The sequence below is a fragment of the Rossellomorea sp. YZS02 genome, from assembly GCF_033963925.1.
Lineage (GTDB): Bacteria > Bacillota > Bacilli > Bacillales > Bacillaceae_B > Rossellomorea.
In genome coordinates, this window is record NZ_JAXBLY010000011.1 from 57,672 (window position 1) to 115,342 (window position 57,671).

At 43.2% G+C, this 57,671-nt stretch carries 55 protein-coding genes and 1 riboswitch (1 of these 56 only partly in view); of the genes, 22 read left to right on the forward strand and 33 right to left on the reverse strand.

Going from position 1 to position 57,671, the window contains the following annotated elements:
- Nucleotides 1-52: 52 nt before the first annotated feature.
- Nucleotides 53-508, forward strand: coding sequence for a hypothetical protein (locus SLH55_RS12210; RefSeq protein WP_320323534.1), 456 nt, complete (start codon nt 53-55; stop codon nt 506-508).
- Nucleotides 509-711: 203 nt separating this feature from the next.
- Here the strand turns inward: SLH55_RS12210 and SLH55_RS12215 are convergent, their stop codons facing one another.
- Both SLH55_RS12215 and SLH55_RS12220 read right to left on the reverse strand, forming a co-directional pair.
- Nucleotides 712-1,875 (reverse strand): iron-containing alcohol dehydrogenase, encoded by a 1,164-nt coding sequence (locus SLH55_RS12215; protein WP_320323535.1) that lies wholly within the window; start codon nt 1,873-1,875, stop codon nt 712-714.
- A 101-nt stretch (nt 1,876-1,976) separates the two neighbouring features.
- The gene (locus tag SLH55_RS12220) at nt 1,977-2,354 is read right to left on the reverse strand and encodes a substrate-binding domain-containing protein (RefSeq protein ID WP_320323536.1); all 378 of its coding nucleotides are present in this window, start codon (nt 2,352-2,354) and stop codon (nt 1,977-1,979) included.
- 19 nt (nt 2,355-2,373) lie between these two features.
- On the opposite strand from SLH55_RS12220, the gene SLH55_RS12225 reads away from it, so the two are divergent.
- From SLH55_RS12225 to SLH55_RS12235, 3 genes are all read left to right on the forward strand, one after another.
- Nucleotides 2,374-2,661 (forward strand): hypothetical protein, encoded by a 288-nt coding sequence (locus tag SLH55_RS12225; RefSeq protein ID WP_320323537.1) that lies wholly within the window; start codon nt 2,374-2,376, stop codon nt 2,659-2,661.
- Nucleotides 2,662-2,675: 14 nt separating this feature from the next.
- On the forward strand, nt 2,676-3,215 hold the full coding sequence (locus SLH55_RS12230) for a flavodoxin family protein (protein ID WP_219166131.1): 540 nt from the start codon (nt 2,676-2,678) through the stop codon (nt 3,213-3,215).
- 84 nt (nt 3,216-3,299) lie between these two features.
- Nucleotides 3,300-3,584 (forward strand): hypothetical protein, encoded by a 285-nt coding sequence (locus tag SLH55_RS12235; protein ID WP_257474878.1) that lies wholly within the window; start codon nt 3,300-3,302, stop codon nt 3,582-3,584.
- Here the strand turns inward: SLH55_RS12235 and SLH55_RS12240 are convergent.
- Nucleotides 3,490-4,548 (reverse strand): nuclease-related domain-containing protein, encoded by a 1,059-nt coding sequence (locus tag SLH55_RS12240; protein ID WP_219166130.1) that lies wholly within the window; start codon nt 4,546-4,548, stop codon nt 3,490-3,492. The two genes, SLH55_RS12235 and SLH55_RS12240, sit on opposite strands and share 95 nt — an antisense overlap.
- Nucleotides 4,549-4,755: 207 nt before the next feature.
- On the reverse strand, nt 4,756-5,184 hold the full coding sequence (locus tag SLH55_RS12245; RefSeq protein WP_219166128.1) for a MarR family winged helix-turn-helix transcriptional regulator: 429 nt from the start codon (nt 5,182-5,184) through the stop codon (nt 4,756-4,758).
- Nucleotides 5,185-5,355: 171 nt separating this feature from the next.
- On the opposite strand from SLH55_RS12245, the gene SLH55_RS12250 reads away from it, so the two are divergent.
- The gene (locus SLH55_RS12250; RefSeq protein ID WP_219166126.1) at nt 5,356-5,778 is read left to right on the forward strand and encodes an organic hydroperoxide resistance protein; all 423 of its coding nucleotides are present in this window, start codon (nt 5,356-5,358) and stop codon (nt 5,776-5,778) included.
- Between the two features lie 132 nt (nt 5,779-5,910).
- Nucleotides 5,911-6,321 carry a VOC family protein gene (locus tag SLH55_RS12255; RefSeq protein WP_219166124.1) on the forward strand — a complete coding sequence of 137 codons (411 nt, stop codon included), beginning with the start codon at nt 5,911-5,913 and terminating at the stop codon, nt 6,319-6,321.
- Nucleotides 6,322-6,385: 64 nt separating this feature from the next.
- Here the strand turns inward: SLH55_RS12255 and SLH55_RS12260 are convergent, their stop codons facing one another.
- Genes SLH55_RS12260 through SLH55_RS12280 form a run of 5 tightly spaced genes read right to left on the reverse strand, consistent with a single transcriptional unit; the run spans nt 6,386 to nt 10,426 of the window.
- A complete protein-coding gene (locus SLH55_RS12260; RefSeq protein ID WP_320323538.1) occupies nt 6,386-7,030 on the reverse strand; it encodes a Crp/Fnr family transcriptional regulator in 645 nt (214 codons plus the stop codon).
- On the reverse strand, nt 7,027-8,166 hold the full coding sequence (gene msrB / locus SLH55_RS12265; protein WP_413787092.1) for a peptide-methionine (R)-S-oxide reductase MsrB: 1,140 nt from the start codon (nt 8,164-8,166) through the stop codon (nt 7,027-7,029). The genes SLH55_RS12260 and msrB overlap by 4 nt, the downstream gene beginning before the upstream one ends.
- Nucleotides 8,166-9,215, reverse strand: a complete 1,050-nt coding sequence (locus SLH55_RS12270) for a HAMP domain-containing sensor histidine kinase (protein WP_320323540.1) — start codon at nt 9,213-9,215, stop codon at nt 8,166-8,168. Before SLH55_RS12270 ends, msrB begins: the two co-directional genes overlap by 1 nt.
- Entirely contained in the window at nt 9,205-9,909 is a 705-nt protein-coding gene (locus tag SLH55_RS12275; RefSeq protein WP_320323541.1) for a response regulator transcription factor, read from the reverse strand. The genes SLH55_RS12270 and SLH55_RS12275 overlap by 11 nt, the downstream gene beginning before the upstream one ends.
- Nucleotides 9,910-9,922: 13 nt before the next feature.
- On the reverse strand, nt 9,923-10,426 hold the full coding sequence (locus SLH55_RS12280; RefSeq protein ID WP_320323542.1) for a DM13 domain-containing protein: 504 nt from the start codon (nt 10,424-10,426) through the stop codon (nt 9,923-9,925).
- 164 nt (nt 10,427-10,590) lie between these two features.
- On the opposite strand from SLH55_RS12280, the gene SLH55_RS12285 reads away from it, so the two are divergent.
- From SLH55_RS12285 to SLH55_RS12295, 3 genes are all read left to right on the forward strand, one after another.
- Nucleotides 10,591-11,673: an MBL fold metallo-hydrolase gene (locus tag SLH55_RS12285; RefSeq protein ID WP_320323543.1), complete on the forward strand. Its 1,083-nt coding sequence runs from the start codon at nt 10,591-10,593 to the stop codon at nt 11,671-11,673.
- A 58-nt stretch (nt 11,674-11,731) separates the two neighbouring features.
- Nucleotides 11,732-12,274, forward strand: a complete 543-nt coding sequence (locus SLH55_RS12290) for a DUF6944 family repetitive protein (RefSeq protein WP_219166112.1) — start codon at nt 11,732-11,734, stop codon at nt 12,272-12,274.
- A gap of 216 nt (nt 12,275-12,490) precedes the next feature.
- Nucleotides 12,491-12,748, forward strand: a complete 258-nt coding sequence (locus SLH55_RS12295) for a spore coat protein (RefSeq protein ID WP_374939750.1) — start codon at nt 12,491-12,493, stop codon at nt 12,746-12,748.
- A gap of 112 nt (nt 12,749-12,860) precedes the next feature.
- On the opposite strand, the gene SLH55_RS12300 is transcribed toward SLH55_RS12295, so the two are convergent.
- Both SLH55_RS12300 and SLH55_RS12305 read right to left on the reverse strand, forming a co-directional pair.
- Nucleotides 12,861-13,838, reverse strand: coding sequence for an LLM class flavin-dependent oxidoreductase (locus SLH55_RS12300; RefSeq protein ID WP_320323544.1), 978 nt, complete (start codon nt 13,836-13,838; stop codon nt 12,861-12,863).
- A gap of 226 nt (nt 13,839-14,064) precedes the next feature.
- Complete coding sequence (locus SLH55_RS12305) at nt 14,065-14,913, reverse strand: VOC family protein (RefSeq protein ID WP_219166110.1); 849 nt, start codon at nt 14,911-14,913, stop codon at nt 14,065-14,067.
- A 159-nt stretch (nt 14,914-15,072) separates the two neighbouring features.
- On the opposite strand from SLH55_RS12305, the gene SLH55_RS12310 reads away from it, so the two are divergent.
- Both SLH55_RS12310 and SLH55_RS12315 read left to right on the forward strand, forming a co-directional pair.
- Nucleotides 15,073-15,387 carry a winged helix-turn-helix transcriptional regulator gene (locus SLH55_RS12310; RefSeq protein WP_219166108.1) on the forward strand — a complete coding sequence of 105 codons (315 nt, stop codon included), beginning with the start codon at nt 15,073-15,075 and terminating at the stop codon, nt 15,385-15,387.
- A gap of 198 nt (nt 15,388-15,585) precedes the next feature.
- The gene (locus SLH55_RS12315) at nt 15,586-16,800 is read left to right on the forward strand and encodes an MFS transporter (protein ID WP_320323545.1); all 1,215 of its coding nucleotides are present in this window, start codon (nt 15,586-15,588) and stop codon (nt 16,798-16,800) included.
- Between the two features lie 87 nt (nt 16,801-16,887).
- On the opposite strand, the gene SLH55_RS12320 is transcribed toward SLH55_RS12315, so the two are convergent.
- Together SLH55_RS12320 and SLH55_RS12325 are read right to left on the reverse strand one after the other, a co-directional pair.
- The gene (locus SLH55_RS12320; RefSeq protein ID WP_079532121.1) at nt 16,888-17,043 is read right to left on the reverse strand and encodes a DUF1540 domain-containing protein; all 156 of its coding nucleotides are present in this window, start codon (nt 17,041-17,043) and stop codon (nt 16,888-16,890) included.
- Between the two features lie 115 nt (nt 17,044-17,158).
- Nucleotides 17,159-18,364, reverse strand: a complete 1,206-nt coding sequence (locus SLH55_RS12325; RefSeq protein ID WP_219166104.1) for an MFS transporter — start codon at nt 18,362-18,364, stop codon at nt 17,159-17,161.
- Nucleotides 18,365-18,502: 138 nt separating this feature from the next.
- On the opposite strand from SLH55_RS12325, the gene SLH55_RS12330 reads away from it, so the two are divergent.
- Nucleotides 18,503-18,937, forward strand: coding sequence for a MarR family winged helix-turn-helix transcriptional regulator (locus tag SLH55_RS12330; protein ID WP_219166102.1), 435 nt, complete (start codon nt 18,503-18,505; stop codon nt 18,935-18,937).
- Nucleotides 18,938-18,947: 10 nt separating this feature from the next.
- Nucleotides 18,948-19,703: a sugar phosphate isomerase/epimerase family protein gene (locus SLH55_RS12335; protein ID WP_219166100.1), complete on the forward strand. Its 756-nt coding sequence runs from the start codon at nt 18,948-18,950 to the stop codon at nt 19,701-19,703.
- A gap of 44 nt (nt 19,704-19,747) precedes the next feature.
- Here SLH55_RS12335 and SLH55_RS12340 read toward each other — a convergent pair whose 3' ends face one another.
- Nucleotides 19,748-20,728, reverse strand: coding sequence for a zinc-binding dehydrogenase (locus tag SLH55_RS12340; RefSeq protein WP_320323546.1), 981 nt, complete (start codon nt 20,726-20,728; stop codon nt 19,748-19,750).
- Between the two features lie 276 nt (nt 20,729-21,004).
- On the opposite strand from SLH55_RS12340, the gene SLH55_RS12345 reads away from it, so the two are divergent.
- Nucleotides 21,005-21,382: a winged helix-turn-helix transcriptional regulator gene (locus SLH55_RS12345; RefSeq protein ID WP_219166096.1), complete on the forward strand. Its 378-nt coding sequence runs from the start codon at nt 21,005-21,007 to the stop codon at nt 21,380-21,382.
- Nucleotides 21,383-21,422: 40 nt separating this feature from the next.
- Here the strand turns inward: SLH55_RS12345 and SLH55_RS12350 are convergent, their stop codons facing one another.
- Complete coding sequence (locus SLH55_RS12350; RefSeq protein ID WP_219166095.1) at nt 21,423-22,313, reverse strand: TIGR01777 family oxidoreductase; 891 nt, start codon at nt 22,311-22,313, stop codon at nt 21,423-21,425.
- Nucleotides 22,314-22,657: 344 nt separating this feature from the next.
- Here SLH55_RS12350 and SLH55_RS12355 point away from each other — a divergent pair, with 344 nt between their 5' ends.
- Both SLH55_RS12355 and SLH55_RS12360 read left to right on the forward strand, forming a co-directional pair.
- A complete protein-coding gene (locus SLH55_RS12355) occupies nt 22,658-24,301 on the forward strand; it encodes a M4 family metallopeptidase (RefSeq protein ID WP_320323547.1) in 1,644 nt (547 codons plus the stop codon).
- 157 nt (nt 24,302-24,458) lie between these two features.
- Nucleotides 24,459-25,547 carry a diguanylate cyclase gene (locus SLH55_RS12360; protein WP_320323548.1) on the forward strand — a complete coding sequence of 363 codons (1,089 nt, stop codon included), beginning with the start codon at nt 24,459-24,461 and terminating at the stop codon, nt 25,545-25,547.
- 110 nt (nt 25,548-25,657) lie between these two features.
- Here SLH55_RS12360 and SLH55_RS12365 read toward each other — a convergent pair whose 3' ends face one another.
- Both SLH55_RS12365 and SLH55_RS12370 read right to left on the reverse strand, forming a co-directional pair.
- Nucleotides 25,658-26,059: a DoxX family protein gene (locus SLH55_RS12365; RefSeq protein ID WP_219166091.1), complete on the reverse strand. Its 402-nt coding sequence runs from the start codon at nt 26,057-26,059 to the stop codon at nt 25,658-25,660.
- Between the two features lie 76 nt (nt 26,060-26,135).
- Nucleotides 26,136-27,083, reverse strand: a complete 948-nt coding sequence (locus SLH55_RS12370) for an arginine deiminase family protein (protein WP_219166090.1) — start codon at nt 27,081-27,083, stop codon at nt 26,136-26,138.
- 129 nt (nt 27,084-27,212) lie between these two features.
- On the opposite strand from SLH55_RS12370, the gene SLH55_RS12375 reads away from it, so the two are divergent.
- Nucleotides 27,213-28,517, forward strand: a complete 1,305-nt coding sequence (locus SLH55_RS12375; protein WP_320323549.1) for an amino acid permease — start codon at nt 27,213-27,215, stop codon at nt 28,515-28,517.
- Nucleotides 28,518-28,526: 9 nt separating this feature from the next.
- Here SLH55_RS12375 and SLH55_RS12380 read toward each other — a convergent pair whose 3' ends face one another.
- Nucleotides 28,527-29,270, reverse strand: coding sequence for a YqcI/YcgG family protein (locus tag SLH55_RS12380; RefSeq protein ID WP_219166087.1), 744 nt, complete (start codon nt 29,268-29,270; stop codon nt 28,527-28,529).
- Between the two features lie 64 nt (nt 29,271-29,334).
- A complete protein-coding gene (locus SLH55_RS12385) occupies nt 29,335-29,964 on the reverse strand; it encodes a LysE family transporter (RefSeq protein ID WP_219166086.1) in 630 nt (209 codons plus the stop codon).
- A 135-nt stretch (nt 29,965-30,099) separates the two neighbouring features.
- On the opposite strand from SLH55_RS12385, the gene SLH55_RS12390 reads away from it, so the two are divergent.
- On the forward strand, nt 30,100-30,732 hold the full coding sequence (locus SLH55_RS12390) for a spore coat protein (RefSeq protein ID WP_374939749.1): 633 nt from the start codon (nt 30,100-30,102) through the stop codon (nt 30,730-30,732).
- 646 nt (nt 30,733-31,378) lie between these two features.
- A complete protein-coding gene (locus tag SLH55_RS12395) occupies nt 31,379-31,873 on the forward strand; it encodes a L,D-transpeptidase family protein (protein ID WP_320323550.1) in 495 nt (164 codons plus the stop codon).
- A gap of 39 nt (nt 31,874-31,912) precedes the next feature.
- Here SLH55_RS12395 and SLH55_RS12400 read toward each other — a convergent pair whose 3' ends face one another.
- Nucleotides 31,913-33,109: an aspartate kinase gene (locus SLH55_RS12400; RefSeq protein WP_219166082.1), complete on the reverse strand. Its 1,197-nt coding sequence runs from the start codon at nt 33,107-33,109 to the stop codon at nt 31,913-31,915.
- A 47-nt stretch (nt 33,110-33,156) separates the two neighbouring features.
- Nucleotides 33,157-34,404 carry a homoserine dehydrogenase gene (locus SLH55_RS12405; RefSeq protein WP_219166081.1) on the reverse strand — a complete coding sequence of 416 codons (1,248 nt, stop codon included), beginning with the start codon at nt 34,402-34,404 and terminating at the stop codon, nt 33,157-33,159.
- Nucleotides 34,405-34,535: 131 nt separating this feature from the next.
- Nucleotides 34,536-34,646: riboswitch (SAM riboswitch) on the reverse strand.
- A gap of 257 nt (nt 34,647-34,903) precedes the next feature.
- On the opposite strand from SLH55_RS12405, the gene SLH55_RS12410 reads away from it, so the two are divergent.
- Nucleotides 34,904-36,289 (forward strand): DUF2254 domain-containing protein, encoded by a 1,386-nt coding sequence (locus tag SLH55_RS12410; protein WP_219166079.1) that lies wholly within the window; start codon nt 34,904-34,906, stop codon nt 36,287-36,289.
- 45 nt (nt 36,290-36,334) lie between these two features.
- Here the strand turns inward: SLH55_RS12410 and SLH55_RS12415 are convergent, their stop codons facing one another.
- The 9 genes from SLH55_RS12415 to aspA all read right to left on the reverse strand — a co-directional run bounded on the left by SLH55_RS12415 (nt 36,335) and on the right by aspA (nt 55,502).
- Entirely contained in the window at nt 36,335-36,595 is a 261-nt protein-coding gene (locus tag SLH55_RS12415; RefSeq protein WP_219166078.1) for a hypothetical protein, read from the reverse strand.
- A 28-nt stretch (nt 36,596-36,623) separates the two neighbouring features.
- Complete coding sequence (locus SLH55_RS12420; protein WP_320323551.1) at nt 36,624-37,835, reverse strand: helix-turn-helix transcriptional regulator; 1,212 nt, start codon at nt 37,833-37,835, stop codon at nt 36,624-36,626.
- Nucleotides 37,836-38,232: 397 nt separating this feature from the next.
- Complete coding sequence (locus SLH55_RS12425) at nt 38,233-38,730, reverse strand: protease inhibitor I9 family protein (RefSeq protein ID WP_257474877.1); 498 nt, start codon at nt 38,728-38,730, stop codon at nt 38,233-38,235.
- A 133-nt stretch (nt 38,731-38,863) separates the two neighbouring features.
- Nucleotides 38,864-39,574, reverse strand: coding sequence for a spore cortex-lytic enzyme (gene sleB, locus SLH55_RS12430; protein ID WP_219166074.1), 711 nt, complete (start codon nt 39,572-39,574; stop codon nt 38,864-38,866).
- Between the two features lie 124 nt (nt 39,575-39,698).
- Nucleotides 39,699-43,793 carry a S8 family serine peptidase gene (locus SLH55_RS12435; RefSeq protein ID WP_320323552.1) on the reverse strand — a complete coding sequence of 1,365 codons (4,095 nt, stop codon included), beginning with the start codon at nt 43,791-43,793 and terminating at the stop codon, nt 39,699-39,701.
- Between the two features lie 285 nt (nt 43,794-44,078).
- The gene (locus SLH55_RS12440) at nt 44,079-47,498 is read right to left on the reverse strand and encodes a S8 family serine peptidase (RefSeq protein WP_320323553.1); all 3,420 of its coding nucleotides are present in this window, start codon (nt 47,496-47,498) and stop codon (nt 44,079-44,081) included.
- Nucleotides 47,499-47,981: 483 nt separating this feature from the next.
- Complete coding sequence (locus SLH55_RS12445; RefSeq protein WP_219166071.1) at nt 47,982-52,160, reverse strand: S8 family serine peptidase; 4,179 nt, start codon at nt 52,158-52,160, stop codon at nt 47,982-47,984.
- A 340-nt stretch (nt 52,161-52,500) separates the two neighbouring features.
- A complete protein-coding gene (locus tag SLH55_RS12450) occupies nt 52,501-53,760 on the reverse strand; it encodes a helix-turn-helix transcriptional regulator (RefSeq protein ID WP_219166069.1) in 1,260 nt (419 codons plus the stop codon).
- A gap of 311 nt (nt 53,761-54,071) precedes the next feature.
- A complete protein-coding gene (gene aspA, locus SLH55_RS12455; RefSeq protein ID WP_320323554.1) occupies nt 54,072-55,502 on the reverse strand; it encodes an aspartate ammonia-lyase in 1,431 nt (476 codons plus the stop codon).
- Between the two features lie 239 nt (nt 55,503-55,741).
- Between aspA and SLH55_RS12460 the strand changes: the two genes are divergently transcribed.
- Entirely contained in the window at nt 55,742-56,110 is a 369-nt protein-coding gene (locus SLH55_RS12460) for a cytochrome-c oxidase (RefSeq protein WP_320323555.1), read from the forward strand.
- 141 nt (nt 56,111-56,251) lie between these two features.
- Nucleotides 56,252-56,674 carry a VOC family protein gene (locus tag SLH55_RS12465; RefSeq protein WP_219166063.1) on the forward strand — a complete coding sequence of 141 codons (423 nt, stop codon included), beginning with the start codon at nt 56,252-56,254 and terminating at the stop codon, nt 56,672-56,674.
- A gap of 46 nt (nt 56,675-56,720) precedes the next feature.
- On the opposite strand, the gene qoxD is transcribed toward SLH55_RS12465, so the two are convergent.
- The 3 genes in view from qoxD to qoxB are tightly spaced (at most 2 nt apart) and all read right to left on the reverse strand, a layout consistent with a single transcriptional unit that may run on beyond the window.
- Entirely contained in the window at nt 56,721-57,017 is a 297-nt protein-coding gene (gene qoxD / locus SLH55_RS12470) for a cytochrome aa3 quinol oxidase subunit IV (RefSeq protein WP_219166061.1), read from the reverse strand.
- Nucleotides 57,017-57,628, reverse strand: a complete 612-nt coding sequence (gene qoxC, locus SLH55_RS12475; protein WP_219166060.1) for a cytochrome aa3 quinol oxidase subunit III — start codon at nt 57,626-57,628, stop codon at nt 57,017-57,019. The genes qoxD and qoxC overlap by 1 nt, the downstream gene beginning before the upstream one ends.
- A 2-nt stretch (nt 57,629-57,630) precedes the next feature.
- On the reverse strand, nt 57,631-57,671 hold the 3' end of the coding sequence (gene qoxB, locus SLH55_RS12480; protein WP_320323556.1) for a cytochrome aa3 quinol oxidase subunit I. The gene runs 1,921 nt beyond the window's last position; only the last 41 of its 1,962 coding nucleotides appear in the window; its start codon lies off the right edge, out of view; the stop codon is at nt 57,631-57,633.

Here is a 57,671-nt window from a genome sequence, read left to right on the forward strand (position 1 = left end):
TAGGGGCCTGTGTTATAATGGGGAAATCGTAAAAATGAAATGAGGAATAACAGTGCTGACATTTGATGAAAAATTAGCTGTCATAGAAGACTTTCCTGAGCTTACACGGAAGGATGTTTCGATGAACCGGGTAAACTTCCATTTTGAAGACAGTCTATACGAAAAGACGACTGTCGTGTACCACCTTCATCCGAACGGAAACGGGTTTGTTTATACAGGCAGTCTTCAAGCGTATGAAGCGAATCAGAAAGGCCTTGTGAATATCAGGGACTATACTCGAGATGAACTCATGGAAATCGTCCGTGCTTCCATCGACCTTCTGGCAACAGAAGAAGTAGCTGCTCCACCAGTGGAAGAATTGTGGAAAGATGCAGAAGGACACTCCCTGCAACTAATCGAGGAAGACGACCGCTGGAATATATATGCCGGTGACAATTTGGAAGACAGTTTCGGCGGGTATGATGAAGCAGCATTGTATCTTCGTGAAGAAGGCTTCCGGAGACGATGATACTAACGTAAAAAGGACGAATCGTTTTGGCGATTCGTCCTTTTAATGTGGGGTCTGGTTTTGAAATTGAGCCGCTTTAGGTAAAAATCCGGCCGAAACGATGAAGAATCCAGCTGTTTTCTGTCTTAATCAAGCCGAAATCGATCCTAATCCAGCCGTTTTTAAAGAAAATCCAGCCGAATGCCATTTATTACCTCAAACCCTCATAACGAGCGCTTCAATATATCCCGCACACTATCATAATCCATTTCCTTATACGTCCCGACACCTGGCTTGATGAACGTCTTCTCTACAATGGCATCAAACTGACTATCGTCAATATCATAATCTTCAAGTGTACTTGGAGCCCCAAGTGAGTTCCAGAAATCACGCAGCGCTTTTGCTCCTTCTCTTGCCACTTCGATATCGTCCTTGCCATCAGGCGAAATCCCGAAAACATTTACCGCAAGCTGTTTGACCCGTGATGGATCCTCTTCCAGGACATGCTCCAGCCAGTTAGGGAAAAGAATCGCAAGGCCGCCTCCATGTGGAATATCATAAATCGCAGAAATGGCATGCTCGATTCTGTGTGTTGCCCAATCACCGCCGTCTGTCCCGTTGGAAAGGGTTCCGTTAAATGCGGTCGTACTGATGTACATCATCGTTTCCCTATGCTTGAACGACTCCAAATCCTCCAGCAGTTTAGGGCCGGTTGCAATCGCCGTTCTTAGAAGCGACTCAATGAACCCATCTATCATCGGAGTATTTTCAGTCCGGTGGAAATAGTGTTCAAGGGCATGTGACATGCTGTCCACAATCCCATAGATCGTCTGATCACGTGGTACAGAAAATGTATAAGCAGGATCGAGAATTGAAAATGCCGGGAACACATGAGGAGATCCCCATCCTAATTTATCATTCGTTTCCCAGTTCGTGATGACCGAAACAGAGTTCATTTCAGAACCCGTAGCTGCAAGGGTCAGAACCGTTCCAAAGGGAAGTGCCTCATTGATTGGTGCTTTGGCGGTGATCAGTTCCCACACGTCTCCATCATATTTGGCTCCTGCCGAGATCGCCTTTGTACAATCGATGACGCTGCCGCCGCCTACGGCCAGGATGAAATCAATCCCTTCTTTTTGACAGATCGTAACACCCTTACGAACCGTCGTTAAACGGGGATTCGGCTCGACTCCGCTTAGTTCAAAAACGTTTGCATCGATTTTCTTCAATTCGTTCATCACATCGTCATAAACGCCATTACGCTTGATGCTTCCTCCGCCGTAAACGAGTAACACGTTCAGTCCTTTATCCAGGATGGAAGGCAGTTGCTTCACTTCATCTTTACCGAAGTATAGCTTTGTGGGATTGTATTGTAAAAACGTATTCATATTTAACACCTCTTCAATTGTAGTTTGTATTCATTTTAGCACTAGATTCACCCATGGAGATATTGATAGTTTTTCATATTATATATCAAAGATTTTGATGACTACGAAGTCAAGGCTGAAATGAATTGTGCAATCGGAGGCGTCAGCCACTTTTTCTTTTGATAAACGATCTGCGTATACACCGGGATTTTTTTATGATCAAAGGGGATTTGGACGACTTTCCCGCTCTCAATATCTTTCTTCACTGCTATCTCAGGCATGATGGCAAGGCCCAAATCATCCGCTACACATTGCTTTATGGCCTCTAAACTGCTGAAAGAGATGACCGATTTTGCCTGAATGTTTTCTTCTTTTAATAATTGCTCAAGCAGGACACGATACGAACATCCTTCCTCGGTCAGGATCAGTGTTTCAGTTTCAAGCTCTTTTAAGTTCATTTCTTTCAAGCCATTCAGACGGTGCCTTGGCGGGGCGATCATCACCAATTTCTCTTGACGAATGGGAATCGTCATCAAATCGGGATGTTCCGATAACTCCTTTGAAACGTTGCTTCCGTTCCCGAATGCTACCTATTTTGCCACCTATATCGGCGGTGCTGCCGCGGGGCTGAAGCTATTAAAGAATCATAAGATCGGACGGATCGCCTCCATGGCCTCCCTCGTTATGACTCTTGGATTCTTCCCGTTTCTCGGCTGGGTCGCTATTTACCCTATAAGCGTAGTATTGATCGTCTTCATATGGAATGCTAAGAAGAAAACGACACAAACGGTACAATTGAATTCATAGAGGAGTGTTGAAGTATGAAAGTATTAGCCCTTTTAGGAAGCACACGAAAAAATGGAAACTCAGAATACCTTGCAAAGAAAATCGTAGAAGGAACCGATCATACTGTCGTTTCCCTTGCCGACATGCATATCGAGCCGATCGAAGACCTTCGCCATTCTGAAGGAGGCTTCCTTCCCGTCGAGGATGATTACGAAAAGCTGGTCCATTTGATGGAAGAGCACGACGTTTTATTATTTGCGACTCCCCTTTATTGGTATGGGATGAGCGGCCCGATGAAGAACTTCTTTGACCGCTGGAGTCAGTACCTTCGTGATGAACGTTTCAATCTAAAAGAAGAGCTTACGAAAAAGAAAGCGTATGTAGTGATTACCGGAGGAAACTCCGCCAAGATAAAAGGACTTCCACTCGTTCAGCAGTTTGATTACATTTTTCAGTTCGTCAACATGGAATTCACAGACTATATGATCGGTGCAGGAGTCAAGCCTGGTGAAATTGTCAATGATACAGCAGCACTTGAGAAGGCTGAACGTTGGAATGACCGATTCAAATCATAGATGATCCCATTATGGGGTCATCTTTTTTAGTAATTTTTCCAGTTAAGGAAATAGTATGAGTAAAACCCTTATTGGAGGTTTACTATGGATTTCCCTACTATTCACACTAACTTCTGGGATGCCGTCATTGCGATTCCTGTTATTATCCTTTTAACTCAACTGATTAAAGTTTTATTTAAGCCACGGGCTTTTTTAGTCCCGAATATCGCCGTCATACTTGGACTGTTCATTTCCATTTTCATCAGTCACCGAGGACATCTCGTCACGGGTCTTTTCATGGGCTTTTTTTACGGATATGCGGCAATCGGGAATTATGCTTCTTTGAAGACAACGGTGCTGGCTTATCGGGGGGAGAAGGAGGAGACTTGATGAGTGGCGTTAAGTCGTAGGTTCTATCTTTTGTCGTGCCTGTGGATGGGAGGTTCAAGTTTTGAAGGAGCTTTCGTATAACCGAGATGGATTCAATCTTTAAGAACTTCCTTGCTTCCCTGTTCGTTATAAATGGTGTGCTCAGATAAATATAGTCTATCAATGCACTAATATGAGCATCTTTTTGAATGGATAGACAACTCATGCACCTCCACGTACCGCTTATTCTCTCCATGGAGACATGTTGACAATGAGCACAATAGACGCCGGTAAGGATTTCAGTTTGTGGAACATTGAATTGTTTTAGAACGTTGTAGGATTTAGGTGAATGGTTTTTCAATAAGAAGTTTGACCACTTGGATAGTTGTTTAGGAGTGAAAATAGGGGTTTGATAGGACTTGGTATAGTTTTCGATGAAGAAAAGAAGTTTAGGACTTCTAACCAGTCTTCGAAATACACTTTGGTCTTGCGGAGAATTTTTAATATAGGTATTGGTGTTGGTGAATACAACCAGATTCTCAATGGGAATAGCAGGACATTTATTTTCAATCAACCATCTTTCAAGGTTCTTCCTTTGATTTGAAGACTGGAGAATGGGATCAGGAAATACTTCCGTTGTACCGTTTAGTGTTCGAATCATTTGATTGTAAGTCGTATCAATGTAAATGTCACCTGAGATATTTTTCACTTCAAGAATGAGGATGAAATTCTTATGAAGAATGACGGTATCCATCTGAAAACAGGTTGATTGATGGCAAAGGCGCAGATCATGAAGGATAATATACTCTTTTACCGAGAGCTGTTTCAAATAATAAGAAAGTGACATTTCGCCGTTGTACCCAGCTCTGTATCTTGCCAACTGAATTTCAATTTCATGTCTTCCAATGTAGTATTTGGACAACCGCTTCAGTAATGCTTCAAGTTTGAAGATGATTTCAGGGGGTTCAAGCTCTTTTACGATCAATAGAATCACTCCTCTTAGATAAATGAGCTGAATTCAAGTCATTATAGGGGAGAATTTGGCCGAAATTCGTGAAAATTCAGCCGTTTCGCAAGAAAAACCAGCCGAATACCAGAAGAATCCGGCCGCTTTCACATAAAATCGAGCCAAAACAAACAATAATCCAGCCAATAACCAAATTATAACAATTGCATCCCGGGAAATATACAGTTAATTCTGCAGTCTATTCAAAATCGTCGTCAGCGTCTGATCCAGCTGATTTAACTCCTCACCGTCCATCTCAAGACGCTCCAATAAACGGGTCGGGACACATTCTGCTTTTTCCTTGAGGTCTCTTCCTCTTTCAGTAAGACTGATGACAACACTCCGCTCATCCTCTTTCGATCGTGTCCTTTCAACAAGTCCGTTTGCTTCCATCCTTTTCAACATGGGTGTCAGTGTGCCTGAATCCAGGAAAAGCTTCCTCCCGAGTTCCTTCACAGATATTGTTTGTTCTTCCCATAAAACGAGTAAAGCCAGATACTGAGGATACGTGACTCCGATTTCCTCCAGCAGGCTCCGGTAGAGCTTCGTTATCTCACGCTCAGCAGTGTATATTTTAAAGCAGATTTGATTTTCCAATAAAAGTGGATCTTTCATACATGTCGATTCCTTTCTTGAAACATACTAATTGAGATTATCATACAAAAAAGACTATCATTTATCAAATTTAATTTTACACAACTAAATTGTTGACAATTTTAATCAAGACCGATACAATTGGTTTTGTAGAATTAAGTTGTACACAACACAAATTGAGGAGTGAATAAAATGGATGCATTATACACAGCAAAAGCCACGGCTGAAGGCGGCCGCGCAGGAAAAGTAAAAAGCAGTGACGGAGTATTGGATGTGGCACTAGCCATGCCAAAATCACTTGGTGGCAACGGGGCTGAAGGAGCAACAAATCCGGAGCAGCTATTTGCAGCAGGATATGCGGCTTGCTTTGACAGCGCACTTAATTTAGTCGCTCGTCAGGAAAAGAAGAAAATTGAATCCAAGGTAACGGCGGAAGTCTCCATCGGTAAAGATACGGATGGCGGATTCAAGCTGGGCGTAGCGCTAGTCGTAGGTGTCAGCGGCGTCGAATTGGACGAAGCGAAGCAATTAGTAGAAAAAGCCCATGGTGTTTGCCCATATTCAAAAGCAACAAGTGGGAATATCGAAGTTGAATTACAAACTGAATTAATCTGATCACTTAGGATGGGTCTTTCAAGATCCATCCTTTTTTTTCTGAGAAAAACGAACGTTTGTTCTTGTTTTTAATCACACTCTTGTTCTATAATAAAAGAGAACAAAAATTCATCGGTATTGGAGTGGAAATTGATGAAACATCAAGCTACACCTTATTTTAGTTTTGATGGGCAGGCAAGAGACGCATTGGAGTACTACAAAGAAGTATTCGAAGGGGAAGCGCTGGGGATCCAGACATTCGGCGAGGCAGATTTTCCGAGTCCTCCTGAAATTTCAGATCACATCATGCACGCTCAATTTAAAAAAGGAGAGCTTTTCTTTATGATATCTGACAGCTTTCCTGGCCAAGCCCCGACTGTGGGCAATCATATTTCACTTGTCCTCGAACTGGAAAGTGAAGAGGACATCCATACTTATTACAAACGATTAACTGAAAAAGGAAACGTCGTAATGGAGCTTCAAGATACGTTCTGGGGCGCGATCTATGCCAAGGTAAAGGATCCTTTCGGCATCACCTGGGACCTTAATTACACAAAAAAATAAACTAAAAAGGCTACTGCGTCACAAGCTTCCGCAGTAGCCCTCTTAAAAATCCCCGTACCTCTTATCACACACCGATGCTGAAATCTGCCCCTTTCATAATATGATAATACTTATCGATTTTCTGGATGTGACCTTCGGATATGAGTTGTTTCGTCAGGCTGGTAACGGTTTCCCTTGTAGATCCGATGAAGCTTGCGATATCCTGGTGGGTAAGAGGAACATTGATTTTCATATAATTTCCTTTCATTTCTCCAAAACGAGGCATCAGGAAGGTCATGAGATGAAGGATTCTTTCTTTGACGGGGGCAAACATAATACGTTCAAGGAATATACTCCTCTGTTTCATATGCTGATTGAGGGCAGAATATAATTCAGTCAAGGTCGGTTGATGTGTGACCCCAATGCGCTCCACCTGTTTATTAGAGATCACCCGGACTACCGCTGTATCGATCGCTTCTGCATATACACCGTCATCGTCTAAACTAAAGCGTGGTATATTACTGAAGAATTCACCTTCCCCAAGAACAATCAGTATGGTTTTTCGGCCATCCTCACTATTCTTATAAAGTTTTATTTTTCCCGATTGGATCATATAAAGATTCTTGCTCAAAGAAAAAGGCTGATAGATCACCTCTTTTTTTGAGTAGTTTACGAGCCTCCCTGACAAATCTTCCATAAAGGGAGTCGACCTCAATGTTGCTGAACTCATGACGCCTCCTCCTCATCACTTTCAAATTCTGATACAAACTCACCGTAACCCTGCTCTTCCAATTCATCTTTCGGGATGAATTGGAGTGCTGCTGAATTCATACAGTATCTCAATCCTGTAGGCTCGGGTCCATCTTCGAATACATGACCCAAATGGGAGTCTGCGTGTCTACTTCTGACCTCCGTACGAACCATGAACAACTTGCGGTCCTCTACTTCAACAATATTGTCTTCCACGAGTGGTTTGGTGAAACTTGGCCATCCTGTTCCACTCTTGTATTTATCCTTCGAGCTGAAAAGAGGTTCACCTGAGACTATGTCAACATAGATCCCCTCATCCTTGTTATCCCAATATTCATTCTTGAAGGCTTCTTCAGTTGCCTCTTCCTGAGTGACTTTGTATTGGAGTTCCGTCAGCTTTTCTTTTAATTCATCATCCGTATAGGAAGGATAAAGGGAGTTGGTTTCGAGTTTGATATGCCTATCTTTCCCCCAGGCCTCATCCAGAAAATCATCCCTTCCTGAATTGCTTCTGTAGAATTTATAGCTTAATTTATTTTTCTTATAATAATCCTGATGGTACTCTTCTGCTTTGTAGAACGTTTTAGCCGGTTTGATTTCTGTTACAACCTCTTCTTTAAAAGGTCCTGAGTCTGCCAATTCCTTCTTAGACTCCTGAGCGGCTTTCATTTGTTCTTCGCTATGATAGAAAATCCCGCTCACGTATTGAGGTCCCCGGTCGACAAATTGTCCTCCGGCATCCGTCGGATCAATCTGTCTCCAGAAGATCGTTAATAATTGTTCATACGATATCACATCGGGATCATATTCGATTTGAACCGCTTCTACATGTCCCGTTTGTTTAGAAGATACTTCGTCATAGGTCGGATTTTTTTCTTCTCCTCCTGTGTATCCTGAAATGACTGAGTAAACGCCGTCCAGTTTTTCAAAGGGCGGTTCCATACACCAGAAGCATCCCCCTGCAAAGGTGGCGAGTGCATGGTTTTCATCGACCTTGTTCGTTACCGCTTCACTGCCCAATGATTTCTGAGTTAGGCTTGCATACAGTTTCGGTCCGAAGAAAGCCCCAAGACCCACTACTAAAAGTAATCCGAGGCCAAGCGTTATTTTTTTCATCATCTCTCCTCCTTGCTACTTTCTATAGGTATTCGAAACCAAAAGGTGCTGCCAGAATATCCATCGCTTTCCACACCAATTTCACCACCGTGAAGGTCGATGATTTCCTTACAGATAGATAATCCGAGGCCTGATCCCCCTCCCTCTTTGTTACGGGATTTCTCTACCCGGTAGAATCGCTCAAAGATAGAACCCTGTTCTTCAATGGGAACTCCCTTCCCCTCGTCTGTCACTGAGAATTCCATTTGTTCCTCTCGTGTTACTGCCCTTATCTCCAGTGAGGTGTGGGGGGATGAAAAAGAAAGTGCGTTTTGGATCAGGTTGGTCATCACCCTCTTGATATGAACAGGCATTAACGGGATCATAGGGAGATTCTCATCGTATTCCACTTTCACCTCTATCCCTTTCTCCTGTATTTTTTGTTCGAACTGCTGAATGGTATCAATCAACAACTGATCAATTGGAGCAGGAGATGGATTCCAAGCAAGCTTTCTGTTTTCAAGCTGAGAAAACTCCAGCACTTCTTCAATCAAAAGACTTAACTTTTCCGTTTCCGTTAAAATCGTTTCAAAATATCGTTTCCGTGTCTCCGGATCTTCAATGATGTCATCATTCAATGCCGCTACAAAGGAGTGGATGGATGACAACGGTGTCCTGAGATCATGAGATACATTGGCAATGAGTTCACTTTTAAATTTTTCCGATTCCTTTAATTCACCAAACATGCCTTCGATCCTTGAGGACATATGATTAAAGTTAGCCGCGAGCTCTTTGATTTCCTGTGGTCCCGCTTCTGTCACCTTCACATCAAAGTCGCCGTCAGCCATCCTCCCCGCCTCCCTGCTCATCTGTTTCACGGATTTTAATAAGGGGGATGTAATCATCAGATTCACGGCAAAAGATAGAAGTCCTGCTCCCAATGTAATAAGTGAAAGAAGAATGATTATATCGGTTGAAATGAACATTTGGACATACGATATGGTAAGGAAAGCAAGAATCACTCCCAGGGAAATCGTGTTGGCCAAAATTAGGAGAGTTCTAATCTTCATCATGATGCTCCCCTTCAAATTTATAACCGATTCCCCATACGGTTTTGATCCACCGGGGCTCGGAAGGATCCTTCTCGATTTTTTCCCTCAGCCTGCGGATATGGACGTTGATTGTATTGGCATCTCCCATATATTCATATCCCCATAATGTTTCTATCAGCTGTGATTTCGAGAAAACCTGTGAAGGATGTTGAGCCAGCAGAGATAATAGCTCAAACTCCTTCACGGTCATCTCGACTTCGAATCCGTGTGAAACCACTGTCCGTTTATTCCGGTCAATCTGAAGGTCCATCCACTTAAGAACATCCTGTTGCTCTTCCGCAGCTGCTGAATAAGTTCTTCGTAATACGTTTTTGACCCGAAGTAACAGCTCACGGGGACTGAATGGTTTCGTGACATAATCGTCTGCACCTATCGTAAGACCATAAATCCGGTCCTTCTCTTGACCTAGTGCTGTCAGCATGATGATCGGTGTGTCATGATCTTCCCTTATTTTTTCTGCTACCTGCCAACCATCCATTTCAGGCATCATGATGTCAAGGATCACAATATCCGGATTGAATGAATGATACCCTTTGATTGCTTCTATTCCGTTGGAGGCCGTACTTACATCAAATCCCTCCCGTATAAGATAGCGTGAACAAACATCCACGATATTTTCTTCATCGTCTACCAACAGCACTTTTTTTGCCACGTTGAACGCCCCTTTACATGCCAGTAAGTAATTCAGCAATACCAAAATCTACATTGAATTGTTTACACCAAATCACGATCTTCATCCCCGCTGTCGCTTTATCATTAGGGATCTCATAATTTTGATTACCGATGTTTCCTTTTAACTTGCCAAGAGAAATTCCTTCTGCGGTTTCTTGATCCGCCCCTACTAAGTAAACGTAAAGATCCGGCCCATTGGTCACTTCAAAATTTTCCAATCGAACATGTTGTTCAGAAACCATCACGCTCCCTTTGGCCACGTGATCAGAATCCGCCCCTTTAAACGTTCCCATGAGTTCATTTACTTTCATTGTATCGTTTGTCATGGCGTCTGGCGAAGATGAGTCGGTTTCTTTCATCATCCCGTCTTCATTCTCTTTCATATTAGTAGCTAAAGGTGATTCGTTTACAACCTTGTCGAAGAAAAGCGGTGAAACGAGCCACCACCCCACTCCCAAAACCCCTGCTGCAACGATTCCAATAACCCATCTTTTCAATACGATCATCCTCTCTTTCCCAATTAACTGTAGTATAAAAAACAAACCTTATGGAATCTTAACGGAATCCTTAATTAATTCTTAAATGTACATCGGACTTCGTTTTGGACAGGTTCACGCGAATCTGAGATAGTAAAAGATATTGAACGAAAAGGAGACTATCCATGCTTATTACTCTAGTATTGATCTTTGCAATCATTTTGACCGGTTTCCTCGTTGTACGGTATTATCCCGCATTTGGTAGAAAGCCATCCGTGGAGAGAGTGCGCTTATCTCCTCAATATTCAAAAGGCTCATTTCAAAATTCAGTCCCCACATCTATGGATTCCAGCTTTTCTTCGACCGTATCGATGGTTCGCGATCTGGCAAAGAGAAACGCTAATCGCAAACCCGCTGATGATATTCCAAGAGTAGCCTTTCCTTCCATAGACCATCCTCCGGGTGTTACGAATGTAACGTGGTTCGGGCACTCTGCCTCTATGATTGAAATCGATGGGAGGAGGTTATTACTTGATCCCATGTTTGGAAGATCCCCCTCTCCATTCCAGTGGATAGGTGGAAAAAGGTACAGTAAGGAGCTGCCATTTCAAATCGATGAGCTTCCTTCGATTGATGCGGTGATTTTCTCCCATGACCATTACGATCATCTCGATTACGGCACGATTCGAAAGCTTAAGAAAAAAGTGAACCAATTCTTTGTACCGCTTGGGGTGGGAAGTCATTTGGAGCGGTGGGGAGTGGAGACTGATCATATCGTAGAGCTTGATTGGTGGGACGAGATGGAGTGGAATGGCCTTACACTGGCCTGCACTCCTGCCAGGCATTTCTCCGGGCGAAGCTTGCATGATCGTAACGCTTCTTTATGGTGTTCTTGGTGTATCATCGGCTCCTCTTCTAAAATCTTTTTTAGCGGGGATAGCGGATTCGGTCCTCACTTCAAGGAAATCGGGGAACAGTATGGACCATTTGATTTGACCCTCATGGAATGCGGTCAATACGATCCTAGATGGGCACCGATTCATATGCTTCCCGAAGAGACGGTAGAGGCTCACCTCGATGTAAAAGGAAAAACACTCTTGCCCATTCATTGGGGGGCATTCACACTATCCTTTCATGAATGGACAGATCCCATAAACCGGGTGACCAGGAGAGGAGAGGAACTGAATGTTCCCATTGCCACCCCGAAGATCGGGGAGACTTTCCTTGTGAAGGGAGATAGCTTACCGTCTTCGAAATGGTGGGAATGAACACATAATCGCCCTGTTGTATACAATATCTAAGAACTACAAAGTAGGCGATTATACTATGAGCAATGAGCAAAAAGCCACGTTCGGAGCCTGGGTCGCGGCCATCGGGACTGTTATTGCAGCGATTGGCAGCACCCCGATCAAGAGTATCCCAAAAGATACATTAAGGTCGTTCAATCTCATAGGAAATGAATTACAGGCAACCGGGAATGCCCTTGAAGCAGATGCCATTGAGGACTTCTCGCTGACGAAAGCCGGAAATGAAATTCAAGCCGTAGGAAACGTAACCGTCATTGCCGGAATTGTGATTGATTTTAATGATATCATCAAGCAAGAGCTTAATATCAAAGGGAACCTCCTTCAGGCATTAGGGGGATCTGCCGCTCTTTACGATTCCTTTAATGAAGAACATTCTCTTGATGTCCTTTATTCGATATATGGGAATCTTCTCCAGATCATCGGTAACTCCCTTCAAGCCATCTCCGGCATCCTCGAATTAAATAATAGAGACAGCGGGAATATTAACGTCGTTGGAAGCTGGATTCAAGCGATTGGAGCCATTATATCAGCACTCGTTCAAACTAAAGATTCCTCTACTTGAAGTTGCTTTACATATTCTCTTCAGAATGTAGAGCAACTAGCATCATTTGCTCTACATCAATGATTATTTAAGAAGGATTTTCCCGATAAAAGCAGATCCTTCTTGAGCCTCCAAACTGGGTACATTTTCATAAAATCTCTCTATATGGGTTAACGCCCATACCATTTCGGTGTGGAAAGAATACTCATAACCTAGATAGAGAGGAGGTTTTATGCTTTGAATGGTTTTCAGACAGTAAGCAGCGAGCACTTTATGAATTATGGTGATTTTCGTCGCCCGATCGGACGGAGACCCGGATTTGGATATGGCGGATTCGGAAGACGCCCGTTTGGATTCGGCTTCAGCCCATTTGTAGGCGGACTTGCGGGAGGATTATTGGGAGCGGCATTATTGAGCCCTGGTTATGGATATGGGTACGGTTATGGATATCCGCCACCTTATTATGGTTATCCTCCATACCCCTATTATTATTAATATCATACAACTTAAAGAGGAACCCGCTTGCCACTGCAGGAAATCGGGTTCCTTTTCCTATTTTCAGAGCTGATGATGAGTGAGGCGCTTATATGCATTTGGCAGGACATGACTAAAGAACAGCCTCAGCCACTAACTCATATGACCTTAATTTATCTTCGAATTTCGCTACATTAGTTATGATCATAAATTCATCGGTTTGATACACTTCACTTAGCATCTCGAGCTCTTCCTTCACTTTTTGGGGAGTCCCTATGATGGTTCTTCTCCTGTTTTCTTTTACTTTTTCTTTCTCAAAATCTGATAGTACCCTTGCCTTCGCTTCTTCCTTTGCAGGAATTTCGGTGTCCCTTCCCTTCTCTACAGCCAATAGCCACAAATCCTGGGTAAGCGCTATTTCTTCTGCTTCCGCCTGGGTAGGAGCACAAACAACAAAGATACACACATTACTCTTAGGTTGAGATAAGGAGTGAGAAGGCTGAAAGTGAGAATGATAATAATCCAGCGCCCTTTTCCCATTTACCGGATTGATGAAGTGACCAAACGTAAAAGCCGTACCCTTTTCAGCTGCCACCCGGGCACCACGATGAGTGATCCCAAGTATCCATGGGAGTGGAGGAGCCGTTACGTCGGGATACGCCTTTACTGATTGATCCGGAGAGAGATGCAAATACTCCTGTAATGCTGCCACTTGTCCTGGAAACTCATTCATACTTTTTTTCAACCCATCCGTGAGAGCCAGTCTTGTCTCATATGAACCCCCGGGCGAACGCCCAATTCCAAGATCAATCCGATTAGGAAAAAGAGTTTCTAACACCTTGAAGTCCTCTGCAATCTTATAAGGGCTGTATTGGGGAAGCAGGACACCCCCAGACCCGACCCTGATTGAATCCGTCATGGACGCAATATGTGAAATCAACACCTGGGGAGCAGAGCCTGCGAGACCATTCGTATTATGATGCTCCGCCACCCAAAACCGTGTATACCCCAGTTCCTCCGTTCTCCTGGCAAGACGAACCGTATTCCTCAACGCAGTCTCTGCATCCTCCCCCCTCGATATCACAGACTGATCCAACACACTCAACTTCATTCCCAACACTCCCCTTTCCATATGTATTTCCCTTAGTATGTGCCCACCATTATCCCACTACCATCCCCTGAAATAAAAATAAACTGCTTAGAGGGACGGACCTCGATTTTTGGAGAGTAAATACAAGAACGCCTCCTAGAAAGGGCTGTTCAAAACGCGAGGCATCAATGTTTATTTTGGAATGGGAAGAGGGACGGACCTCGATTTTCGAGGTCCGTCCCTCTCTTTACAAGCTTAAGTAGATGCAGTTACCGGATGGGTCACGGGTGAGGAGTCTTCCTTCTTGTTCCTGGATGAATGCTCCGATGGATTGAAGGTTGTTAATGGCAATGCTTCGCTTTTCTTCACTGGGGAAGTGCAGGGTGAACCAGTTGAGTCCTGCACTGTTTTCCGGAGGAGTCGGTGCGCCGACCCCGTTCCAGGTATTCAGTCCAATGTGATGATGGTACCCTCCGGTCGAAATGAAGAGTGCCTGATTCCCAAAACGGCTGACAACGTCGAAGCCAAGGCCTTTCCCGTAGAATTCTTCCGCTGACTTCAAATCTGAAACGTGAAGATGGATATGGCCCATCACCGTATCGGCAGGAAGCCCATCCCACGCTTCCCCCTCCGCCTCGGCTACTATTCCCCGGGCATCGATGGGATCTACCGCCATCTCTACCTGGCCGCTATTCCATGTCCAATCCTCCGATGGACGGTCCCTGTATATTTCGATTCCATTTCCATCGGGATCTGACAAGTAAAGAGCCTCACTGACAAGATGATCGGACGAGCCCAGCTGTATATTCAGCTTGATCAAGTGAGCCAACAGCTTCCCAAGGTCTGCTCTAGTAGGCAACAACAAGGCGAAATGATATAAGCCTGTCGTCCGCTGCTCTTTGGGCATGATATGCTCAGGCTGGTCCAAAGTTAACAGTGGATGACTTCCGTCTGCTGACAACGTTGCACTCTTCTCAGTTTGGTTCAGAACATTGAAGCCGAGCACTTTCTGGTAAAAGGATAGAGATCGGTGTAGATCCTGTACTTTCAGACTTACTTCTCCGACAAATACATGGGGATATTTATGAAAGTTCATCTTTATTTCCTCCGTTTATATTGATGTTTATTTATAGGTTACTTTATGTAACTTATTTTAAATAAATAACTAAAAACCGTCAAGTAATCAACTTACTATAAAAAGATGAATATGGTATACTACTAACTAGATTTTTCACTGATGAATGGAGGCATTTTTATGAATCAATCCGACATATGCCCACGATTTGAAAAAGCCATCGGTATTTTAAGTCAGCGATGGACAGCCCTTATCATCTACCAACTGCTTTCCGGTCCACAGCGAAACTGCACCATTAAGGACGCCATCGGAATCAGTGGCAGACTCCTTTCAGAACGTCTAAAGGACCTTGAGCAGGAAGAAATCGTCAGACGGGACGTCTACCCTGACACACCCGTACGCATAGAATATTCGTTAACAGAGAAAGGCTATTCTTTAGAGCCTTTGATGAAAAATATAGAGAAGTGGTCTCAGGAGTGGATTGAGAAGGGATAAGAACTCGTCAGGTTTGGCGGGTTTTTTGTTTTGGGATATTTTTGTTGAAAGATAGGATTTAACGAGTGTCTTTTCTCGTTCCGGTGGTGGGGAGGTTCAAATACAGTCCCACAAAAAAACCATTCCCTTCCCATCCCACCCATAGTATATTTAGAGTAACGAAATAAATCGAAATCGACTGCGAGGGACGGACCTACTATGTGGAAAAATAAAAATGTGTGGATCTTATTGATCGGAGAATTTATCGCCGGGCTTGGATTATGGCTGGGGATCATCGGAAATCTGGAGTTTATGCAGGAAAAGGTGCCATCTGACTTCCTGAAGTCGGTCATCCTGGCTTCGGGGCTTCTCGCGGGTCTTGCTGTCGGACCTTTAGCCGGCAAAATAACGGATCAAGCGAATAAAAAAACCTTCATGCTCGTATCGGGTTTCACACGGGCGCTGAGTGTTGTTTTCATGTTGATTGCCATATACACAGGATCGGTACTATGGATGGTCGTCTTCTTGGTGAGCATCCAAATTTCTGCCGCTTTTTATTTTCCTGCTCTTCAGGCTGCCATTCCCATGGTAGTAAAAGAAAAAGAGCTACTGCAAATGAACGGGGTGCATATGAATGTGGCCACTCTTTCGAGGATTCTGGGTACGGCATTGGCGGGGATCCTGCTGGTCATCATATCACTCTCGATGCTGTATGTTCTTTCCCTGGTGGCTTATCTCGCGCTGTTCATCATGACCTGGTTCCTGACAATCGATGAAAAACAACAGGAAACTCCTCAGGGCACAAAACCAAAAGCGGCAGGATTCAAGGAAGTATTTCCGGTCATCAAAAGTCTTCCCATCGTATTCATGACACTTGTCATGACACTCATCCCGCTACTCTTTATCGGTGGCTTCAACTTGATGGTCATCAATATCAGTGAGCTTCAGGACAGTTCCGCCATTAAAGGGTGGATTTATACAGCGGAAGGAATTGCATTTATGACTGGGGCATTTGCGGTAAAGAAAATCGGCGAAACGGTCTCGCCCTATAAAATCCTGTTCACTTTCAGCTTTGTGATCGGGATAGCGCAAATGCTCCTCTACTTTGCCACAAGCCCCGTGATGTCTGTGCTTGCGTTCACAGTCTTTGGCTTTTCTGTCGGATGCTTCTTCCCGACAGCTGCCACCATTTTTCAAACCAGGATCCCGAAAGAATTCCACGGCCGGTTCTTTTCGTTCAGAAATATGCTCGACAGGCTGATTTTTCAGGTTGTCCTGCTATTAACCGGGCTCCTGCTGGATCTTGTCGGACTGAAGATCATGACGGTCCTATTCGGCTGCCTTTCCCTAGTGATGACTGGGCTTTTCTATTCAAAATATAGGCAACTTCGGACGACCACCCTCTCAGAACAAGCTGGTCAGGCTCACATTTAATTGTGAGCTTTTTTGTATAATAATGAGAATTGTTATCAATACTACATAAAAAGAAGACAACCACGCCTATGGTTGCCCTCTCTTATGTTACATACCTGGTTCGAATGTTTTGCAATCCGTTTCTTCGCTGTTATGTGCCTTGTTCCCTTTATGACTGACAACGAAAATCTGATCGGCAGAACATTTCTTCCCTTCACTGTTGTACCTGCAGTTACTTACTTCACAAAGTACGTCTTGTGCCATGGTATACACCTCCCCTATACCTTTAGAGTGTACGTTTCGTTTCAGGTTCATACCTTCACTTTAACCTCTGATCACAAAAAGGGGACTCACCTCAGTAAGGTTAGCCCCCTTTACCTTATAACTCCAATGCCTCCCCTTGATTCACAGCCATTCTTCTTCGTTTCGTCACAATTTTATATACTGCCACAGTAAGCAAGATCACCCCGCAGCAAATGATATATAAGGTCGAAAACCCAAAATGCGCCGAAACTACCCCCAACACAAACGATCCAATTGCAATCCCCAAGTCATAAAAAATGAAGAAAGTGGCCGTTGCATGCCCTGTTCTTCCTTTAGGTGCAGCCTGTATGGACATGGTCTGAAAACTTGGAAGCAAAGCACCGTAACCGAGTCCGATCAGGGATCCTGCAACCAATAATGTAGAAACCGAATGCGCGGCGCTCAATAGAAGCAATCCAACGGCAAAAATCATAAGGGATGGATATATGACCGAGTTCGGCCCCGATCGATCGAATAAACGACCTGTATAGGGTCGCGACAGCAGCATGGCCGCTGCAAACACGACGAAAAATAAACTGACCGATTCAAATAGACCGACAGATTTGGCATACACGGATATAAATGACATGATTCCGGAGTAGGCAAATGAAGTTAAAAAGCCCACCAATGCAATCGGGACCGCCTTCACTTCCATTAAATCCTTGAGTGTCAACCGTTTTGATACCCCGGCTTTCGTTTCGTCCTCCGACACCTCGATCCCGAATGAGCAGAGAAAACCGATGACGATGATCCATGAAAGCCCCATGAACAAAGAGGTGTACGGGATCCATCTAATGAGGGCCAATGAAAGAAATGGTCCCACCACCACAGCCAGATTCATCGACATGGCAAAGTAGCCAAGTCCTTCCCCTTTCCTGTTCGCTGGAATCATATCCGCGGCAATCGCCACTAAGACCGTCGATCCGATACTGAACCAAATTCCATGGAAGAAGCGAAGCCCCATTAAAACATAAAAATCATTTACCCAGAAATAAATGAAAGTAGAAATACCGAACATCAACACACTGGTGATCAGCGTCTTTTTCTTGCCTAACAGTTCAATGATTTTTCCCGAAAACGGACGAACAAGTATGGCCGATAATAAGAATACCGTGGTGGCAAGCCCCGCCTGCCCTTCTGTTCCATGAAGTTCATCGATTACATACAGAGGTAGGATGGTTAACAGTGAGTAAAACACTAAAAACAGAAAAAAATTATTCAGTAACGCCATATAAAATGGCCTCGTCCAGATGGTTTGTGTCGTTGTATGTTCCACAATCATTCTCCTTCGTTCAACTAGTTGTTACACTAATTATATCTACAACATGTATATTTGTAAATATAGTTGTTGTGACAATTAATTTTATATCTGTCGAATTTCATGTATGATAAAGAAAAGACTAAAAGAAGGTGAAAAACCGTGAAGACGACCCGCGATGAAACCATTGGCTTGTATACAAGCCACACAGTAAAAAATATCATTCGATTCCTCACCGTGAATCTGAAAGATTTCGATGTGACGCCTGAGCAGTGGACCGTTTTGAAGAGGCTCGCCGAACAAGATGGAATCAGCCAAAAACAACTGGCCATGAAGTCAGAAAAAGATCAGCCTACCGTGACCAGAATATTGGATATATTGGAAAGAAAAGAGCTGATCTACAAACAGAAAAACACAGAAGATAGAAGGTCCTTCCTTATCTTTATCACGGAAAAAGGAATGACAGCCAAGAATGAGCTATCCCCTTTTATAGAGGAATTATATGAAGAGACAATTCTTAAAGGAATTTCAGAGGAGGAATTAGAAGTATATAAAAGCGTGCTTTCTCAAATCAACGCGAACATGACCAGAGAATAGGAGTGACGGTATGAAAAAAATCCCTGTTGCCCTCCAGATGTATACGCTTAGGAACGAGGCGGAAAAGGATTTCAGAGGTACCCTGCAAAAGGTGGCTGAATTGGGGTATGAGGGTGTCGAGCTTGCGGGCTATGGAGGTTTTTCTTCCAAAGAATTGAAGAAAGTACTCGATGATCTGGGACTTCAGGCGGTCTCCAGTCATATCCCACTGACTGATCTTAGAACCCGTTTGGATGATGTGATTACCGATCAGCTTGAGCTCGGCAGCCGCTACATCGTATGTCCATACTTGTCTCCTGAAGAACGAACAGAGGAAGATTATTTTCGTTTGATCGATGATCTGAACACCATTGGTGCCAAATGCTTTCAAGCTGGGCTTACCCTCTGCTATCATCATCATGATTTCGAATTAACGACCCTTTCCAATGGGAAAACGGCTCTTGAGACGATTCTTTCAGAAACGAACCCCCTTTGGGTAAAAGCCGAGTTTGATATTTACTGGCTGACATTTGCCGGGGAGCATCCGGTGGAGTGGCTGAAGCGTTACCAAGGTCGGGCTCCTCTTGTCCATTTAAAGGATATGACGACGGACGGAGAGCGTTTTTTTGCTGAATTGGGATCGGGTGGCGTTGACATCGCTTCTGTCCTGAACTATGGCATGCATAGTGATGTGGACTGGTGGATCGTCGAACAGGACCAGTCAAAGATCCCTCCCATCGACAGCGTCCGAAAAAGCCTTGAATACTTACGACACAACAGCATTTAATGGGAAAAGGAGAGCCGCATAAATCACGGCTCTCCTTTTTACCATTATTTTAATTTCGCTACAATCTTACCTTTTACATGTCGTTCGGATAAACGGCTCAGGGCTTCAGGTACTTCGTCAAGAGTGACCGGCTCTTTCAGCATGGCTTCCAGCTTCCCGTGCTCCAGAAGGGAAAGCATCTCATCCCCGATTACCGCAAAATCCTCCTGCGCTTTCATATCATTCGTTTGATGGGCCGCTGCAAGAGCGATCTCATGGTACGAAACGACTTTCGTGAAAGGTTTGATCTTCGTGACATCAGGGGCACCTGCAATGTAAACCATATGACCCATGTATGCGAGTGCATCAAGGGAATCGGTCGCACTCTGTCTGCTTACCGCATCCACGACAGCGTCAACACCACGGCCATCCGTTATTTCCATCACTTTTGCATTCACGTCTTCTTCTCTGTAATCGATGACATGATCGGCCCCAAGAGATTTCACATATTCATGATTGTGACGGGACGCAGTGGATATGACTGTCTTTCCGGCAAGTTTCGCAAGCTGTACACCGAATCCGCCTACACCACCTGCACCTCCATGAATCAAAATCGTATCAATCTGGTCAAGGGGCAATTTACGGTGAATAGCCTGATAGGCCGTATAGCCCGCCGTCGGAAGAGCAGCCGCATCTTCAAAGGAAACGCTGTCCGGGATACGTGAAACCGTATGTGCCGTGATGATCGCGTATTCAGCATATCCGCCTTTTTTCGTGAAGTCACCATGATAAACGACACGGTCACCCTCCTTGAATTCTGTTACTCCTTCTCCAACTTCTGCGATCACACCTGCTACATCCAAACCGAGGATGTGGGGATAGGACCAAGCAGGCATCCCATTCGTCGCTGTCTTATAATCAACCGGATTCAGCCCAACTGCATGTACCTCCACGAGAAGTTCTCTTTTTTCCGGTGAAGGCGTTTCGATTTCCTCCACCTGCATGTCTTTCCATAAACCTTTATCCTTTAATAATAGAGCCTTCATTATATTCATCTCCTTAAGAGCGTTATGATTATTTTGCTTACATGGTATATAATATATACTATAAACTCGTTAAACAAGTAGGCACTATTTAGTATCTTGGTTACCGTTTGGAAACCTGGGAGATGCCTTTGTTCGTTGTATAAGAGGGGGTCAGCTGCTGAATATCTTCTCTTTTTCAGCAGCTGAATTTCATCGGGATTTTAACAGCTGAATCAATTTGATTATTCACCTGCTGAATAAAAAATGAACACCAAACAGAAACCAGGAGGTACTCATATGAAACAACTAAACCCGGAATATCAATGCTCCATCGACCTCGTGATTGACGTCATCGGAGGGAAATGGAAGGTCCTCATACTATGGAATTTAAACGAAGGGGTAAAGCGATTTAATGAGTTGAAGCGTTCCTTGCCGAACATCACACAGAAAATGCTTACCCAGCAGCTTCGGGAGCTTGAAGAGCATGGACTCGTCTCAAGGACGGTTTACCAGGAGGTCCCTCCGAAAGTCGAGTACTCGACGACTGAGATGGGAAAGAAGCTTCAGAGCACTTTATTTGAGATGTGTAAATGGGGAGATGAGTATGCGGAGCAAAAAGGAATCGTGATGAACCGCTGCTGGACAACCTATGATTTCATGGAGAATGATCGGTAGATACGAAAAGGACTTGTCGCTGTGACAAGTCCTTTTATCTTCATTTAGCGAGTATTTGTTCAAATGCCTTTTCCAACGTGTCATATCGAAAGACGAATCCTGATTTTTCCAATCTCTCCGGAACGACCCATCTGCTCTTCAAGACCAATTCGGTTTCCGTTTGAATCAGCAGGGAACCTGCTTCGAGCATCCACTTCGGAGTCGGAAGACCGACTTTCCTGTTCATATCGTTTCTTAATTGTGCCATGAATTCCCGATTGGTGACAGGATTTGGAGAAGAACAGTTGAACACCCCGGATAACTCCTTCGAATCCTTCAGAAAAAGGATGACGCGGAACAGGTCTTCTACATGAATCCAGCTGAATTTCTGACTCCCCGGCCCCTGCACTCCCCCAAGGCCAAATTTGACCAGATTTTTATAAGGCGTCATCACTCCGCCATCGGGCCCAAGGACAATGGCGATTCGTAAAGCGGCGAGCCTGGTTTTCGGAAGTGAAAACGAGAAGAATGCCTTCTCCCACTCTTTGGCCACTTCGACAGAAAACCCCGTGCCGATCTCGCCGCCTTCTTCCGTCATGGGCCGGTCTTCTGCATGACGATAGATGGTTGCCGTACTGGAATTGATCCATAAAGGCGGTGGATTCTGACATTGTAAGAGGGCGTTCCCCAAGAGATCCGTTGTTTCGGTCCTGGAGCGAAAAATTTCGGCTTTGTTTTTTTCGTTGTAGCGGCAATCGACTGATTTTCCTGCAAGATTAATGAGCATATCTGCATCACTTAATGACTGAACAATGTCATCGGGACGATCCCACGAAACATGTGGAGACTGTCTTGAAATGATGGTCACGTGATAGCCCTTCTCCTTGAATTTCTTCTGAAGATACCGGCCGATAAAACCGGTTCCCCCCGCAATGACGATTTTATTTTCCACAGTATCAACTCTTTTCACCTAATTAGTTTGTGAATTATTTCACATTAATTATACCAAATCCTGCCACAAACTCAAATAAAAATCTTCCTGATCCTACATGCACAAAAAATAGTGGAATATTCCTAGAAAAATATTTTTCAACGAATGGAATAGATAAAGGTAGAAATTCCCCTCAATTTTGTTTTATATCGACATTTTAGAACACTAAATATTTCAAATTTACTGAAAATTACCATTTTTTTCATTGTCAATCTTCCTATTTTTTACTAGACTACTAATTAGCCGCCGGGGCCAAAAGAAATAGCTATTTCCAAAATCTATGATCAAAAGGGGAAATTGTAATTATGTCGAAAAAGAAATTAGTTAGTTTAGCACTAGGTACTTCTCTTGTATTCAGCGCATCCTTTACAGGTGCGTCCGCATTCGCCCAGTCTTCAGATTCTATTACTTCGAAAATGGAAATTCATCAAAAGGTCATGAACATAGATAAAAAAGGGCCTAGCTTCTTATCTGGGAAACTATCAAAAGGTATTGTAAAGAACGATCAAGATGTGAAAAAGTTCATGAAAGAGAATAAAGAGCTTTTCGCCATCGATCCCCATTCTGAACTGACATTACTGGAAAAAACGACAGACGATCTAGGAATGTCTCATTATCGATTCACTCAATCAGTGGACGGTGTCCCTGTTGATGGAGCCATCTTCATTGTCCATACAAATAAAAAGAATGAAGTGACGGCTACAACGGGTCAACTATACAAAGAAGCTTCTAAAAAAGTAACCAAGACAAAATCAAAAATCAATCAAAAATCAGCTACGGACCTTGCTTGGAAGCATATCGGCCTTTCTAAAGCGGACACGGTGACAGGAACTCAGGAACAGTTTACCATTGATGCCAAGAAAGACAGTCATGTTGAAAGCACGACCGAGAAAAATGATCTTGTGATTCATGAAAAAGATGGACAGTTCACTCTTGCTTATAAGGTACAGCTTCAATTCATCGAGCCTTATGGAGCGAACTGGCAAATCTATGTGGATGCGAAAGATGGATCCATCGTCGAAGCTTTTAATGCTGTAACTGATGCAGCTACGACAGGAAGCGGCTACGGAGTTTTAGATGACTATAAAACTCTTAATACTTATTCTTCGAACGGTACTTATTACTTATATGATGTGACGAAACCAATGAACGGTGTCATTGAGACCTTTACGGCACAAAATGGATCAAGCCTACCAGGATACTATTCCACTGACAGCAATAACTCCTGGACTGCCTATTCTCAAGCGGCTGATGTAGATGCCCATGCTTATGCCGGTAAAGTCTATGATTACTATAAAAACACACATAACCGCAACAGTTTCGACAATAACGGAGCGACCATCCGCTCTACTGTCCATTACGGATCCAACTACAATAACGCGTTCTGGAATGGATCTCAAATGGTTTATGGTGACGGGGACGGATCTACTTTCACTTCCCTATCAGGCGCATTGGATGTCGTTGCCCATGAGCTGACTCATGCCGTGACGGAGCGTACTGCCGGATTACAATATCAATATCAATCAGGTGCACTGAACGAATCATTCTCTGATGTATTCGGCTATTTCTTAGATCCAAGTGATTATTTAATGGGTGAAGATGTTTACACACCAGGTATTTCAGGAGATGCGTTGCGCAGTCTTTCAAACCCTGCCAAGTACGGACAACCTGAACATATGAATAACTATGTGAACACATCTTCTGATAACGGAGGCGTTCATACAAACTCCGGTATCCCTAATAAAGCAGCTTACAACACGATTTCAAGCATCGGTAAAGCGAAAGCAGAAAAGATCTACTACCGTGCGCTGACTGTTTATTTAACACCAACAAGTAATTTCAGTTACGCACGAGCAGCACTTCTTCAATCAGCTGCAGACCTTTACGGAAGCGGAAGCTCTACTTACAATTCCGTGAAAGCTGCATGGGATGCTGTAGGAGTCTATTAATTCCAACGATGATGTGATAAGAAGCCGTCCTTTTGGGCGGCTTTTTCTATTATGGATTTTTAATAGTTAAAAATAGTTAACCTTCCCCCTGTATAACCGATATAATAAATATAGGTATATTGTCACACTTCAACTTTCATTTAAGGGAGGAGTGGTCATGTTAGAACCGTTATTCATTAATGTATGTGTCTTTATTTCTTTTTTATATTTTGCCGGGATTGTGATGCGAAATCCACAGAGATCCCCCCTCCCTTCCCTACTGTTGATGGGTGTATTCTTCGGGATCCTCGGGCTCGTTCTCATGAATTTTACAATTCCACTGAAACATAACAGCATGATGGATTTAAGGCATCTGGCAATCATCACAGTGGCCGTATACATCGGATGGGTTCCGGCACTGATATCAGCATTCATCATTACAGCGGGCAGGCTCCTGATGTTCGGGGTAAGTCCCGAGGCAGTGGTTGCAGGAACAGCGATGTTCTCCATCGGTATTTTATCAGGCTTCATGACCCGCCTTCGGTTCGGAAATCTGTATAAGCTCCAAATGATGAACATCGTAAGCTTGCTCATCGTATTCTTTGCTTTAATTAAAAATATAGGGATTACAGAAACTCTGAAAGTTTTTTCCTATCATTTCTTCACTTCACTTGCGGTCGGCTTTATTGCATACTTTATCGCTGAGCAGATCAAACGATCAAATGAGCAGTATCATCTACTGGAGCAGAGCGCCACGAAAGATTTTCTCACGAGCCTGAACAATGTAAGACAGTTTGATGTTAGTTATAATGAGGCCTTGAAACACGCACATGAAAGAAATGAAAAACTATCCTTACTCCTTATTGATATCGACCACTTCAAGAACGTAAACGATACATTCGGTCATCATGCCGGTGATATGGTTCTGAAGGAACTTGGTAAAGTGTTAAAGCATCACTCCAGGACCTTTGATATTGTTTCAAGGAACGGAGGGGAGGAGTTTAGCATCCTCCTTCTGGATTGTCCCCATAGTCATGGGATGGTCATAGCGGAAAGGATCAGGGCAGCCGTTGAAAGACATTCCTTTTTCATTACGGAGGAACAATCGATCCGCATCACGATATCAATCGGGGTGTCCACTTTCCCGGATACCCTTTCCCAGGACGGAGAGGAAATCTTCGAGCAGGCAGATAAGGCCCTTTATCTTGCGAAACGGACAGGACGAAATAAAGTATGTGATTTCCAGATGGTTCAAGCCATACACTGATAAAGCACAACAAGTTTCAACATCTTTTCCCAGGAAATGATGTAGGGAATTGAATGAAAAAGGAGAAGGGTGTCGACTCCCTTCTCCTTTTTCATTCATCCAACCTTCTATTATAAACTGGTGACCTTCTGACGTTGTTTATTGAGCGCACTCATGACGGACCACTTGTCACTTCCCGTGATTGAAAGCATGACTGACAATGCCAATAGCACTAAAGGAAACTCATATCCTCCGATGAGACCCATTTTAAATTTAACCAGTACAATCGCTCCCAACATGGTCACCGCCAATGCAGCAGCTGATGGAATCACATAGAAACCGATGATTAACATTAATCCACCGACAGCCTCTATGATTGCCGTTGTATAGGCCATGATCGCTGGTAAGCCGATTTGATCGAACATCTCGATGGTTTGCTCCATACCCATTATTTTTTGCATTCCATGTGCGACCATGATGATCCCTAGGACCACCCTTCCAATCAGAAGGGACCATTCTACTCTCTTGTTCATCTTAACCACTCCTCTTTAATCAAGCTAACGCTAAAGTATCCAAAATGGATCACTTCATTGCTTTCATAAAGGGAACTTACTCGCTCCGTTCAAATGGCAAGGTCATACAGCGGATTCCACCACCGCCTTTTTCAAGTTCGTTTACTTCCACCTCAATCAGTTTCTTAGCTTTTAATTTCGGATGATCTTTCAATATTTTCTTATTGGCTTTCGTACTCACCAACAGCGTTTCAGGATCCAGATTTAAAAAATTGATGTCAGCCACCGTATGCTTCACATCACCGGTCCAGAGAACATCAAATCCATGCCGCTTGATATAGTCTTCCATCATCACATACCGTCCACTTTTTTCATTGACGACCTGGACAGGAAAAAGACGCATATAACTTTTGGCAATCAGTAGGTCTGCCCCGGCTACATTACAATTCATATCCAAATGCATCGTTTCACCGGTACGGGGTAAGTCGATGATCCCGATTTCAGTAAATCCAGCTTGAAAGATTTTCCCCTTCATCACCTCTACACTTTCAATGCTGGACCGGAGCCCGGTATTGATGAAAACCGTATCGCGATTCAAAACGAATACATCCCCATTCTCCAGCGCCTTCAACCGGTTATTGTCCTGTATGGAAAAGGTACTCTCATCAAACCACCTCTGAAACAACTCATGACTGTGAACGTATTCCGGAGCTCTCATGGTAATTCCTGCATCACCCGGGATCACGGTGTTCCCATATACACATGCCAGATCTCGTACAAAAACACGATTGATAAGATGGTCATTTAACTGCCTGTCCTCATCCTTAAGATGATTGGCGTAATCGATGACCGTAACACCCGCATCCTCCATTGCACGAATCATCAGTTTATGATTTTCTTTCGCTTTTTCCTGGTTAACCGGTTTCTCCCATCCAACGTAATCCGCCGTGCGTTGATCGGGAACATCCAGTGAAGAAGGCGAGCATACCAACACCGTTTTCAATTCCCCATGTTCATTCCAACAATTCGCATTGATCTTTACCATCAGCAGAACCCCCTCTATTATCAGTCTTTTCTTACTTTCTCCGTTCCCATTAAAATCATTCCGGTCCCATTCACATAATTCATCCGGTGGAATGTCACACTATGGGGGATAAAGGTCAGGTGAAGAGATGTGAGTAAATGTACGAATGAAACGAACCTTTCGTGGAGGCAGCTATCCTTCATCGGGGTAGGCTGTATCATCGGAACGGGATATTTCCTTGGCTCAGCCATCCCGATTCAACGGGCAGGGTCTTCTGTCCTTCTTGCCTATTTAATCGCTGGTATTGGTACATGGATGGTCTTCCAGGCACTTGCCAAACTGACGGCAGAACACCCTGAAAAAGGTTCATTCCGTACCTATGCCAAGAAAGCATACGGATCATGGGCCGGGTTCAGTAACGGCTGGGTGTACTGGTCAGCGGAGATGCTCATTATGGGGAGCCAATTAACCGGCCTAGCACTGTTTGCCCAGTTTTGGTTTCCAGGAGTGCCCCTTTGGATTTTAAGTGCCGGATTTGCGGGTCTTGGTCTGGTGATCATTCTATTGGGAGTGAAGAGAGTCGAGCAGATGGAGAATCTCTTTGGAGTGATGAAGGCGGCTGCGATCGTCATGTTCATCCTCGTAGCGGGTGCCGCCATGTTTGGGTGGCTCGGAAACGAAGCATCTGGCCCTGAGCTTCAGAATCCCATTTCCACCCTACTTCCCATCGAGGGAAAGGGGTTATGGCTTGCCCTACTATTTGCCTTTTATGGATTCGGTGGAATTGAAGTGATGGGTCTGATGGCCAAAGAACTGAAGGATCCAAAGGATGCCCCGAAGTCGGGGAACATCATGCTGATGACGTTAACCTTCCTTTATGTTCTTTCTTTCTATCTTGTTTTGAAGATGGTTCCGGCTGAAGCGATTGATCCGAATGAAAGTCCATTTCTGACAGCCCTGAAACAATATGACCTTCCATGGGTCCCACATGTCTTCAACTCCATTCTGATCATTGCCGGTTTCTCGACGATGGTCGCGTCATTGTACGCTGTGACTACGATGCTTGTCGCCCTCTCTGAGGAAGGGGACGCGCCACGGATTTTCTCGAGGAAAGGGAACTGGAGCATACCACTTCCTGCTTTCGGACTAACAACTTTAGTCGTTGCCATCTCGATTGTGATTGCCATGCTCCTCCCCGAAAGACTATTCGAATACATCACAACAGCTGCAGGACTGATGCTTCTTTATACGTGGATCTTTATCCTTGCCTCCTCCCTCAAACTTTTGAGCAAAACGGCTTGGAATCTGATTCAGACGCTGATCGCCCTTTTCCTTATATTATTCGCCATCAGTGGTACCCTCTTCGATGATGTGAGCCGGATAGGGTTCTTTGTGAGTCTCGGATTCATCCTGCTCATTGCCTGTGCGGCATTTCTCAAAAGAAAAAAGAGTTAAAGGGAGCCTTTAACTCTTGATCTTTTTATGCATATGTGAAAACGGGCATTTACTTATGGAAGTATCCTCATCACGCAGATAATATTGCTTCCATTCATAGTTGTCTTCCTGCCCATACCATTTCAGACTTGGGTGAGGCTCGATATCGTCATATTCCACCAGCCGCTTTCGGATGACTTTCTTTAATTTTTGTCCAAATGCCGTTGAGGAGTTAATTTCATCAAAAACCCATCTGGGCTGGAATGCCAATAGAAAATAAGGAAAATGACGGCTTTTCCTGACATTGTGAGCAGGGGTTGCACAGAAGGCGAAATAAGGTTCTCCATCAAAGCAAAACTCCCACGTATGATCATGGGGATCCTTACCGATGTGATCCGGCCAAGGCTTTTCGTCCATTTGGTGGACACGGTTCAACAGATTCCAAAAAACCTGCTCATATGTTTCAACCGACAGATTTCCCCCTGTCATATCTGAATGACAGAACACTACCAGAGAAGCGTAATTTCCTGTCTCCCTGGAAATCTCACCGTATTGTTTTAAGTAAGATGCCAGTGTTTCCGAAGCTTCCCCACTTCTTGGATCCCCCGTAAAACCGAAACGAAGTGTATTAGATTGAAACCCTTGTTTCCCGGGTACGCAAGGATAAGGATGCTCTTCATCCAACATCATGGCTGAGAAGTGACGGTAAGCGGATTGCTGCCACGGGGTAAGCTCCTCCATATGTTGATCGATCCAGCTCTTTGAACATAACATATAGCCGATCCCTCCTAAGGATTACTCATGTATCCTATTAGGAAGGAACCGTCTGGGTGTCTGTCTAGCCGAATAATAACCTGCAGGCTTCCACGCCGAAATAAATGCCGAAGCCCATCAAAACAATCCCGGAAACAATGGAAATGAAGCGCAGGATCCCCGGACTTACAAGCTTCCTCGCCCCCGTTGCGACACCGGCCATCGTCACATCCCAAATGGTGATACCTAGAAAAATGCCCATACTGTACACTAGGACCTGCCACGATTCGTAAGAGCTTGACGTCTTAGCAAGGATGGAACCATAGATCCCGAGCCAAAACAAAATGCTCATCGGGTTGGATATCGCCATAAAAAATCCTGTACGAAAGGCCTTTCCTTTTGTCTCACTTTTATTTTTTCCAGCAAAAGCCTCAAGGTCTCCGGACTTTAGAAGGCTTTCAATCCCCGTGTATGTCAGAATAAAAAATCCAAATATCCATAAAAAAAGTTTGATGATCGGGATATCGATGAATTGAGCAATCCCAAAATAAATCAGGAGCATAAAGATTCCGTCCGCCACCATCCCCCCAACCCCGACTAGCCAGGCATGGAGGAAACCGAATCGGATCCCCTTGTCCAACTGAGCTGCATTGATCGGACCCATCGGTGCTGAAAGGGATAAACCCAACACAATATAACTAATAAAGATACTCATGTTCGACCACCTTCAAATCGACTTCTTCCCATTGTATTCGGACAAGTCCGGAAGTATTAAATCTATTTCGGAATAAATATAGTCATTCCGGTTATTCTAATCAACGATACTATTTACCATAGGAGGAGAACATCTGTGCAAAATCAACAGCAGCCAATGAACCAACCCGGACCGGGGATGCCACCGAACATGATGAACGCCCAAAGTAAAGATCATGGGGGACATGAGTTGTTCGATGCCCATGAAATCATCGCAGGAATCATCAGCATGCTCGATCAGTATCAAATGTATGATCAGCATATTCAGGACCCTGAGTTAAAAGATATCGTAAAACGGCAGACCGCATTTGTAACGACTATGTATAATTCAATCGTAGGAAGCTTTTCAACGGGGCATGATCCACAAGTGCCGACTCAGCAATACAAAATGAACCAATCCCACACTGCCACTTACGGCATCAAACCTGGTGCTCCTAAAAAGCCCAATCAGTCCGTGAATGACCTTTCAGACAAGGGCTTGTCTGCGTATATGCTCGGACAGACCAAATCATTAGCCACTCTCCTTGCCATGACGGCTCTCGAAATGACAAATCCTGTATTGCGACGGGTTGTAGCGGACAGTGTGCCGAATTTCATTGAAATGAGCTATGAAATTTTCCTTTATCAGAACAAGCATGGATACTATCAGGTCCCTCAACTGAATGACCAGGATATGACCCTCATGCTGCAAAGCTATACGGAAGTTCCACAACAGAACCTTCCTCAATAATACTCACTAACGCCTGCCCCAGAATGCAGGCGTTTTTTATTTTGGCTGTTTTCGTAAACATTGTTGCTTTTAAATGTAGCGAGTGCCGGTTGATTTCCGCTACAGGTGCTCGCTTTCCGCGGGGCTGGCGGTGAGCCTCCTCGGCTACGCCTGCGGGGTCTCACCTGTCCAGCGTTTCCCGCAGGAGTCGAGCACCTTCCGCTCCAATCAACGATCCAGAAGAAGTGTTTTACAAACACAAAGGAAATGTGGGGATTGCTTATGTCACTGCTATTTGATTCGTTTTAGTGAACGATTTTATTTAATAGTACTTTGATCTCCCTTAGCCGATGTTCACGATTTATTTTGCTCTGTCAACACTTACTACGTTAGAGGGTGAAGGGAACTGCGTAGACTCCTACGGAAAACGGGCGTGTCGAGACCCCGGAAGCGGTTTTTGCTGAGGAGGCTCGGCCGAACGTCCGTGGAAAGCGGAGCAGTTCCCTTCACCCTCCATCACCACAACCTAAATGACAGAGCATCGTAAATCTTAGTTTGGATCCGAATAGCAACAATCTTTGCGAAAACATCCTTTATTTTCCGCTTCTCACTAATTTCCTTACTTGCACATAGTATGAAGTGAAAGTGAAACAGGAGGTGACCCCTGTTGATTCATACGATGAAAACAGGAGAAACACTGGGACAAATATCAAGGGACTACAGGACTCCGCTTGCTGCCATCCTTACTGCCAATCCGGGCATCAATCCGGATCAAATTTATCCAGGACAAACGATCACCATTCCCGGTATCCCCGATACTACCGGCAATCCTTATAGAATAGAAGTCTCTGTTAACAGTCGCAGCCTCCGTCTATTCAAAGATGGGGTTGAGATAAAGCAGTATCCCATCGCTGTGGGAAGAGTCCTGTTCGAAACGCCCATCGGGGATTTCATCATCATCAATAAAGCCCCGAATCCAGGGGGGCCATTTGGGACGATGTGGATGAGTTTATCGAAGGAAAGCTATGGAATCCATGGTACAAACAACCCTTCTTCCATCGGGAATGCAGTCTCCAAAGGATGTATAAGGATGTATAACAAAGACGTGGAAGAGCTCTCGAAGATCGTTCCTGTCGGGACGCCTGTGTCCATCAATCCATAAAGGAAAAAAGTGTATAGACAGGACTATACACTTTTCCTTTTATAATATCGCCCTTTTGGATTCAATATAATCCAGACCAAAGTGCATGTGGAGTATCCTTGCTGCTTTTTCAACGTCACCGCGATCGACAAGGGCACTTAGACCAACCGATGATTCCCAGACCGATACTTTCCCGATATGATAATCATGAAAAACATTGGTGACCTTTTCTTTTACTTCCCCGGAAGATTGGATACTTCCAATCACGCATACTTTCGATAGATCTTCCACTATTTCAAAATGAGAATATGCCCCGCTATAGCCGCTGACGATTTTCTTCACTGCATGGACATCCTCATCTTTTATGATCAGTGCCAGGTCTTCTCTATGCTTGATCCTCTCTGTTTCGATATGGTGAGAATCAAGATCATACAGAATCAAGGATTCCCCTCCATCACACCCATGGATGGTAAGGACTGAAATACCTTTCTGGAGCGCCACACCGACTATGCTTCCATTCTTTTGAGCTTTAGCACTGATAACGGAACCCCGCCCCTCCTTTAAACTTGAACGGACGATTAAAGGGACAAGATGTTCCTTTGCGTGCTTAATCGCTCTCGGGTGCAGGACATTGGCTCCCATCGTGGCAAAACGGAGCATGTCATTATACGATAAACCGTCGATTTTAGCAGCCCTTGGGACCACTCTCGGATCTGAGGTATACACCCCGTCCACATCCGTGTAAATGTCACATCGATCCGCTTTTAGTGCGGAAGCAAGGGCGGCTGCGGTTGTATCTGAACCACCCCTTCCAAGCGTAGTGAGCTCACCATCCTCTGTAACTCCTTGGAATCCGGCGACCACGACAATCCGTCCGGCTGATAATTCCTCTTTGATTCTCCCTGTTTCTATGGAAGTGATCTTGGCATTGCCGAACACCGCGTCTGTCCGGATCCCAGCCTGCCTGCCGGTCAGGGATACTGCCTCCACCCCTTTATGCTGGAGGGCCATTGTCAGAAGGGAAATCGTGACCTGCTCCCCTGTTGAAAGGAGCATATCCATTTCCCTTTTCCGGGGAACATCAGACAATTCACCCGCAAGCTTTACAAGGGCGTCCGTCGTTTTATCCATGGCCGATACAACCACCACCACGTCATGCCCTTTCTCCTTTTCCTTCAACGCATAACCTGCTACCCGTTTAATTCGATCCGCAGAACCTACAGAGGTTCCACCAAATTTCTGAACGACGATACTCAAGTGATCCCCCTACTTTCTATCAGATCTGTTGCTTTTTCATAAAACCGTCAGGAAACCGCAATCCCTTCTTTCACTGCATTTTCAAGCGGGATTTCGTCCAGGATGGACACTGCCTGGATCTGTTCCTGTGATGTAAGAACTGATTCTATGTCCTCTTTCCTGCCTTCTACAAAGACATACAGGAAAACACCAAGCTGAATGCGGTCTTTTAGTGTGAACAATGGAATCCACCTTTGATAGTCTTCATTTGCAGGTACACGTAAGACCCATTGGCCTGTGCGATCTTCCAGAACCTCTTCAATGTGTACTGTACTTTCAGGAGAAGCCGTGTATTTTCCTTGAATCAGTGAAAGAAAATCCTCCACCATGGCACTTCCTGTTGGACATTTACCGGCGCCTGGGCCAAGTAGTGTGATTCTTCCTACCAGACTCCCTTTTAATGAAATCGCATTTTCCACATCCTCCACCCCGTAGAAAGGATGGGTGTCATGGACGAGGACTGGCTCGACTTCACCTTTGATCCGGTTGAATCCGTCACGTTCCAATGAACCTACGTGTTTAAACCGCAATCGGAAGGACTCGGCTGCCTGGAGCCATTCTGCCGTCAAGTGTGTAATCCCCTTGCGTTTGATATCCTTCCAATCTGGCTGTCTGCCAAAAGCGGTCTGACTCAAAATCAGCAATTTATAAAAGGCATCATATCCTTCGATGTCGCTCGTCGGATCCGCCTCTGCGTACCCCTTTTCTTGTGACTGCTTTAGAGCGGTTTCAAAAGAAAGACCCTTTTTTCTCATTTGGGACAAAATGAAGTTGGAAGTCCCATTCAATATACCTTGAATGCTTTTGATTTCATTTACCTTCAGGAGCTGGCGGATTGTGCCGATGACCGGGATCCCTCCGGCTGTTGTCGCTTCGAAACCAACAGATACACTGTGGCGTGTTGCTTTCTCCATAAGGTCGGGGCCGAATTTAGCAAACATGGCTTTATTGGCCGTGACGATGTGAATTCCCTTCTCCACCGCTTTCGATAAATACGTGTATCCCGGTTCTTCTCCTACAATCGCTTCAAAAATCACATGAAGATCCGGTATGTCGAGAATATCCTTGAATTCTGTTGTGACCTTAATGGACGGATCTATTTCCCTTTGTTTTACCGGGTCCTTGATTAGAATCGCCCTCACTTTCACCTCTTTACCTAGTGCTTCCTTCAACCTCTCCTGGTGAGTATCAATGGCTTCACATACCCCTTGACCGACAGTTCCAAAGCCCAGTATCGCCACATTTATCGCTGACATCTTTCAGCCTCCTTTTTGTCGTTTGTATCATATCGCTTCTTTCTGAAGATCCACCGGGCATGGTGGAAAGAATGAGGGTATAAAGAAAAGCCCTCTTCTTGTAAGAAGAGGGCTTAGTGTGTATGCTCCTCCCCTTATCTTCCAGATTCACATGGAATCTGTAGGAATTGGCACCTTTACAGACTGATCCTGCAGGTTGCCGGGCTTCATCGGGCCTATCCCTCCGCCGCTCTTGATAAGAGATATAACGTTACGTTTCGACTTGATATTTGAGTATGAATTGGATTATATAGGTGATTCATTCCTCCGTCAATACCATTTTCGGTATTTTTAAAAAATTCTTTCTAATTTGTCAGACAACCTAATTTCACATGGGTTTACTGTGATTTCCTTTGAAACATGCACCCTCTATGAATCTATTTTTGAAATTCAGGTTTTAACCTATACTGGCAGGGAAAACTAACCCATATCCAATTACTAGAAAGGAACCGTTTCAATCATGATTAAAAAAATGCTTCCTCTTTCCATCCGGAAATATTTGCTCATGTCAAAACGACAGCGCATGCATGAAATCCGGCTGACCATATGGTATATGCCTTTTTTATACATATGTCTTGCCGTACTGCTGGTAGCCATCACCCTTTACTTGGATCTCTCATTGGAAATCTCACAGTATACGTTTGATCTATTAAGCATGGATGCCTCCGTCACCAGAATCCTTGTGAGCACCCTCATTGGTGGCGTTCTGACGCTCAGTGCCTTCACGCTTAATTCCCTCTTAGTCGTGTTGACGACGTTCAGTGGACAATTTTCGCCAAGGATGCTCTTGGATTTCATTTCGGACAGGCAGACGCAGCACGCCCTCGGTATATTTAATGGCAGTTTTGTTTATGTCCTCCTTCTCTTTTTGTTTATAGGCAGTTCAAAGAAGGAGATGTTCGTTGCTGCACCCATGATGACGATCGCCCTTGCCTTTTTATCAGCCATCACTTTCATCTTTTTCATTAACCATGCGTCTACATGGATGCAGGTCCATAATATCACGTACAATATGAAACAGGTTTCTGAAGTGATGATCCATCAGACACTGAAGAAAGATTTAGAAGCACATCGCACCACTGAAGATGGGGACATCATGGAGGAAGAGAAAAAGAACATTCTTCATGTGAAGGCTAATCACTCCGGCTATATTCAATTAGTTGATTTCCAGGGAATGATTCAACTCGCACAGAAAGAGAATCTTGTCCTACAGCTTCATTATAAAGTGGGCGATTATGTACTTGCCGGGAATGAAGTTCTGAGCTTATGGGGGCCGGAAACAGAAAATATCTTCACTGATTCATACCTGCAATTCATTGAAATGGGCCATAAAGAGACAGAAATCCAAGACCTGCAGATGGGAATCCATAAACTTGCAGAGGTGGCGATTAAATCCCTGGGGAATGACGATCCCAAAACGGCTTCGAACACAATCGACCAGATGGCCGATCTGATGCTGACAGTGGAGGATCAATTAACCTTCACACCCTATTTGATCGACCAGGAAGACAGAATACGCGTCATCCTTCAATCTGAACCATTTGATTATTATCTGTATCGGGGATTCGGCTATATTCGTCACTATGCCAAAGACAATCATTTAATCATCACGGAAATCGTACGTGCACTGGCTCTTTTAGCAGAATCCATTCAACCTTCGAAGCACAAAGATCTTTGGGCATTCGCCTGCAATACCATCGATCATATCGAAAGAGAGGTCATTTACGAATTAGATAAAACCTTTCTTCTTCAAGAGGTTCATAAGCTTGCACGCCTCACCGGCCACTTCAGGGAATATAAAGAAATCGAAGATAAATTCTATCCGAACGCTAATAAAAACACGTAAAAAGCTTCATTTCTCTCAGAGAGAAATGAAGCTTTTTTACGAGAGTCATATCCACGTTTCGACAATGCTGCCATCTTCACCTTGAGCTTTCGGTACAACGGAGAATCGTTCCGGGATTTCACTTCTGACCGCTTCTAAAGTTGGTCTCATCAAAATGTTATGGGTCGGCTGATTCACATCGAATAGTCTTGCTACAAACATGCCTTGATAATCTTTCGGACTTTGATAGATACAGATGATCGGCATTTTATAATCACTTAAGACCACCTCATCGAATGACGAGATTAATCGATCCGGGTTTTCCATCCTATCTCTCCTTTACAGGGTATTGTGCTTAGCTGTTAACGCATTCTTTTTCATTAACCATTTTCCCATTGTAGAGCTTTTGAATATAGTAATTACACTCGGAGTATTGCCCTTCTTCCTTCAACAATGGGATGATGACATTCTCCATATATTGATAATATGCTTCTTCTCCTTCATGAACCCTGATACCAAGCATCATAAATAGACACTCTTTGCAGGAATCTTTATTGGCGGTTGCATAACGGAGTCCTTCCTCTATCAAAGTTTCCAATTTTTCAAGTGCCGGTCCCTCTACATCCATGGAACTCTCAATATAACCAAAAAGAATTCTGACATAGTCTTCTGTGGGTGCCTCATGTTTCAATAGTCCATATGCGACCTGATAGGCATCCCGTGCCTTTCTATCCTGCATCAAGTCCCGATACACCCCACCTAAATTCAGATAAAGAATGGCTTTTCTTCCGTGATCATGCAGGTTATCACAATGCTGAATCAACTCATCATATTTCTCTACTATTGCTTCGAGACCTTCCTCTCCATTTTTGCTTTCCGCAATCAACTGAATCGTAGCAGCATCAATACATCTTGTGAAATTAAATGTTTCTTTGAAATAATTCAAGGCCCGCTGACTATATCGCAAGGACCTGTCATACTGCCCTAACTCATGATATCCAACGGATAGATGAAAGTATGATTCAGGATTGGAGTAGATATCCCGGTCTATTCTTTCCAAAAACATAACAGCAGATTGGGGATTCCCTTTCTCAAGCTCGTACATCCCCTTTATATGATAGTACAGCTGAAAGTCATAATCGGACATATGAAAGGATAGACGCTTATTAGAGAACTGACTTAAATAGAATCCAGCATCCTTTAGCTTACCTTTCATCATAAAGTATCTTGCTTTCAATATCTTATATGTACCGTTCAAGGTTTCGATCTGGATTAATGGATTTTGTTCAATGGTCTCCTTCAATAACTCGACCTTCCCATTTACCTGCTTGATCATGACATCATGCCACAATTCTAAATCTAATTGTAATTTTTTATATGTTTTTAGCTCTTTCTCAATATTAATATTTAACCGATGATTGAACAGATCGATTTTATCTTTCGTAATCTGTAAGTGCCCACTTTCAATTTTACTAATATGGCCTGGAGTACAAATCCCTTCCCCCACTTGCTTCTGGGTCATGCCTTTATAGATCCGATAGTATTTAATAAATGCCCCAATATTCATTATTTACCCCCCGTGGTGAATTAGTAGAAAATCTTCCGTCTCGAAAACAGGCCTATCGCTTTATCTTTTTTTATAGCGGTATACGTTCTACTAATATTATACTAATAAATAATCGGGATGAAATTGGGGTTTTCTACTGGCATAAGAATCAGCGGATCGTGACTTTACTCCTACTTTCATTCTTGCATTTTCGTCCCACTTAAAGTAATTTCCCCCTTTCATTCTTTCATATCGAATCTTTTGTCCACATAACGACCCTATAAAGAACAAATACCCAGGTCTTTTCGCCTGTTCTTTTTTCCCAACTTGAGATTAACATGGTTGTTATGTTGAAAAAGTGTTTTGATTCCTATCTCCTTTTATTAATAAAAAAACGACGCCTGTATGGCTTTCCTTTTTACAATTGATTTGAAGGCTGGATTGGTGGGTCGAGCTGAATTTCCTTGTTACGATAAATCCTGGAAATAATAGAAGATCCCATTAAGCGCTTAATTTCTTTCGCCGGCAATTCCATTGACACCCCATTAAAAGCTGTCTTATAACGATGTGTGATTCGATACTCCACTTCGTTCCCTTCTAAAAAGGCTTGCAGCTCTTTTTCAAACTCCTGATGACTATGTTCAACTTTTTCTTTGGCTGATTCCAGAGTCAGCTCCACTCCTTGCGCTTCTGCTTCCAAAACAGCTATCTTTGCAGGTTTGGTCTTGAATTCTATAATGATGGATACATTCTCCCCGCTTGACAGGTCAAGTTCCGGATCCACTTTGATCGACGAATTCATTGTCTCTTTCACCGCCTCTTCATCTCCTTGTTTACCATTGTCCCCATTATTCAGACAGCCCCCCAGGGATAACAATGACAGTGCTAACAGGGCTTTACAGTACCACTTCTTCATCGTCATTCAATCTCCTTTTTCAAATAGTAAAAAAGACAACCTATAAGGAATTTTTCCTGAGGATTGTCTTTTCAATAGTATGGATAGGGTGTCACCCTTGCTCTGCTTAGGATTAAATGTCAATTCCTCGTACCTACTTACAGAAAATATGTTTCCCAATTTGCTTGATTTGTGGACGACTCCAAATCCAGCTGCTAGTTGCCGTATCAGGATTGAAATAATAGATTGCCCCATCACTTGGGTCCCATCCATTGACTGCGTCGAGCACCGCTTTTTTTGCTGTTTCATTCGGAGTCAGGTTGATTTGTCCATCAGCCACAGCAGTAAATGCCCCGGGCTCATAGATCACTCCAGCGACGGTGTTTGGGAATGAGGCACTCCTTACACGGTTAAGGATTACCGCCGCGACTGCTACTTGACCGGTGTATGATTCACCTCGTGACTCACCGTATACGGCATTGGCCATTAATTGTATATCGTTTTGAGAGAAGCCATTCGGAACATTGGAACTACCTCCCCCTGTTGAATCTCCCTTATCATAAACAGTGGCTTTGACTAATTTTTCTTTTGTTTTGGGGCCGACGACTCCATCCACGGGCAAGCCGAACTCATCCTGGAATATTCGTACGGCCCAATATGTATTGTATCCAAATACACCATCCACTTTGCTTGTATAGAATCCGATGTACTTTAACCTCGATTGTAACTCGATGACATCTTCCCCTGTTGCACCCCTTTGGATAACTTGAGATGAAAAGGCATTTACTTCTACTTGTTGTCCACTACCAACAAAAAACAAGGCCGATATGAAAAGAATGGTTATGAAAAATTTGAGTTTTGACATAAGAACCTCCAAAGAAAGATAGATGGGTTATATTGTCTTCTTTAGAGAACTAAATTATGTACGTAACACATGTTCCGCTCTAATGCAAAGAAAGGCAGCCCAATTGGACTGCCCTTTCTTCCGATTAGGAATTAATTCCTAATTCTTTTTTGATCGTGTCGATTGTTTCACCATTCGCTTCTGCTTGAGGATCTGGAGTGTCTATTACAAAATCATTTTCAGACAAGTAGTATTTCTCAAGGAGTGTAAAGTCTTTCTCATCTGTCGTGCCGTCGAAGTTAATATCCGTATTCCGATCATTCGTTCCCCAATGCTCTTGAAGTAATAATGCATCGTGAATATCAATCACATTGTCTTTATTGATATCCCCAGGCTTGGAAACGGCCATATAATACGTGACATATTCACCAATATCCACACCATTTTCCTTGCGACCCGCTTCAAGTGGTGTATACGTTGTGTAATGTCCTGGTACATCTGTCACGACTGTGTACTTCTGTACAGATGCCGGTAGTTCGAAATTAATCACACCGTTTTTCGGTATGGTGACAGGATAAGTATTACCATCCTCATCCTCTAAGTGTATCGTCGCACCTATTTGTGTGTAATCCCGACCGTAGTCAAAACGACCTGCATCTGTCAGGAGCCCTTCGGCGCCGATAAATCCTGCATTGACCTTTGATACTTTCGGATAAATTGGGTGAGCTCCCAGTTTCGTCGGTATCCGTGGTCCGTTATTGATTTTCATCGTACTTACACTGCTGAACAATGGAGAATAGGTATTGAAGAACTCCTGCTCATTCGTGTCAGCGACAATTTTGAATAATGCCACGTCACCTGATACACCTTCACCAGGAATCTTGATCTCAATATCATTCCTGACACTTGTTGTACCGGTTTTTGTCACATTTAATTCGGTTCCCTCCGGTAATCCGTCAGCCAATTGGAATTCAACGGAATCCAAGAACTTACTTGAGTTATAGGTATACATTGAAAAGTCATGGGCGTTTTCCAAATTTCTAGCGTAGAATGTATACGTTACCTTGTCACCCATCTGGTAAGAATCTTTATCCGCTTTTGCAAAAACAAATTGGAATCCTTTTGGCACATAATAGACCATTTTTGGAATGGCTGTGTTCCCTGCATAATCTGCACCTAAGTATTGGATTTCTTTGATATAAGATGTTTTTACATTGATTTCTTGTGAGAATGTTCCGTCTTCCTCTACCTGTAGTCTATAGCTTGGACCGTTTGGACCGTACCATATATTATTACTGGCCTGAGTGAGTGGGATATCGGTCTTTGCCGTTTCCTCTATTTCAGCATCCAATAAAGTTCCTGATAGGGTGACTGTTTCTTGTCCTTCTTCCAGCTCTACTATTGGAAAATCACCGGTTGGCAATGCGTTTGTCTGATCATAAACCACGGTTGGCGCCCCATTATCCAAGCTGATGGTGGATGTTTTGGCGAACTGCTTTCCATCTTTCGTCGTTCCGATCATCTTCACGTCATAAATACCGTCTTCCACTCTTACTTTCGTATAGCTCAACGGCTTTTTATCATTTCCCGTTAATGGATAATAATAGCCATAGAACCCCTCTTCAATATAATAATCGACATCAATGGCTGCTCCGGCCGAATTCACACCCGTGATCCATCCCAGGTCTTCCTTCGTATCGTGATCAACCAATACCCAATCCAATCTTTCCATCGGGGAGTTCAATCTGAAATCAAGATCCGTTTCTTTTCTGCTATAAGGATTGTTCACACGATTCGTCGAAATACTCTTCGTATACACATCAAAGTAACCAATTCCTTCTTCCACGACTTTCGCTCCAAACGGGATACGATAATGGTCTTCCGGATCCTTTTCGTTTTGAATGACGATATAGCCTTCATAGGTTCCCTTTTGGGCCGTTTTCGGGATGGTGAGAACTGCGTTGAATTGTTCCAAATCACCTTTCTTTACTTTCATGGAGCTTGGCACATTGAGCTTCACACCGTTTTTCTCTGCATCCAGGGAACCAGAAGCTGCTGCACCCACATTAAATTCTACTGAAATCTCATATTTGTTATTTTTATGGCTATGGTTTGTAATGGATAGATTCGTCGATCTTGTCAGTTGTTCTTCTCCCATTGGGATAAAACCGTAGCTTAAGCCACCGGTTTGTTCCGGAATGATGATCTCTTCCTGATTTTCAATAAATGGCGTTTCATCCAGAACCGAAATCATGGTTTCCGAGTGGATGGCCTGCATCGGATCGACTCTTCCTGCTCCTACTTCAAATACGCTATATTGTTTCTTCAAAGGATCTGCCGTGTTCATTAACACCGATTTAATGTCACTTGGCGTATAGTCAGGATGGGCTTGAAGTAATAGAGCAGCAATCCCGGCAACTTGAGGTGACGCCATCGATGTACCTGATAATCGTTGGTAGGCATGTGAATAATCCGATGAGTCCTCTTTATTCTGCATATAAGATGGAACGGTTGAGAGGATATTGACCCCGGGTGCCGTTACTTCCGGCTTGATATCATATAAGGTTCCTGAAGGACCTTTTGAGCTGAAGGAAGCCAGCTCATCACCGCTGATTTCAGATTCTCCTGCCTCTCCTAGGGTAATGGTAGGAGTTCCTGCCTTAAATAGTTCTTTCGCAGATAATCCATCTTGATTGGTTAAAGAGAACGTTGGGATATTGTCATCGCTCTCACCCAAATAATGAGGAATATGTCCTTCATCTGGATTGATATTATAAATGATGACTGCTTTTGCACCATGTTGTTTGGCGACTTCCATCTTTTCGATGAGTGCATAAGTACCGCGTGCCACGAATGCCACTTTCCCTGTAACATCTTTCCCGTTGTAATCAGCTTGTCCACCTTCACCTACATCGACCATTTCATAGCTTTTCCCTTGCAGACTACTAAACTCATTTGTCCAGTTGTTGGTCATTAACTGTAGTTGCCCATCAAGTTCCTTGCCCTCTACAGAAAAAGCACCCTCATACATTGTAACATTGGATGGGGCCGAGCTCGCTCCTACGGTCAAAGCAAGTGCAGCAGCTCCTGGAGATCCCAGCGTATAATTTCCTTGATCACCTGAATTTCCCGCAGCAACGACGGCTGTTATACCACTTAATACGGCATTATCAACGGCAATGCTCGTTGCATACAATGGGTTATTCGTTGCTGCTCCAAGGGAAAGGTTGATGACATCCATTCCATCTGCCACAGCACGGTCAATCCCGGCAAGAATGTTACTGGTTGATCCAGATCCGTATTTGCCTAATACACGGTATACATTCAATTCGGCATCTGGAGCGACACCAATGACTTTGTAATCGGAATCATTCGCCGCTTGACCTACGATGGTTCCCGAAACATGTGTACCATGTTCGGTATAATAATAGCTTCCTTGATTCGTTTCTGGATAACCAGAAGCTTTCCAATCCTCATACGTCGTTTCCATTGGATCGTCATCATTATCTACAAAGTCGTATCCGCCTTTATAGGAAGCTTTTAAATCAGGGTGGTTATAATCGATTCCTGTATCGATCACCCCAACTTTAATCCCTTTACCTGTGAATCCTTCCTTATGTAGCTGGTCAATCTTCATGAAAGGGATACTGTCTACTTTTGTCGTTGATCCTTCTTCTTCATCCGTCGCTTTAGGTGGAGGAGAAAGTTGGACTTCTTCCTCACTGTAAACAGCCTTCACTACTTCAGAATCTAATAGGCTCTCAACTTCATTGGCCGGTAGAGTCATCGCTACGCCATTAAACGCATCTTTATATGTATGCTTGATTTCGTAGTTGTCTTTCCCGGATTTCGTCTTTTTCACCTTATCATTCAAGTCTTTCTTGAATTTTACGTGGGACTCTTCTACCTGTTTCTTTGCCTTCTCTAGAGAAACATCCTTCCCCTTTAGAGATTGTTGGATTTGCTCAGTCTTTGCAGGAAGCTGTTCGAATTCGACAATGACGGTCACTGCTTCTTCACTTTTCAGATCAATGTCTCTCGATAATTGCAGACCTCTCATTGACCGATTGGCTTCTAGTTTGTCTAACGCCTCTCGTTGTTCTGTTGACAAGCCCGCTAAGACTTTCATTGCATCAGACTGTGTTTCTGCATGTATGGCAGGACCATGGCTAAGAGGTGCAACTCCACCGATCAGAAGACCTACACTTAATGCAATCTTTGGATATTTACTGGCATTCATGACTTCAACCCCCTTTTTCTTTCTAATTAAATTATATTGTCGAAAGATTCATACGTCATTGGGGGGAATTCTATCAAATGAGGCGGAAGAAATATGGTGATTTTTGTGTAAAAGAAGGGATAAAAGTCAGAAAAATCAACCATTCTAGACTTCATCCGACATTCCTACGCTAAAATCAGTCTATTCGAACCATTTCTTTTGAATCACTAAAATTGGGGGATAATATGTTTTTTCATAGAGAAAGCCAAGAAAATCCTATTTAAAGGAAGTTCTTGGCTTCGCAAGTTAATGTTTCACTGTGATTTTCTTTTTCTCGGACTTCAATGATAACCCCGTTTCATCCGTACCGGTTACCGTAACATAGTAGTCACCGTTAGGATATTCAGCACCAGCATACCATTTCAACCCATAAATCGAATGTTCATTTTCAATATCGGCATATTCAATCACTTCGCCTGCTGCATTAGAAATCTCTAAATGCCAATCTAACCGTTTATAGCCAAAGATCAAGATGGAGGCCGGTTTCGTTTCATTCACATTGGATCGTGAAACACTCCAATAATTGATAAATGGATCTGCATTCAGCAATTCCTCATTTCCAGTATAACCAACCCCAACATTCTGGAGAGCATCTATGGCTGATATCATGACAATCTCAGGTTTTTCTTCGGTAATGTACTCATTTACACCGCTGTTTACGCTTTTACGAATTCCTCCATTTACCCAGATGAAATTTCCGATATGTTTCGTTCCCTCTTCTGTGACATCCCACGTAATTTTATACTTCCCATCCTCAAGTTCAGTGATGTTAATATTTTTAACAACAGGAGCAATAGAATCCAGTTTAAACGGAATCTTCGTTTGTTGTGGCTCCGCTCCATCATAATTTAATGTACTTTCGTATACATACGTATAGTTGCCGTCAGGAAGTTGGTTCCCATCGTCATCTGTGCCACTCCAGAACATCCCATCGAACTTATAGGAGTAATTTCCATAGCTCATTATGTTCTTTCTGAATGGATATGGACTGCCGTCTTCTGTGAAATCACCAAACTTCGTGATGTGGGTAACCGTTTTTCCATTTTCATCTTCCACTTTCAACGACATTTCTTTCAAATTACGAAACGCCGTGAAGGAAGGATACATACCTGAAGCAATAGCGTTCTTGGAGTATCCAATCTGATTAGGGTCAAATGTTCCCGTGGAAGTATCATATCCCATAGGCAACTCCTTAACATCATTCCAAAGGACGGTATATCCTAAATATGGATCTCCATTAACCGGACTCTCATCAATATTATCTAGAGATTCCCAATCACCATAAAAGCCCATAAACGGCATCGTTAAAGTAGTTAAATCTTTTACTGAACTGCCTTTTGGTACGAATCGTACAAACCCCTCAACAAAACGACCTTCGCTTAACTCTTCTGGAAGTGTGACAGAGATGTTCACTTCGCCGTCACGGCGTGGTTTGTATTGGAATTTCTTTTCACCCATCTGCTTTCCGTTAATCTTTACAACTGCCCCATCGATAGGAACCGAATGTAAGGTAAGATAGTCTCGTTCTACTCCATCATAAGTCTTCTTCTCTGTTTCATCCATTAACACGTCTACGACGATTTCATATTGGTCATTGGCTTTCTCAAGCTTTTTTGAGAGAGGCTCGACATCCAATGTGAAATCGAACGTTCTATCTACTTCTTTTAACGCTACGGATGCAGCCTTTTCTAAAGGAGCACCTACATTCTCTAAAAGGTAGGGAGATTTAACCGCTTGTTCAATCTTCATCAAACCTGACCCTTGACGCCTTTGTGAGTATAAAGAGTTCTCATCATCTGGATTTCTTAACACCTCAGACGTATTCATTAAAACATTCTTTGCTTTTAAGACGGTTTCTTCATTTTTTGGTAAACCCAACTCTTCATAATACTTCTCGAGGAGTAAAGCTGCACCGGCTGCAACATGTGGAGTGGCCATGGACGTTCCACTCATCACCTCATATTCGTTGTTCAATACTGTTGAGCTGATTTTCCCGCCAGGTGCTGTGATTTCCGGTTTAAAGCTTAGATCGGTTGGCGCACCATAAGAAGAGAAATAAGACATGGGTTCCGTCGTCGGATTTTGTACCCAGAGACCTTCGTTTGACAATTCCACTGAGATTTTTTCTCCGCTTTGTAATCGTTCTACCAGTTGATCTCCCTCAGTATGTCCAGTCGTAACGGCGGGAATCGTGTACTTAGAGAAATATAAAGTTGCATAGGACGGGTATTTATCTGGTGGAATGACAATAACCCCAACTCCCCCTTTTCTTGCTGCATCGTATTGTAGGGATGAATAGGTAGAGTAAGATTTTTCAAGTTTCGCAACGACAATCTTCCCTTCTAAATCCAAGTCATCCAGATGGCTTCCAAATCCTTCACCAGCGAAAATCAATTCGTATTCTTTACCAGCTTCAAGTTCGTCACTAAACTTCTTAGAACTGTACTGTGTTTGGTACCCAAACTGACTTCCATCATTTAAACGAAGGGATTCGACTCTCATCTGATCATTCTCTGATGAAGCAACCTGCAGTGCGGATGGAGTGACACCAGGGTCACCGACGAGGCCGATATCAGGATTCTTGGCCAATGGTAATTGAGATCTTTCCAGCAAGTTTTGTTTTGTACTATAAGAAGCATTACCTGCCGCTGCTACGACCAACACCCCACGCTCGGTTGCATACTGAATGGCACGTTGAATCGGGTCATTGGGATCTGCGCTTCCTGCGTCAGATCCAAGGCTTAAATTGATGACATCAGCCCCGAACTCCACCGCATGATAGATTCCAGCTGCAATATCATCGTCATACGCACCACTTCTTTTATCAGAGAATACCTTTTCAGCTAATAGCTGTACATCCGGTGCGACTCCCATCGCTTTTTTCTGTGATTCTTCGTATGCCCCGACAATTCCGGCTACATGGGTTCCGTGGGAATTACTTGAAGGGATGACATTGGTATCATGGTCTGCCCAGTCATAGCCTGTGGGTACTTTGTCTGTATACCAAACATCATTTACTTCCGATTCATCAAGCTTTTTTTGCATATTCGTTTCATTATACCTTGCTTTTTTCTTTCCTTTTTCAGAAAGCGTCATGGCCTCATGGCGATAATCGATTCCTGAGTCCACGATGGCCACGACCATTCCATCACCGCTATAATTATATTTCGTCCATACATTCATCGCTTCCACAAGTTCATTGCTTTTTACATCCATGTGTTCATACGTTTTGGCGATACGAATATCCTTTACGCCTTCCATCTCTTTGATCTTCTCGGCGTCTTTCATCGTCGTTTCCATACTGAATCCATAGAAGCCTGTTGAATACGTATGTATGACTTTAGAAGAAGCATCCCGCTTTTTCATAAACGTATTTTTGACTTGCTCAACCTGCTTATCAGGGGCAGTTCTCAATTTCTCATTTACGTCGACTTCAACGATTAAACGGACATTTTCATCCGGATTGAATGCTTTTAGGTCCTGTCCGTATAAAGGATCATCGGTCGCTTTCTTTTCCAAAGACAAACTTGGGAGGTTTGTCTTTTGTGCAGCAGGTATCTGCCCCTCTTTCGTCTGATAGAATGTTGCACCCGCCGGCGTAATCATACTGCTGCTTAGGAGAACGGTCATCAATCCAATGGATAGCGTACTTTTCTTCGAAACCATCATGTATTCACCCTTTTAAATAGAATAGTATCTTTCTTTTTACGTATCTCGTAGAAGAAACAGTACTCCCGTAAATATCATATCTATCCCCTTACATTGCCTTCCTCCTTCAATCATTTTGAATACGGAGTACCATTACCTAACCATTTCTATTAAGTGATCAGGTATCCTGTTGGGGGAGTCCAAGTATGATGAGAAGGAAAAAATGGGTCGTTTCACCCTGTAGTTTCCAATATTTTTTGCATTTCTTTTGAAATAGCCAAATATGCTAGTGTAAAAGAAGTAATATTCTGTACATTTATTGGGGGAAATGAAGTGAATAGTAGAATATAAACATCGGAGGATCGCAAAAGAATTCATTTTATGAAATTAGACTCACCTTCCTGATTTCCTCATTTTAAAAATTAACTATTCATTGGGAATAAAAAAAGGGAAAGAAATGTCATGAACATTTCTTTCCCTTTTGTGGGTTCATGCCTACTGTTATTCAGTTGGCTCTAATCCCATCAAATTCAAATAATAAGCCAGATCTTTTTTACCGTTCGTTTCTTTAGGTGCTTTCCCTTTAGGCGCATCCGGTCCTTTTGTTAAGAAGTTCTTTTCAATGAATCGAACGTCCGTCTCGTTTACTACTCCATCCTGATTCAGGTCGTAGGTTTGAATCTCAGGGTTTTCGTTGCCGTAGTACTCAACAATATCACGAACATCTTTGATGTCGATCAAGCTATCGCTGTTTACATCTCCAGCAAGACTGATTTTGGTTCCTGCTGAAACGAACCTGCCATACTCTTCGCCTTTCAATTCAAATCCAGGAATGAATGGCGAATAAGTCTTTACATGGCCTGGGATTTCCACAACGACCTTGTATGTCTCAAGGGAAGCCGGCACACCGTAAATTGTGTATTTTCCATTTGCAGCAATGCTGCCTTCATATTTTTCACCATCCGGTGATAGAGCATATACCTTCGCTCCAATATTTTGAGCTACACCATTTGGTAATAGTAGATTGCCGCTGAAACTTTTCTTCAAAAATGCTTCTGGTTTAATATTCCCTTCGATCCTTGAATGTTTGGACACGAAGTTATAGGATGACGTGCTGTAATATGGAAGTGTTACGGCAGCATCTTCACCGGCCTTTGTGTAGCTTGACTTTGTGACATCCATTTTGTCATCTCCATAGAACCAATCATCTTGAGTGACCTTGAACGTTACGTCCACGACAGGCATATCTCCATTCAAACCAGAGTACCCTTCCCCATTCAATCCAGCTCCCAACGTAACGGTCTGGTAATATCCGGTACCGCTTACTACCGGATCCTGAAGGGATGCCTGAAGTCCTTTTTCTTCGGCATAGACTTTAAACCCTTCATTCAGCTTTGCCGATTCGAATGAGTACATTTCTCCTTTATACTGAATGGTGTACTCCCCGGAGATAAAATCTTTCACGTTATTCAAACTCAGCGTCATGGTCACAGTATCGTCTAACCCAACTTCTTTCTTGTTGTAATCAGATGTTACATATTCAGTGCCCTCTTGTAAGAAGACATAATGTTGGTAATTGACATTCATTGCAATATCAGCACCGGCTAAACTTAATCTTAATGGTCCATCTGCAATATCAGAAGGTTCGATTCCAAACTGAGTATCCCCTTCTGAATCCGCTGAAGGGAAACAACAATTGTAGTATGGACGGATGCCAGTTGCTATAAAAAATCTGTTTGATGATTGATCATAATTCATTCCTTTTGATTCCAAGACATCCACTGTTTCATCCTGCACATTCCCGTGGAGCCAGAATGCTGTCTTTCCAAACTCTTCTGTGTACATATCTTCATTGATTTCATACACACCAGGAGCTTTATCAAATGTCACTTGAGGTTTTGAATTATCCACGATGACAGGTGTGTCGATCGTATACGTTTTCCCTTCTTCATCATACCCAATGAACTCCATATCATAATCCCCTTCAGGCAAATCAATGTATTGATCTGATATCGGGTTTTGTTCGTCATTGGTAAATGGATAAACGACTCCAGCAAATACAGCAGGAATGTAATACCTGAAGTCAGCCTTTGCATTCGCTTGTGTGAGGGAAGCTATGAATCCAATCGCCTCACCTGATTTTCCATCCTTAATTACAATGTCTATCCTCGTCAGCGGGTTCTTCATTTGAAATATTGCTGAGATAAATGGATTGTAATACTGCCACTTAGGTGTATTATTTGCTAATGCTGGTCGGTCTGTTTCAATATAGTCGAACCCTTTTCCTGTGACTCGAATCGCAAATGGAACCTGATACGTTTCACTCGCATCGCTTGCATTCGTTAGGTGAATATATCCTTCATAACGGCCTTCTTCTGCATCTTCCGGAACCGTGATTGTTGGTGAAATCTCTTTCGAAGAGTTTGCGCCAATTGCTACATTCGTCGGAACGTCTAACACAATGCCGTTTGCAGCTGAATCCTTGATGCCTGTACGTTCACCATGGTATTCGACTTCTACCTTGAAAGACTTTTCTTCTACGCCACTGTTCTCAATGATCATCCTGCTGTCTGCTTTAATTCCATCGTCATCCTTGTAGTGACTTCCGAAAGAGATGGATGCCGTCTCTTCATCAATTTCTACCTCTACACCGTTTTCATTTAGAGTTTTGGTTTTACCCATCACTTTGATGGAAACATCGGCATGTACCGCATCATAGGCATCCACACGTCCCGCTCCCTGTTCGTATACGGATACGTCACCCTTTAAGTCTTCTGCTGTATTCATTAGTGCTTCTTTCACGTCAAATGGGGTATACTCAGGATGCTCTGAAAGGATCAGGGCCGCCACACCAGCAATATGAGGTGTTGCCATGGAGGTTCCCTGAAGACGTGCATATGCTGCAGAATAGTCTACCCCTTCTTCCGGGCTATTGATATATTCTGGAATGGTGGAGAAGATCGCTACTCCAGGTGCCACAACATCCGGTTTGATATCATAGCTGCCATTTACAGGTCCCCTTGAACTGAAGCTGGCCAGGTTGTCCCCCTCTGTTTGAACAGTCGCTAAATCCCCGAACGTAATGGAAGCGTTATCTCCTAATCCTTTTAAACGTTCTCCGTCCTCTTTAGTCATACGGAAGGTCGGGATAAAGTCTGCTCCTTCTCCCAGATAAGCCTGAATCTGTCCGTCTATATTATTGTAGATGATTACAGCTTCTGCCCCGGCTTCTTTTGCATGCTTCATCTTCTCCACAAAGGCAATTTCCCCACGTTGAATCAAAGCAATTTTACCAGTTAGATCTTTCCCTTCGAAATCATCTTCATATCCAAGTCCAGCAAAAACCACTTGTTTGGACTGATTTTCAAGAGTGGTTAAATCATCTGAAAAATTCTTCCCCAGTAATAAAACATTCTCAAATGTTTCACCATTTACACTCATGGATTGGAAGGTAGGGATATCCATGTCAAAATCACTTGCCCCAACCGTAATGCCTAGGGCCGCTGCACCTGGAGCTCCAAGTGTTCCTTCTTCCGGCCCACTGTTTCCTGCCGCCACGACTGTCACCACTCCCGATAGCATGGCGTTGTTCACTGCTACAGAGGTTGGATATAATGGATCGTTCGTTGACGCTCCTAAAGAAAGGTTGATGACATCCATTTCGTCATCTATGGCTTTGTCGATTCCTGCAAGGACCCCTGCTGTCGCTCCGGATCCATAGGGTCCAAGTACACGATAGCCATAAAGATCCACATTCGGTGCTACCCCTTTTACGGCATAATCCACTGAGTTTTGTTGGTCCCCGGCGATCGTTCCTGATACATGTGTTCCGTGTTCCGTATAATAAGCAGATCCAGAATTCGGATTGATTTCAGGTAAACCGGATTTTTTCCAATCTTCATATGTAGTTTCCATCGGGTCACTATCATTATCAACGAAATCATATCCGCCTTTGTATACATCTTTTAAATCTGGATGGTTATAATCAATTCCTGTATCCAAAACCCCAACTTTAATGCCTTTCCCTGTTACGTTTTCATCATGAAGCTTGTCCACATTGATCTGAGGGATACTATCCATCATTTTAGATGTAGAAGCTTCCCCTTCCATTTCCGGTAGGTCAAGCTGAACGACTTCATCTTTCCATACCCGTTTCACGACCCCGGAATCCAGTAAACTTTCAATCTCATTTCCTGGAATGGACATTGCGACACCATTGATGGCAGAACGATATTCTTTCGTGATTTTCGCCTCTTGTAATCCAGGACTTGCACTCTTTTTATTTTTCATAGAATTGAATGTTTGTTTAAATTCACTGTGGGATTTCTCTACCTTCACAGCAGCTGCTTTAGTAGTCATACGGACTCCCTTAGCCGCCTGCTTCATCACTTCAACCTTTGCAGGTGCCTGTTCAAATTCAACGATGACATCAACAAGCCCTTCACTTTCAGTATTGATATTCGGAGCGATTTCAAAATCCGGTCTCGCTTCTATCTGTTTGAGAGCATTTCTTTGCTCATCGGTTAGATTCATCAATGTTTTTTCTACATCTTTTACCTGTGTGAACTTAGACGTACTAGGTGCACTTTCTGCCATAACATTAAATGGAATTCCAGATGTTCCTAATAGACTTGTAGCCAGTGCAACCGTCAAGATCTTAGCTGAGCGCTTCTTATTCATACTCTTCCCCCTCTAATATTCATCCGTGGCACAGAAATGTTTACAACTTGTATTCTATCTCTCTTGATCAATACTGTTAATTGGGAAAATTCTTTATATTTATAAGCAAATCTCTCAAATTCTTATCCATTTCATGGTTCAATTCAACGAACCAGGGACGTCAGGAAAGCTCGGATGTTGGGAAAGTTTTTCTTGAAGTAGTCATTGTACCTATAAAGTTATTTTTCCTCTTAACTAAACAGGTATATCCTACTATTCGAAAAGGGATAATATCCCCACGGAAATTTCATGATAACGTAAAACAAGCAACCTGAAATGGCTGCTTGTTTACATCTTTCATTTAAATTGGTTCATTATGATTAAAGATCAGCTTTTTTAATAGTTCATTGGATAATTGCAGATATTCGTTGGAAGAAACCAGGTCTCCCTTTTCCTTAAAATATGCCGCCAATCGCTCCGAGAAGGTTGCTGACTTATATAGATCATATTGTTTCATCACTGGCAGACCACGGTCGATCAAGTAATCGCAAAGACGTTTGTCATCCTTGATTGCATCTAAGTATACCACCATTAATTCAATATATTTAATGGAATCTTGTTCTTTAAAATCTCTTAAATTCTCCTGTAAAAGAGTGATTGCCCTCTCACTCTCTTCCAGATCCAGCAACACTTGGACCAATTCTACCAATGTACCGTAATAGCTCATTGTGTGTTTCTTCTTTAACTTGAGCGACTGGGAGAAATAGTCCAGCGATTTTTGTAGACTTCCTTTTCTTCTGTTTAACAGACCGAAATTATGAAGAGCAGTAATTTTCGATTCGTTATCCTTCAACATTTCTGCATCGTTCAAGGCTGTATGCAGCAAGTCTTCTGCACGTTCAAAATCGTTAATATAAATCAAGTTAGCCGATAACCCTATCTTTACATGGAGAATCCTCAGTATATTCCCAGTGTTTTGGAAGATTCTCAAAGCCTTGTGCGAGTAATGAAGGGACAATGTGAAATGCTTCAATAACCCGTGATTTGCGGCTTTGTAATAATGATAATCTGTCACTTTATCGCTATAAAGATCGGCTTTATCCTCAATTTTATCGAAGATGGCAATCGCCTTAGAGTATTGTTGTTTCTGACCATAATAAATCCCTTGAAAGAACTCCCATAAGTATTTTTCAAATGATGAGAATTTGCTCATATTCTTTTTTAATCCTAGAGAAGCCCGTTCATAATCGGTTGGACTATTCGTGAATAATAGATATCGAAGCATGTAAAGTTCATATAAGTAAACCATTTCCGTACATTGAATATAATCTCTATGCTTTTCTAACTCCTGATACAGTCTTTCGGCATGATCGCGATGAAGTCTTTCAATTGCTTCATAGAATTGGACTAACTGACGTTTTAAATACAGTGTTTTCGCCGTTTCCTCTTCGATCGATACACCGAGTCGTTTACAAAGTAATTCTAAGGTTTCCAGATTCCCCTCTTTGGAACTATTTTCAATCTTACTTAAATGAGTGGTTGAACATATCCCCTTACAAAGCTGTTCTTGTGTTTTACTTTGTTTCTTTCGATGATAATAGATGATTCTGCCGATAGACATGGTTTCACTTCCCCCCCTGTATATATCTATCATTATACATAGGAAATAGGTATCTTATAAGCTATTAACGATAAGTATTTATACTTAATTAGATGGATAATAATATATAAATTATTAATAAATATACATTATTACCTTTTAAAGGCAATACCTTTTAAACATTGTTGCCATTGTATAAAGCGAGTGGTGGTAGATTACAGCGAAGCTAGCGGTGAGCCTCCTCGAGCTAAAGCCTTTGAGGTAAACCTGAAAAATAAAAAAGAGAAACCCTCTTCTAAATAGAAAAGAAGGTTTCTCTACCTATCATCGATTTACTGTCGATCAAACAGCATACGGCCCGCAATTCCCGGATTCGTCATTTCAAACGGATTCAGGATCAGATCAAGCTCTTCTTCTGTCAGGACATCATACTCAAGGCAAAGCTCCCTGACCGATTTCCCTTTTAAAATGGCTTCCCTGGCAATGCGGGATACGACTTCATATCCTAAGTGAGGGTTCACCGCGGTAATGATCCCTACACTGTTTTCCACATATTCCTTCATACGCGTTTCATTCGCTTCAATCCCCACAAGGCAATTGTCCGTAAAGCTTCTGAACGCATTGTTCATGATGCTGATGGATTGAAGGAGATTGAATACGAGTACAGGCTCCATCACGTTCAGTTCAAGCTGACCGGCTTCCGATGCCAGCGAGATGGTCTGATCATTCCCCATGACCTGGAAGGCTACTTGATTAATCAGTTCCGGCATGACGGGATTCACTTTCCCCGGCATGATGGAAGAACCCGGCTGCCGGGATGGAAGTGAAATTTCACCCAATCCGGCACGTGGCCCTGAAGCCATCAAACGCAGATCGTTGGCTATTTTGGACATGTTCGTCATACAAACCTTCAATGCAGCCGAAACCTCTGTGTAGGCGTCGGTATTTTGTGTCGCATCTACCAGATGTTCAGCCCCTGTTAACGGTAGCCCGCTGATATCAGCCAGGTGCTTGACAACACTCTTAATATAAACAGGATCCGCGTTTAACCCGGTACCTACAGCGGTCGCTCCCATATTCACTTCATAGAGATGATCCCTGGTGCGTCCGATACGTTTAATATCACGCTCCACTACTCTGCTGTACGCTTCAAATTCTTGTCCAAGACGGATCGGAACCGCATCCTGCAGATGGGTACGTCCCATTTTTATGACGTGATCGAACTCCTGGGCTTTTTGTTTAAAGGCATTCAGCATATGCTCCATCGTGCCCAGAAGCTTTTCTAGCAATTTCAGGGTTGAAATATGGATGACTGTCGGGAAAACGTCATTCGTTGACTGTGACATATTGACATGACTGTTCGGGCTTACTTTCCCATACTCCCCTTTGCGATGGGACATGAGTTCCAGGGCACGATTGGCGATAACCTCATTGGCATTCATGTTGATGGATGTACCTGCACCGCCTTGAATCGGATCGACGATAAAGAATTCATGAAACTTCCCTTGGAGTATCTCATCAGATGCCTGGACGATGGCTTGACCGATTCCGTCATAAAGACGGGTGGTTTCCATATTGGCAAGCGCTGCCGCTTTCTTTACGACTGCCAGGGCATCGATCATTTCTTTATGAATTTTATAACCAGTGACCGGGAAGTTCTCCACGGCCCTCAGAGTTTGTATTCCATAGTAAACATCCTCAGGTACTTCTTTTTCCCCGAGAAAATCTTTTTCTATTCTAAATCCACTTGTGACGTTTATCATTTCTCTACTCCCCATATTTGGATTAGCTGTCTCTAATTGATGATTCTATCAATTAGAGTGTAAGTAGGCAACGATTTAGGGACAAAACCATTAATTTCAAAAATTCTAAAAAAACGCTTTCATTGTGTTCCCCTTAACTTAGAAAACGAAGTGCTTTTTTATTGGAATAGCATCATGATAGAACGTTCTACACGGGTCTAAATACTCATATAATACGAGTGAAAAGGAGGAGGAATAAAATGGGTATCAAACTGATTAAAATTTCAGTCGTTTACTTTATGATCGGCGTATGTATCGGGCTGTATATGTCGATGGTCCATGACTACACCCTTGCCCCGGTTCATGTTCACATCAACTTATTGGGATGGACCGCCCTGACACTTGCAGGTATCATTTATCACTTATTTCCTGCCGTATCTTCGACGAAATTGGCCAAAGCTCATTTCTGGATTCACAACGTTGGATTACCGTTGATGATGATTGGCTTATTCCTTTTTGTTCTTGGGAATGAAGCGGTCGTACCGGTCATTGCAACAGGAGGCGTCTTGACTACAGTCGGAGTATTATTGTTCGGATATAATGTATTAAAGGAGTTAAAATCCACATAATCAACTGGAGCAGATCCGATGACCCTACTCGGGGATCGGGTCTGTATTTTATTTTTTGATTAATCTAAAAACAACCCTGCAATATGTGGTGAAAGTGATACAATATAAGCGAATGCCCATTTCAAATTAGGAGTGATGTACATGTCGGTCAATGTTTATCTGAATTTCAATGGCAATTGCCGGGAAGCGGCAGAGTATTATGCAGAAGTATTTGAAACAGAACCACCAAAAATCATGACATTCGCTGAGGCACCTCAACATCCTGACTACCCTCTTCCTGAAGAGGCAAAAAATCTGGTCCTACATACAAGACTCTCCATCGATGGCAGTGATGTCATGTTTTCAGATGTATTTCCAAATATGCCTTTTGTAGAAGGAAATAATATCACCCTGGCTCTTGTAAGTGCCGATACTGAAAAGCTGACATCCCGTTTCCACAAGTTAAAAGAAGGCGGGAAGGTTGACATGGAGCTTCAGGAAACCTTCTGGAGCAAGCTGTACGGTCAAGTCACCGATAAGTTCGGTATTCAGTGGCAATTTAATTACGAAGATAACGAAAGATAATCATAAAAAGAAGCTGATGGGAATTCCCATCAGCTTCTTTTCTCTATTAATGCATATTGCTCAATACCCAGACAGAACCGGCAACGATGACAATCGCGATGAATGCGGCTGACATCATTTTCCCAACCTGCCATCTGCCTTCACCTTCGTTTACGTGCATGAACATGAAGAGCTGGATAGCGGCCTGGATGAACGCCAGAACGAATACGATCGATACAATCAGTCCATATGAAAGATTCGTATAAAGTCCAAACCAGACGGCTAGGAACGTTAAAGCGATCGAAAGAATAAAACCAATGATCTGAGTCCAAGGCAATCCATTATGATTCGAATGTTGTGACATTATCCCACCATCCCTAGTAAGTACACGCTTGTGAACACGAAGATCCAGACAAAGTCCAGGAAGTGCCAGTACAAGCTTGATACAAATAGTTTTTTAGCGGTATCAGGATTCAATCCCCGCTGCTTCACTTGGAACATGACCAGAAGGATCCATAGAATCCCTACTGATACGTGGAGACCATGCGTCCCGGTCAGTAGATAGAAGGATGACCAGAATGCATTCGTACCCATGGCTGCCCCTTCATGGACCAAATGGATGAATTCCGTGATTTCCATGTAGAGGAATCCGAGTCCAAATAATAATGTGATGATCAGCCAGACCATCATGGATTTGACATTTCGTTTTCTTAATTCATTTATTGATAAACCCGACGTGAAACTACTGATTAACAGGAGCAACGTCATGATGATCGTATTCTTCATATCAAACACTTCACTTGGAAGCGGGCCACCCATGGTGCCTGCCTTCAAAGCGAAGAACGTTGCGAAAATAGTGGCAAATAATGCGATTTCCGCACCAAGGAAAACCCAGAATCCGAAGATGTTCAGTTTCCCGATATCGGATTGATATTCAAGTGGCGTGTTTGGATCTATATTCGTACTATGTGCCATGCTCACGCCTCCCTCTTATACGGATTTTCAGTCTTTTCGATTT

Bases quoted from the DNA above. Each gene is read 5' to 3' on its own strand.
- SLH55_RS12215 (WP_320323535.1), bottom strand. From the start codon at position 1,875: ATGAATACGTTTTTACAATACAATCCCACAAAGCTATACTTCGGTAAA.
- SLH55_RS12220 (WP_320323536.1), bottom strand. From the start codon at position 2,354: ATGATCGCCCCGCCAAGGCACCGTCTGAATGGCTTGAAAGAAATGAAC.
- SLH55_RS12225 (WP_320323537.1), top strand. From the start codon at position 2,374: ATGGGAATCGTCATCAAATCGGGATGTTCCGATAACTCCTTTGAAACG.
- SLH55_RS12230 (WP_219166131.1), top strand. From the start codon at position 2,676: ATGAAAGTATTAGCCCTTTTAGGAAGCACACGAAAAAATGGAAACTCA.
- SLH55_RS12235 (WP_257474878.1), top strand. From the start codon at position 3,300: ATGGATTTCCCTACTATTCACACTAACTTCTGGGATGCCGTCATTGCG.
- SLH55_RS12245 (WP_219166128.1), bottom strand. From the start codon at position 5,184: ATGAAAGATCCACTTTTATTGGAAAATCAAATCTGCTTTAAAATATAC.
- SLH55_RS12250 (WP_219166126.1), top strand. From the start codon at position 5,356: ATGGATGCATTATACACAGCAAAAGCCACGGCTGAAGGCGGCCGCGCA.
- SLH55_RS12255 (WP_219166124.1), top strand. From the start codon at position 5,911: ATGAAACATCAAGCTACACCTTATTTTAGTTTTGATGGGCAGGCAAGA.
- SLH55_RS12260 (WP_320323538.1), bottom strand. From the start codon at position 7,030: ATGAGTTCAGCAACATTGAGGTCGACTCCCTTTATGGAAGATTTGTCA.
- msrB (WP_413787092.1), bottom strand. From the start codon at position 8,166: ATGAAAAAAATAACGCTTGGCCTCGGATTACTTTTAGTAGTGGGTCTT.
- SLH55_RS12270 (WP_320323540.1), bottom strand. From the start codon at position 9,215: ATGAAGATTAGAACTCTCCTAATTTTGGCCAACACGATTTCCCTGGGA.
- SLH55_RS12285 (WP_320323543.1), top strand. From the start codon at position 10,591: ATGCTTATTACTCTAGTATTGATCTTTGCAATCATTTTGACCGGTTTC.
- SLH55_RS12290 (WP_219166112.1), top strand. From the start codon at position 11,732: ATGAGCAATGAGCAAAAAGCCACGTTCGGAGCCTGGGTCGCGGCCATC.
- SLH55_RS12300 (WP_320323544.1), bottom strand. From the start codon at position 13,838: ATGAAGTTGAGTGTGTTGGATCAGTCTGTGATATCGAGGGGGGAGGAT.
- SLH55_RS12305 (WP_219166110.1), bottom strand. From the start codon at position 14,913: ATGAACTTTCATAAATATCCCCATGTATTTGTCGGAGAAGTAAGTCTG.
- SLH55_RS12310 (WP_219166108.1), top strand. From the start codon at position 15,073: ATGAATCAATCCGACATATGCCCACGATTTGAAAAAGCCATCGGTATT.
- SLH55_RS12315 (WP_320323545.1), top strand. From the start codon at position 15,586: ATGTGGAAAAATAAAAATGTGTGGATCTTATTGATCGGAGAATTTATC.
- SLH55_RS12320 (WP_079532121.1), bottom strand. From the start codon at position 17,043: ATGGCACAAGACGTACTTTGTGAAGTAAGTAACTGCAGGTACAACAGT.
- SLH55_RS12325 (WP_219166104.1), bottom strand. From the start codon at position 18,364: ATGATTGTGGAACATACAACGACACAAACCATCTGGACGAGGCCATTT.
- SLH55_RS12335 (WP_219166100.1), top strand. From the start codon at position 18,948: ATGAAAAAAATCCCTGTTGCCCTCCAGATGTATACGCTTAGGAACGAG.
- SLH55_RS12340 (WP_320323546.1), bottom strand. From the start codon at position 20,728: ATGAAGGCTCTATTATTAAAGGATAAAGGTTTATGGAAAGACATGCAG.
- SLH55_RS12345 (WP_219166096.1), top strand. From the start codon at position 21,005: ATGAAACAACTAAACCCGGAATATCAATGCTCCATCGACCTCGTGATT.
- SLH55_RS12355 (WP_320323547.1), top strand. From the start codon at position 22,658: ATGTCGAAAAAGAAATTAGTTAGTTTAGCACTAGGTACTTCTCTTGTA.
- SLH55_RS12360 (WP_320323548.1), top strand. From the start codon at position 24,459: ATGTTAGAACCGTTATTCATTAATGTATGTGTCTTTATTTCTTTTTTA.
- SLH55_RS12365 (WP_219166091.1), bottom strand. From the start codon at position 26,059: ATGAACAAGAGAGTAGAATGGTCCCTTCTGATTGGAAGGGTGGTCCTA.
- SLH55_RS12370 (WP_219166090.1), bottom strand. From the start codon at position 27,083: ATGGTAAAGATCAATGCGAATTGTTGGAATGAACATGGGGAATTGAAA.
- SLH55_RS12380 (WP_219166087.1), bottom strand. From the start codon at position 29,270: ATGTTATGTTCAAAGAGCTGGATCGATCAACATATGGAGGAGCTTACC.
- SLH55_RS12385 (WP_219166086.1), bottom strand. From the start codon at position 29,964: ATGAGTATCTTTATTAGTTATATTGTGTTGGGTTTATCCCTTTCAGCA.
- SLH55_RS12405 (WP_219166081.1), bottom strand. From the start codon at position 34,404: ATGTCAGCGATAAATGTGGCGATACTGGGCTTTGGAACTGTCGGTCAA.
- SLH55_RS12410 (WP_219166079.1), top strand. From the start codon at position 34,904: ATGATTAAAAAAATGCTTCCTCTTTCCATCCGGAAATATTTGCTCATG.
- SLH55_RS12415 (WP_219166078.1), bottom strand. From the start codon at position 36,595: ATGGAAAACCCGGATCGATTAATCTCGTCATTCGATGAGGTGGTCTTA.
- SLH55_RS12420 (WP_320323551.1), bottom strand. From the start codon at position 37,835: ATGAATATTGGGGCATTTATTAAATACTATCGGATCTATAAAGGCATG.
- SLH55_RS12425 (WP_257474877.1), bottom strand. From the start codon at position 38,730: ATGAAGAAGTGGTACTGTAAAGCCCTGTTAGCACTGTCATTGTTATCC.
- sleB (WP_219166074.1), bottom strand. From the start codon at position 39,574: ATGTCAAAACTCAAATTTTTCATAACCATTCTTTTCATATCGGCCTTG.
- SLH55_RS12435 (WP_320323552.1), bottom strand. From the start codon at position 43,793: ATGAATGCCAGTAAATATCCAAAGATTGCATTAAGTGTAGGTCTTCTG.
- SLH55_RS12440 (WP_320323553.1), bottom strand. From the start codon at position 47,498: ATGGTTTCGAAGAAAAGTACGCTATCCATTGGATTGATGACCGTTCTC.
- SLH55_RS12445 (WP_219166071.1), bottom strand. From the start codon at position 52,160: ATGAATAAGAAGCGCTCAGCTAAGATCTTGACGGTTGCACTGGCTACA.
- SLH55_RS12450 (WP_219166069.1), bottom strand. From the start codon at position 53,760: ATGTCTATCGGCAGAATCATCTATTATCATCGAAAGAAACAAAGTAAA.
- aspA (WP_320323554.1), bottom strand. From the start codon at position 55,502: ATGATAAACGTCACAAGTGGATTTAGAATAGAAAAAGATTTTCTCGGG.
- SLH55_RS12460 (WP_320323555.1), top strand. From the start codon at position 55,742: ATGGGTATCAAACTGATTAAAATTTCAGTCGTTTACTTTATGATCGGC.
- SLH55_RS12465 (WP_219166063.1), top strand. From the start codon at position 56,252: ATGTCGGTCAATGTTTATCTGAATTTCAATGGCAATTGCCGGGAAGCG.
- qoxD (WP_219166061.1), bottom strand. From the start codon at position 57,017: ATGTCACAACATTCGAATCATAATGGATTGCCTTGGACTCAGATCATT.
- qoxC (WP_219166060.1), bottom strand. From the start codon at position 57,628: ATGGCACATAGTACGAATATAGATCCAAACACGCCACTTGAATATCAA.